General features: G+C 66.6%; 53 protein-coding genes and 3 pseudogenes (2 of these 56 running past the window's edge). 26 read left to right on the forward strand and 30 right to left on the reverse strand.

The annotated features are described in order from the left end of the window. The 4 genes from PKO50_RS32000 to PKO50_RS32015 all read left to right on the forward strand — a co-directional run. Positions 1-539 carry the 3' portion of an RHS repeat-associated core domain-containing protein gene (locus PKO50_RS32000; RefSeq protein WP_275628254.1) on the forward strand. 367 nt of this gene lie to the left of the window's left edge, so 539 of the gene's 906 nt are visible here — the last part of the coding sequence; the start codon falls outside the window, past its left edge; the stop codon is at positions 537-539. Further along, complete coding sequence (locus tag PKO50_RS32005) at positions 529-750, forward strand: hypothetical protein (RefSeq protein ID WP_275628255.1); 222 nt, start codon at positions 529-531, stop codon at positions 748-750. Before PKO50_RS32000 ends, PKO50_RS32005 begins: the two co-directional genes overlap by 11 nt. Positions 751-1,034: 284 nt before the next feature. After that, the gene (locus PKO50_RS32010) at positions 1,035-1,283 is read left to right on the forward strand and encodes a hypothetical protein (RefSeq protein WP_275628256.1); all 249 of its coding nucleotides are present in this window, start codon (positions 1,035-1,037) and stop codon (positions 1,281-1,283) included. A gap of 729 nt (positions 1,284-2,012) precedes the next feature. Then, positions 2,013-2,939 carry an acyltransferase gene (locus PKO50_RS32015; protein WP_275628257.1) on the forward strand — a complete coding sequence of 309 codons (927 nt, stop codon included), beginning with the start codon at positions 2,013-2,015 and terminating at the stop codon, positions 2,937-2,939. 25 nt (positions 2,940-2,964) lie between these two features. On the opposite strand, the gene PKO50_RS32020 is transcribed toward PKO50_RS32015, so the two are convergent. Together PKO50_RS32020 and PKO50_RS32025 are read right to left on the reverse strand one after the other, a co-directional pair. Next, a complete protein-coding gene (locus PKO50_RS32020; RefSeq protein WP_275628258.1) occupies positions 2,965-3,777 on the reverse strand; it encodes a redoxin family protein in 813 nt (270 codons plus the stop codon). Positions 3,778-4,177: 400 nt separating this feature from the next. Further along, a pseudogene (locus PKO50_RS32025) lies at positions 4,178-5,629 on the reverse strand (PLP-dependent aminotransferase family protein). 174 nt (positions 5,630-5,803) lie between these two features. Here PKO50_RS32025 and PKO50_RS32030 point away from each other — a divergent pair. After that, a complete protein-coding gene (locus tag PKO50_RS32030) occupies positions 5,804-6,034 on the forward strand; it encodes a DUF1127 domain-containing protein (RefSeq protein WP_275628259.1) in 231 nt (76 codons plus the stop codon). 3 nt (positions 6,035-6,037) lie between these two features. On the opposite strand, the pseudogene PKO50_RS32035 reads toward PKO50_RS32030, so the two are convergent. From PKO50_RS32035 to PKO50_RS32045, 3 genes and pseudogenes are all read right to left on the reverse strand, one after another. After that, positions 6,038-7,524: pseudogene (locus tag PKO50_RS32035) on the reverse strand (YifB family Mg chelatase-like AAA ATPase). 178 nt (positions 7,525-7,702) lie between these two features. Further along, complete coding sequence (locus tag PKO50_RS32040) at positions 7,703-7,969, reverse strand: accessory factor UbiK family protein (protein WP_275628260.1); 267 nt, start codon at positions 7,967-7,969, stop codon at positions 7,703-7,705. A 93-nt stretch (positions 7,970-8,062) separates the two neighbouring features. Then, a complete protein-coding gene (locus tag PKO50_RS32045; RefSeq protein WP_275628261.1) occupies positions 8,063-10,093 on the reverse strand; it encodes an acyltransferase family protein in 2,031 nt (676 codons plus the stop codon). 543 nt (positions 10,094-10,636) lie between these two features. On the opposite strand from PKO50_RS32045, the gene glnK reads away from it, so the two are divergent. From glnK to sutA, 4 genes and pseudogenes are all read left to right on the forward strand, one after another. Next, positions 10,637-10,975, forward strand: coding sequence for a P-II family nitrogen regulator (glnK, locus tag PKO50_RS32050; protein ID WP_003457590.1), 339 nt, complete (start codon positions 10,637-10,639; stop codon positions 10,973-10,975). A gap of 34 nt (positions 10,976-11,009) precedes the next feature. Beyond that, positions 11,010-12,343, forward strand: a pseudogene (locus PKO50_RS32055) (ammonium transporter). Positions 12,344-12,443: 100 nt separating this feature from the next. After that, the gene (locus PKO50_RS32060) at positions 12,444-12,869 is read left to right on the forward strand and encodes a secondary thiamine-phosphate synthase enzyme YjbQ (RefSeq protein WP_109934393.1); all 426 of its coding nucleotides are present in this window, start codon (positions 12,444-12,446) and stop codon (positions 12,867-12,869) included. A gap of 77 nt (positions 12,870-12,946) precedes the next feature. Further along, positions 12,947-13,267 (forward strand): transcriptional regulator SutA, encoded by a 321-nt coding sequence (gene sutA / locus PKO50_RS32065; protein WP_275628262.1) that lies wholly within the window; start codon positions 12,947-12,949, stop codon positions 13,265-13,267. A gap of 739 nt (positions 13,268-14,006) precedes the next feature. On the opposite strand, the gene PKO50_RS32070 is transcribed toward sutA, so the two are convergent. The 6 genes from PKO50_RS32070 to PKO50_RS32095 all read right to left on the reverse strand — a co-directional run bounded on the left by PKO50_RS32070 (position 14,007) and on the right by PKO50_RS32095 (position 18,666). Then, positions 14,007-14,699 carry an HAD family hydrolase gene (locus PKO50_RS32070; protein ID WP_109932734.1) on the reverse strand — a complete coding sequence of 231 codons (693 nt, stop codon included), beginning with the start codon at positions 14,697-14,699 and terminating at the stop codon, positions 14,007-14,009. Further along, complete coding sequence (gene xerC / locus PKO50_RS32075) at positions 14,696-15,616, reverse strand: tyrosine recombinase XerC (protein ID WP_275628263.1); 921 nt, start codon at positions 15,614-15,616, stop codon at positions 14,696-14,698. The genes PKO50_RS32070 and xerC overlap by 4 nt, the downstream gene beginning before the upstream one ends. Positions 15,617-15,698: 82 nt before the next feature. Then, entirely contained in the window at positions 15,699-16,400 is a 702-nt protein-coding gene (locus PKO50_RS32080; protein WP_089390804.1) for a DUF484 family protein, read from the reverse strand. Between the two features lie 25 nt (positions 16,401-16,425). Then, positions 16,426-17,256, reverse strand: coding sequence for a diaminopimelate epimerase (gene dapF, locus PKO50_RS32085; protein WP_109932730.1), 831 nt, complete (start codon positions 17,254-17,256; stop codon positions 16,426-16,428). 10 nt (positions 17,257-17,266) lie between these two features. Beyond that, the gene (lysA, locus tag PKO50_RS32090; protein WP_275628264.1) at positions 17,267-18,514 is read right to left on the reverse strand and encodes a diaminopimelate decarboxylase; all 1,248 of its coding nucleotides are present in this window, start codon (positions 18,512-18,514) and stop codon (positions 17,267-17,269) included. An 11-nt stretch (positions 18,515-18,525) separates the two neighbouring features. Continuing rightward, a complete protein-coding gene (locus PKO50_RS32095) occupies positions 18,526-18,666 on the reverse strand; it encodes a lipoprotein (RefSeq protein WP_009614052.1) in 141 nt (46 codons plus the stop codon). A 385-nt stretch (positions 18,667-19,051) separates the two neighbouring features. Here PKO50_RS32095 and PKO50_RS32100 point away from each other — a divergent pair, with 385 nt between their 5' ends. The 4 genes from PKO50_RS32100 (at position 19,052) to rnk (ending at position 21,140) form a co-directional block, all read left to right on the forward strand. Further along, positions 19,052-20,101, forward strand: a complete 1,050-nt coding sequence (locus tag PKO50_RS32100) for an AraC family transcriptional regulator (RefSeq protein WP_109932724.1) — start codon at positions 19,052-19,054, stop codon at positions 20,099-20,101. A gap of 9 nt (positions 20,102-20,110) precedes the next feature. Then, entirely contained in the window at positions 20,111-20,446 is a 336-nt protein-coding gene (cyaY, locus tag PKO50_RS32105; RefSeq protein WP_109932722.1) for an iron donor protein CyaY, read from the forward strand. Next, entirely contained in the window at positions 20,424-20,624 is a 201-nt protein-coding gene (locus PKO50_RS32110) for a DUF1289 domain-containing protein (protein WP_109932721.1), read from the forward strand. Before cyaY ends, PKO50_RS32110 begins: the two co-directional genes overlap by 23 nt. A gap of 108 nt (positions 20,625-20,732) precedes the next feature. After that, complete coding sequence (gene rnk / locus PKO50_RS32115) at positions 20,733-21,140, forward strand: nucleoside diphosphate kinase regulator (protein ID WP_109932719.1); 408 nt, start codon at positions 20,733-20,735, stop codon at positions 21,138-21,140. A gap of 38 nt (positions 21,141-21,178) precedes the next feature. On the opposite strand, the gene PKO50_RS32120 is transcribed toward rnk, so the two are convergent. The 3 genes from PKO50_RS32120 to PKO50_RS32130 form a co-directional block, all read right to left on the reverse strand. Beyond that, complete coding sequence (locus PKO50_RS32120; RefSeq protein ID WP_109932717.1) at positions 21,179-24,022, reverse strand: class I adenylate cyclase; 2,844 nt, start codon at positions 24,020-24,022, stop codon at positions 21,179-21,181. A 133-nt stretch (positions 24,023-24,155) separates the two neighbouring features. After that, the gene (locus PKO50_RS32125; protein WP_109932715.1) at positions 24,156-24,392 is read right to left on the reverse strand and encodes a TIGR02647 family protein; all 237 of its coding nucleotides are present in this window, start codon (positions 24,390-24,392) and stop codon (positions 24,156-24,158) included. 61 nt (positions 24,393-24,453) lie between these two features. Further along, the gene (locus PKO50_RS32130) at positions 24,454-24,726 is read right to left on the reverse strand and encodes a hypothetical protein (protein ID WP_109932713.1); all 273 of its coding nucleotides are present in this window, start codon (positions 24,724-24,726) and stop codon (positions 24,454-24,456) included. An 89-nt stretch (positions 24,727-24,815) separates the two neighbouring features. Here PKO50_RS32130 and PKO50_RS32135 point away from each other — a divergent pair, with 89 nt between their 5' ends. Then, a complete protein-coding gene (locus PKO50_RS32135) occupies positions 24,816-25,802 on the forward strand; it encodes a magnesium transporter CorA family protein (RefSeq protein ID WP_275628265.1) in 987 nt (328 codons plus the stop codon). Between the two features lie 219 nt (positions 25,803-26,021). Next, positions 26,022-26,909 carry a polyphosphate kinase 2 gene (ppk2, locus tag PKO50_RS32140; protein ID WP_256595812.1) on the forward strand — a complete coding sequence of 296 codons (888 nt, stop codon included), beginning with the start codon at positions 26,022-26,024 and terminating at the stop codon, positions 26,907-26,909. A gap of 24 nt (positions 26,910-26,933) precedes the next feature. Here ppk2 and PKO50_RS32145 read toward each other — a convergent pair whose 3' ends face one another. Next, positions 26,934-27,701, reverse strand: coding sequence for a hypothetical protein (locus tag PKO50_RS32145; RefSeq protein ID WP_275628266.1), 768 nt, complete (start codon positions 27,699-27,701; stop codon positions 26,934-26,936). 225 nt (positions 27,702-27,926) lie between these two features. Next, positions 27,927-28,622 (reverse strand): Crp/Fnr family transcriptional regulator, encoded by a 696-nt coding sequence (locus tag PKO50_RS32150; protein ID WP_275628267.1) that lies wholly within the window; start codon positions 28,620-28,622, stop codon positions 27,927-27,929. A gap of 79 nt (positions 28,623-28,701) precedes the next feature. Here PKO50_RS32150 and PKO50_RS32155 point away from each other — a divergent pair, with 79 nt between their 5' ends. Then, positions 28,702-29,226 carry an Mpo1-like protein gene (locus PKO50_RS32155; RefSeq protein ID WP_275628268.1) on the forward strand — a complete coding sequence of 175 codons (525 nt, stop codon included), beginning with the start codon at positions 28,702-28,704 and terminating at the stop codon, positions 29,224-29,226. Between the two features lie 4 nt (positions 29,227-29,230). On the opposite strand, the gene PKO50_RS32160 is transcribed toward PKO50_RS32155, so the two are convergent. Continuing rightward, complete coding sequence (locus PKO50_RS32160) at positions 29,231-30,019, reverse strand: helix-turn-helix domain-containing protein (RefSeq protein WP_275628269.1); 789 nt, start codon at positions 30,017-30,019, stop codon at positions 29,231-29,233. Positions 30,020-30,148: 129 nt separating this feature from the next. On the opposite strand from PKO50_RS32160, the gene PKO50_RS32165 reads away from it, so the two are divergent. Further along, positions 30,149-30,553 (forward strand): hypothetical protein, encoded by a 405-nt coding sequence (locus PKO50_RS32165; RefSeq protein ID WP_109932700.1) that lies wholly within the window; start codon positions 30,149-30,151, stop codon positions 30,551-30,553. Between the two features lie 36 nt (positions 30,554-30,589). Here the strand turns inward: PKO50_RS32165 and PKO50_RS32170 are convergent, their stop codons facing one another. Continuing rightward, a complete protein-coding gene (locus PKO50_RS32170) occupies positions 30,590-31,180 on the reverse strand; it encodes a 2-hydroxychromene-2-carboxylate isomerase (RefSeq protein WP_275630559.1) in 591 nt (196 codons plus the stop codon). Positions 31,181-31,212: 32 nt separating this feature from the next. Further along, positions 31,213-31,956, reverse strand: coding sequence for an SDR family oxidoreductase (locus PKO50_RS32175; RefSeq protein ID WP_275628270.1), 744 nt, complete (start codon positions 31,954-31,956; stop codon positions 31,213-31,215). A 99-nt stretch (positions 31,957-32,055) separates the two neighbouring features. Between PKO50_RS32175 and PKO50_RS32180 the strand changes: the two genes are divergently transcribed. Further along, a complete protein-coding gene (locus PKO50_RS32180) occupies positions 32,056-32,628 on the forward strand; it encodes a TetR/AcrR family transcriptional regulator (RefSeq protein ID WP_275628271.1) in 573 nt (190 codons plus the stop codon). Positions 32,629-32,974: 346 nt separating this feature from the next. Here the strand turns inward: PKO50_RS32180 and PKO50_RS32185 are convergent, their stop codons facing one another. The 6 genes from PKO50_RS32185 to PKO50_RS32210 all read right to left on the reverse strand — a co-directional run bounded on the left by PKO50_RS32185 (position 32,975) and on the right by PKO50_RS32210 (position 39,445). Beyond that, positions 32,975-33,964, reverse strand: coding sequence for a sulfate ABC transporter ATP-binding protein (locus PKO50_RS32185; protein ID WP_089390825.1), 990 nt, complete (start codon positions 33,962-33,964; stop codon positions 32,975-32,977). A 3-nt stretch (positions 33,965-33,967) separates the two neighbouring features. Continuing rightward, positions 33,968-34,840: a sulfate ABC transporter permease subunit CysW gene (cysW, locus tag PKO50_RS32190; protein WP_109932692.1), complete on the reverse strand. Its 873-nt coding sequence runs from the start codon at positions 34,838-34,840 to the stop codon at positions 33,968-33,970. A 10-nt stretch (positions 34,841-34,850) separates the two neighbouring features. Then, positions 34,851-35,669 (reverse strand): sulfate ABC transporter permease subunit CysT, encoded by an 819-nt coding sequence (gene cysT, locus PKO50_RS32195; RefSeq protein ID WP_109932690.1) that lies wholly within the window; start codon positions 35,667-35,669, stop codon positions 34,851-34,853. A gap of 89 nt (positions 35,670-35,758) precedes the next feature. Beyond that, positions 35,759-36,769, reverse strand: coding sequence for a sulfate ABC transporter substrate-binding protein (locus tag PKO50_RS32200; protein ID WP_275628272.1), 1,011 nt, complete (start codon positions 36,767-36,769; stop codon positions 35,759-35,761). A gap of 87 nt (positions 36,770-36,856) precedes the next feature. Then, a complete protein-coding gene (gene oscA / locus PKO50_RS32205; RefSeq protein ID WP_009614015.1) occupies positions 36,857-37,039 on the reverse strand; it encodes a sulfur starvation response protein OscA in 183 nt (60 codons plus the stop codon). 129 nt (positions 37,040-37,168) lie between these two features. Then, on the reverse strand, positions 37,169-39,445 hold the full coding sequence (locus tag PKO50_RS32210; protein WP_275628273.1) for a GGDEF and EAL domain-containing protein: 2,277 nt from the start codon (positions 39,443-39,445) through the stop codon (positions 37,169-37,171). A gap of 160 nt (positions 39,446-39,605) precedes the next feature. Here PKO50_RS32210 and desA point away from each other — a divergent pair, with 160 nt between their 5' ends. From desA to PKO50_RS32225, 3 genes are all read left to right on the forward strand, one after another. Continuing rightward, positions 39,606-40,787 (forward strand): delta-9 fatty acid desaturase DesA, encoded by a 1,182-nt coding sequence (gene desA / locus PKO50_RS32215; RefSeq protein ID WP_275628274.1) that lies wholly within the window; start codon positions 39,606-39,608, stop codon positions 40,785-40,787. A 126-nt stretch (positions 40,788-40,913) separates the two neighbouring features. After that, positions 40,914-41,885: a sensor domain-containing diguanylate cyclase gene (locus PKO50_RS32220; protein WP_109932682.1), complete on the forward strand. Its 972-nt coding sequence runs from the start codon at positions 40,914-40,916 to the stop codon at positions 41,883-41,885. 599 nt (positions 41,886-42,484) lie between these two features. Further along, positions 42,485-43,849, forward strand: coding sequence for an OprD family porin (locus PKO50_RS32225; RefSeq protein WP_275628275.1), 1,365 nt, complete (start codon positions 42,485-42,487; stop codon positions 43,847-43,849). Positions 43,850-44,145: 296 nt separating this feature from the next. On the opposite strand, the gene aguA is transcribed toward PKO50_RS32225, so the two are convergent. From aguA to PKO50_RS32250, 5 genes are all read right to left on the reverse strand, one after another. Further along, positions 44,146-45,249, reverse strand: coding sequence for an agmatine deiminase (aguA, locus tag PKO50_RS32230; protein WP_275628276.1), 1,104 nt, complete (start codon positions 45,247-45,249; stop codon positions 44,146-44,148). 65 nt (positions 45,250-45,314) lie between these two features. Then, a complete protein-coding gene (aguB, locus tag PKO50_RS32235) occupies positions 45,315-46,196 on the reverse strand; it encodes an N-carbamoylputrescine amidase (RefSeq protein ID WP_275628277.1) in 882 nt (293 codons plus the stop codon). A 261-nt stretch (positions 46,197-46,457) separates the two neighbouring features. Next, positions 46,458-47,105 (reverse strand): TetR/AcrR family transcriptional regulator, encoded by a 648-nt coding sequence (locus PKO50_RS32240; RefSeq protein WP_275628278.1) that lies wholly within the window; start codon positions 47,103-47,105, stop codon positions 46,458-46,460. Positions 47,106-47,190: 85 nt separating this feature from the next. Beyond that, the gene (locus tag PKO50_RS32245; protein ID WP_275628279.1) at positions 47,191-48,249 is read right to left on the reverse strand and encodes a polyamine ABC transporter substrate-binding protein; all 1,059 of its coding nucleotides are present in this window, start codon (positions 48,247-48,249) and stop codon (positions 47,191-47,193) included. 206 nt (positions 48,250-48,455) lie between these two features. Beyond that, positions 48,456-49,832 (reverse strand): glutamine synthetase family protein, encoded by a 1,377-nt coding sequence (locus PKO50_RS32250; RefSeq protein ID WP_109935456.1) that lies wholly within the window; start codon positions 49,830-49,832, stop codon positions 48,456-48,458. 277 nt (positions 49,833-50,109) lie between these two features. On the opposite strand from PKO50_RS32250, the gene PKO50_RS32255 reads away from it, so the two are divergent. The 5 genes from PKO50_RS32255 to PKO50_RS32275 all read left to right on the forward strand — a co-directional run. Beyond that, complete coding sequence (locus PKO50_RS32255) at positions 50,110-50,862, forward strand: gamma-glutamyl-gamma-aminobutyrate hydrolase family protein (RefSeq protein ID WP_275628280.1); 753 nt, start codon at positions 50,110-50,112, stop codon at positions 50,860-50,862. Between the two features lie 41 nt (positions 50,863-50,903). Next, positions 50,904-52,262, forward strand: a complete 1,359-nt coding sequence (locus PKO50_RS32260; RefSeq protein WP_109935454.1) for a glutamine synthetase family protein — start codon at positions 50,904-50,906, stop codon at positions 52,260-52,262. 62 nt (positions 52,263-52,324) lie between these two features. Continuing rightward, positions 52,325-53,689: an aspartate aminotransferase family protein gene (locus PKO50_RS32265; RefSeq protein WP_275628281.1), complete on the forward strand. Its 1,365-nt coding sequence runs from the start codon at positions 52,325-52,327 to the stop codon at positions 53,687-53,689. Positions 53,690-53,805: 116 nt separating this feature from the next. After that, entirely contained in the window at positions 53,806-54,906 is a 1,101-nt protein-coding gene (locus tag PKO50_RS32270; protein WP_089390841.1) for a polyamine ABC transporter substrate-binding protein, read from the forward strand. Between the two features lie 231 nt (positions 54,907-55,137). Next, a protein-coding gene (locus PKO50_RS32275) for a polyamine ABC transporter substrate-binding protein (protein WP_109935452.1) crosses the window boundary here: on the forward strand, positions 55,138-55,158 show its beginning. Its footprint extends 1,077 nt past the window's final position; only the first 21 of its 1,098 coding nucleotides appear in the window; the start codon lies at positions 55,138-55,140; its stop codon lies off the right edge, out of view.

Consider the following 55,158-nt stretch of genomic DNA (forward strand, 5'->3'; position numbering starts at 1 on the left):
ACAATCCCTACGGCTACAGCGATCCGGATGGACGTTGGGTGGCCGCCGCGTTGGGTGTGCTGGATGCTGGATTGACGATCCATGGCATCTATTCCGAGTACCGCAGGGGCGGAATGGAGGCCGCGCAGGCGGAGGTGGGCAAGGCTGTAGCGGCTCATTTGGTGGGAGGTTTGGCCGGGAATGTACTCAGGCGGGGGTATATTCTGGCAAAGGAAGGATCCATTGCTGCAAAAGCAACAATAGCAATACCTGAAAACCGAGTTGGTCATATCTTTAGAAAGGCTGAAGGACACATACCCGATAATCCCGCCAATCGAGAGTTACTTACAAACTTGGCGAATGACAATAAATCAGTGCTTGGGGTGGATCGCCACGGAACCATCTGGTCTGCGAAGTTATTGCCGGATGGTAGCCAGGCATGGGTGCAAACAAGAGGAGGCCAGGTGATCAATGGCGGAATTAATAAAGCACCTAAGCCATATGACCCTGAAAGAGGATTGGCATCACTTAAGCCAAGAGGAAGTAAAGATGGAAAATGATAAAAGATTGACTCTAGAACAAGCTTTTTGTGCGATGTTTTACTTTCTTGAACATGAATATGAGCTAACAAAATCTGAGGACATAGCGATAATACTTAGCTCTCTTGATTGGACAGTCTTGTCTGATAACTCGGGACCGCCAGATCCTGCAGCATGGGACGATTGGCTTGAAGCAGTAAAGAAAGCCAAAAAAGACAATCCTGCTTGGTAGTTGAGTTGCTGCTTGCGCGGGTAACTGCTAGATATAGGGAACATCTAGTTTTCATGCCTTTCGCGTATTTCCTCTCATATTGAAAGTTTTACTAATAGTCCAGGCTCTTTTCTGCAGTTTAGTGACGGGTTGACGGCTTGTTAAATGGAGTGGCTTTTTTATTCGAGGCTTTAAATTTTCTAACCTGAGTTAAGGCGGGTTGGAGGATCGAGCGTCATATTGAACGAGGTCGCACTACAATAGCGCTGGATCTTTTTCTGGATTTCTAGACGTCAAGGGACGGCATGAAGCTTGAAATTGACAAAGACTTCGAGTTACTAGGATATAGCGATTGTCGCTATAAGAAACTGACCATCGAGGTCCAATATAAAGGAGAGCCTGTCGCTCAGATTAATCAAGATATGGGGAGGGATAGGTTAGAGTTAGAAATTTTTGTCGGGCTAGGTAGTTCAAGCCTGAAAGTTCCGTTGTCTGGATTTGTAGATGCTTTGATTCTGGCCAGGGACTCAATTTCGAAAGAAATTGAATGCTGAACGTATTCCAAAAATATTCGATTGTTGGAATAGGTGCACGTGGAAACCCAACTGTGGAATTTGGACGGTCAGTAGGTGTTGGCGGAAGAACTGGTCCAACTGTTACAAGAGGGTAAAGGTTGGCTAGTGATATTTTTTCGGGTCGTAATGCTCGGTGAGATAAATCAAGATATAAGAGCTATAGCTGTTGGATATAGTGGTAATGGTGAGTTATTGATCCGCTATTTTCTTGATCGTAAATTAATTGATTTTGATCGATAAGTTTAATATAGATCACCTGAATACAGTCGAACCTAAACGGGATTTTACTCCCCTTTGTAGGTTTGTTTACTCTCGGCGGGAGAGGATCTAAGTTGCAAGGTTAATCGGATCTAAACTTGGCGTTCAAGCCAGGCTTGGTGATTCTGTTAGTCGTGAGCTGCTTGCAGGGGCTGGAAATTTTCAGATTTTATATTTTTAGACTTTGTGAGAGTTTTACAGTTTGGAAAAAAGAGATAGCTCCCTCCAGTCATTCGACTATCTGCTCATTCTGCGAGGGGCTTGCGCCTTTGCAGTGGTGTTGAGACATTATCCGTTTGAGTTCTATACGGCTCTTGGTACCTCCCACCTGGAGTGGCTGTTGCGACCCTTCGGCTACATACCGGTTCTTGTTTTTTTCTGCTTGAGTGGGTTTCTGATTACCCAGAACTTTATACTCGGTCGTTATGAGCCGGGTTCTATTTTAGGTGTTTGGGGGACTACAGAAATAGAGCGTTGAGAGTGTTGCCGTTGTATTATTTTTCTATTCTCGCCTGTGTCTTGATCTATTGGCCCGAGTCATTCTATCGCTGGGATGAGACTCTGGCTTTGTTTGGGTTCGTTGGTGCATATAAGATTGATGGTGGCATAATTTTCAATCATGTTTACTGGAGCCTTCCTGTCGAGGTGGTTTTCTTCGTCCTGGCGCCAGTCTTGTTCTTTTTCATGCGTTGGCTCTGCTTGAGCCTTGGTGCGCTTGGAGCCTTGCTCTTCATTATTCTTGCATACTTTATATACAGCGCAATTGTATTCTGGGATATTCCTTATGACGATGGCTTTTTAATGAGTCGCGTGATATGGAACCGACTGGCTCACCATGATGTGATTTACAATTTCGAAGTGTTTCTTCTGGGCGGGATTGCGGCCTTTTATGTCAATGGTCAATCTCGGAGAGGTACTGTGCGTGGCCAATTGTTTTTCAAAGTTTCACTGGCATCGTTGATTCTGCTGATGTTCGCGAGAACTGGAATTGTAGGAGATGCTCTGTTTCAGAAAGGCAAGGTTGACGCCTTCACTCTCTACCTTCTCTTGCCATTGCTTGGACTCTGGTTCCTGGGCTTTACGATGCTTTACGCCAAGCCGCAGCTTATCCGCGTGTCGCGGATTGGTTTGCTCTTCCGACGGGCTCTTGAGGCACTAGGGCATTGGTCATATGGAGTTTATCTCTTTCATATGCCGATTCTTTCCATCGTCGAGAAATTCGATATCCTCTCCGGTAGTGCATACCAGAACTCTGTCATGAGTTTCCTGGCGTTGATTTGCGTAATTGCCTTTTCGGCGATGACTTATCGTTTAATAGAAAAGCCTGTAATGAGGTTCAGGATGCGCTCCGGTCATTTGGTATCGAGTTCGGCGTGAGTTTGGTCGGTTATCACGCCCCGGCTCAGCGCCGGGGCTCGGCCAACTGCTGCAGGCCATGCTCCAGGCTGGCAGCGGACAACTCGCCCATGTGGCTGTGGCGCAGCCGGCCGTCGGCGGCGTAGAAGAACGTGGTCGGCATGCCGTAGGCACCGGTGGCCTGGCCGAACTGGTTGCCGCTGTCGAGCAGGACTTCCCGGGGCTTCAGGTGCTGGCTGGCGAGGAAGCCGGCCACGGCCTCGGCCGACTCGCCCTGGTTGGCCAGCACGAAGCGTACGTCCGGGCGCGCCTGCTGGGCGGCTTCCAGCACCGGCATCTCGCGCCGGCAGGGTGGGCACCAGGTGGCCCAGAGGTTGACCACCAACGGGCGGCCGTCCAACTGGCCGAGATTCACCGGCCGGTCTTGAAGGTCGCTCAGCGCCAGGGCCGGCAGTCGCTGGCCGCGGTCCAGGGCGGAGACCAGCGCGGTGCCGCCTCCCCAGACGCAGACGCCTGTCACCAGGGCGATGGCCAGCGGCCGGCGCAGGCCGTCGTTGCGCCAGGCCAGCCAGGTGCCGAGCAATGCCGCGGCGAGTGCGCCCGGCCAGGCCAGGAAGCCGCCGTCGCGGATGTCCAGCACGCCCCAGGGCGCCGCCGCGTATTGCCCTGCGTAGCGCGCGACGAAGGCCAGGCGCGCCACCAGCAGGCCGGCCAGGAGCATGGCGAACAGCGCCCCCTCGGGGTTGCCGCCACGCCTGCGCCCGGCCAGCCAGCCGCCCAGCAGTGCGGCGAGGAAGCCCAGGTAGAGCAGGGCCTGGGGCATGGGAATGGCGAGCGGGCCGAGGATCAGGCTGGTCATGGCGGTCTCCGGGAGGCGGGTCGCGAGTATCGCAGTCCCGCGCTGCCGGGCGTGAGCGGTGCTGTGGATAAATGTTTCGACCCCATATTGCCCCGAGGCACGGCGTTCCCCCGTAGGAGCGGACTTCGTCCGCGATAGCCGGAGGTTCCGGCGCGGTTCGCGGATGAGATCCGCTCCTACGCCGCTCACCCACGCCATTCCACTGTAGGAGCGCGCCCTGCGCGCGAAATCGCGGGCAGGGCCCGCTCCTACAGGGAAATGCCACACCTTCCGGCAACCTGTAGGAGCGAGCTTGCTCGCGAACGGACTTCGCAGCGGGGTTTATTCGCGAGCAAGCTCGCTCCTACGAAGAGCATTTCGGCGCGGGCCGCAAGACAGTTGCTCCTACGACCGTGCCTCCTCACGCCAGGGCTGTGTCTTCCCCGGCCTCGGCGTGCAGCTCCTCCACCAGACGCGTGGCGCAGGCGCCGACCTTGCGCACGGCTTCTTCGATGCGCGGCAGGTCGCGGTTGGAGTAGTTCAGGCGCAGGCAATTGCGGTACTTGCCGGAGGCCGAGAAGATGCTGCCGGCCGCCACCTACACGCGCTCGGCCTGCAGTTCGCGGTTCAGCCGCACGCTGTCGAACTGCGGGTGCAGTTCCACCCAGAGCATGAAGCCGCCCTGTGGCCGGGTGGCGCGGGTGCCCTCGGGGAAGTAGCGGGCGATCCAGTCGGTCATCAGGTCGCGGTGGCGCTGGTACTGGGCGCGCATGCGGCGGATGTGCGGCTCGTAGTGGCCGCCGCCGACGAACTCGGCCAGGGCCATCTGCGGCTGCGGCGCGCAGGTGCCGCTGGCGATGTACTTGAAGTGGAGGATGCGGTCCAGGTAGCGCCCCGGCACCACCCAGCCGGTGCGCAGGCCCGGCGCCACCGTCTTGGAGAAGGAGCTGGCCAGCAGCACGCGGTCGTCGGTGTCGAACGACTTGATGCTACGCGGCCGCGGGTAGGCATAGGCCAGCTCGCCGTAGATATCGTCCTCGAGGATGGGCACGTCGTAGCGCTGGGCCAGGCTGAGCAGGGCGCGCTTGCGCGCGTCGGGCATGATGTAGCCCAGCGGGTTGTTGCAGTTGGGGGTGAGCAGGATCAGCTTCACCGGCCATTGCTCCATGGCCAGCGCCAGGGCTTCCAGGCTCACCCCGTTGGTCGGGTCGGTGGGGATTTCCAGGGCCTTCAGGCCGTACGCCTTGAGCGCCTGCATGGCGCCGTGGAAGCTCGGTGAGTCGATGGCGACGATGTCGCCCGGCTGGCAGATGGCGTGCAGGGTGATGGCCAGGGCCTCCTGGCAGCCGGTGGTGATGACGATTTCGCTGGGCGGCACCTGGCAGCCGGAGTCCAGCATCAGCCGGGAAATCTGTTCGCGCAGGGCCAGCGAGCCCTGGATGCCTTCGTAGCCCAGGGCCTGCAGGTCGGTGCGCCGCGCGGCATTGGCCATGGCGCGCTGCAGCGGCTTGAGTGAAGGGCTGGCGATGTCCGGGGTGCCGCGGCCGAGCTGGACGAAATCGCCGCCGGGGGCGCGGCGCACCTGCTCCAGCACCTGGTCCCACTGCGATACGTCCACCGGCCGCTGCGCCGGGCGGGTCATCGCCGGCATGGCCGGTTGCGGGCGTCGTTCGGGGACGAAGAAGCCGGACTTGGGCCGCGGCTCGACCAGCCCTGCATCCTCCAGCACCCGGTAGGCCTGCTGCACGGTGCTGATGCTGACGCCGTGCTCCTCGCTTAGCGCGCGCACCGAGGGCAGGCGGTCGCCGGGGCGGTAAAGCCCCTGCTCGATGCGTTCGCCCAGGGTGCTGGCCAGTTGTGCGTAGCGCTTCATGACAGTTGCCCCGTGCCGCGCCATGGCGGCGAAGACCAGTACAGATCGGGCAAAAATACGCCATTCAGTTGGTTTTTTCCGCTTTCTGTATGGAAAAAATTCCATTTCTTTGAATCTGTAATGAAGCGAGCCCATTCGCCACCCTATCCACAGGCTCGGAGAAGGAGGGGCGACATGAACGGCATGACAGATGTGCGCTTGACCCTGTACCAGCGCGAACTGCTCGGCCTCGACGACGGCAAGCTGGTCCCGCGCGGCCCGGCGGAAAGTCGCTGGCGGCAGTTCTGGCGGCGGGTGCGCACGCGCAGGCAACTGCTCGAACTCAGCGACGAACAGCTGCGCGACATCGGCATTTCCCGCGAGCAGGCGCGCATCGAGGCGCTGCGGCCGTTCTGGCGCTGCTGAGCTTCAGTGCCCGGCGCGGTATTGCAGGGCTTCGGCCAGGTGCGCCCGGGCGATGCGCTCGGCGCTTTCCAGGTCGGCCAGGGTGCGGGCGACCTTGAGGATGCGGTGCAGGGCGCGCAGGGACAGGTCCAGGCGCTCGCCGGCGGTTTCCAGCCAGGCCTGGTCCTGGTCGTCCAGTGCACAATTCTGGTGCATCGCCTTGAGGTCGAGAACGGCGTTCGCGCAACCCTGCCGCGCCATCTGCCGCTCGCGGGCGCGGGCCACCTGCGCGGCGACCTCGGCGCTGCCCAGGCAGCCCTCCTGGGGACGAGGCGCGTGGTCTCGCGGCCCACGGTCAGGTGCAGGTCGATGCGGTCCAGCAGCGGGCCGGACAGCTTGGCGCGGTAGCGCTGGATCTGCTCCGGGGTGCAGCGGCAGCGGCCGCTGGGGTCGCCGAGGTAGCCGCAGGGGCAGGGGTTCATCGCCGCCACCAGTTGGAAGCGCGCCGGGAAGCGCACCCGGCCGTTGGCCCGGGCGATCACGATTTCTCCCCCTTCCAGGGGCTCGCGCAGCACTTCCAGGACCTTGCGGTCGAATTCCGGCAACTCGTCGAGGAACAGCACGCCTTCGTGGGCCAGGGTGATCTCCCCCGGTTGCGGCCGGCTGCCGCCGCCCACCAGCGCGGCGGCCGAGGCGCTGTGGTGCGGCTGGCGGAACGGGCGCTGCGGCCAGTGCGTCAGCGGCCCACGCCCGGACACGGAGTGGATGGCCGCCACCTGCAGCGCCTCGTCTTCGCTCAGCGGCGGCAGCAGCCCCGGCAGGCGGCTGGCCAATAGCGTCTTGCCGGTGCCCGGCGGACCGCTCAGCAGCAGGTTGTGCGACCCGGCGGCAGCCACCAGCAGGGCGCGCTTGGCCGCGGCCTGGCCCTGGACCTCGGCGAGGTCGGGGTAGGGCGGGGTTTCCCGCAGCAGGCCGCGGGCCTGGTAGGGTGGCAGGGGCGCCTGGCCGGTCAGGTGCGCGGCCAGCTCCAGCAGGTGGCCCACGGCGTAGACGGTCAGGCCGCTGGCCAGGCTGGCTTCCTCGGCGTTTTCCTTCGGCACCACCAAGGCGCGGCCCGCCGCGCGCGCCGCCAGGGCGGCCGGCAGCACGCCCTGGACCGGGCGCAGGGCGCCGGACAGGGCCAGTTCACCGAGGCATTCCAGGCCGTCCAGGTTGGCGCCGGCCAACTGGCCGTTGGCGGCGAGCAGGCCCAGGGCGATGGCCAGGTCGAAGCGCCCGCCGTCCTTGGGCAGGTCGGCCGGGGCGAGGTTGAGGGTGATGCGCCGGGCGGGGAACTCGAAGCCGGCGTTGAGGATGGCGCTGCGCACGCGGTCCTTGCTTTCCTTGACCGCGGTTTCCGGCAGGCCGACCAGGGTCAGCGACGGCAGGCCATTGGCCAGGTGCGCCTCGACGGTGACACCGGGGGCTTCCACGCCCACCTGGGCGCGGCTGTGGACGATGGCCAGGGACATGGCAGGGCAGCTTCTTCCAGAGCAAACCCCGAGTTTAGGAGGTCACTGATGCCGGGGTCATGCTCGCTGCCGCTGTAAGGGCGCTAATGTCCGGTAGGAAACTTCTCGTTGGTCAGGGGCAATGGAAGGGGGCTTTCGTAAGCCGGCCCAAGTCGATGCCGTGCAGCCACGCGCCAGGTCATTCGGCCTCGGCGGGCGGCGCGAGTTTGGCCTCCAGTTCGGCGACCTTGGCTTCCAGCGCCTCCAGGCGGGCGCGGGTGCGGGCGAGCACCACCATCTGGCTGTCGAACTCGTCGCGGCTGACCAGGTCGAGCTTGCCGAAGGCGCTCTGCAGCAGGACCTTGAACTGCGCCTCCAGCTCGGCGCGGGGCAGCGGCGATTCACCGCCGAAGAGGCGGATGGCCTGTTGGCCGAGGGCGTCGAGGAAGGCTTTGGGCGGCAGCATGGCGAGGGTTTCCAGTTGGGACTGGGTGGGGAGTCTATCACGCTGCCCGGTGCCGCTGGCGCGGACCGGGGCAGCCGCCGCAGGTTCTGCGTGCTAGCGCGGGGCATCGGCCTGGGCCGTGGACAGGTCCGCGAAGACCTTGGCGAACATGGGCGCCAGGAGCCGGCTGCCCGCCGCGTTCAGGTGGTTGTCATCGGCGTAGTAGGCCTGTCCTTCCCGGCCGCCGTAGCACTGCCCTTCGTCGCACAGGTAGGGAAGCGGATCGAGAATGTTCACGCCGCAGGCTTCGCGGGCGCGGTCCTGCACGCCCCAGACGAAGCCGTTGCGCGCCTCGTAGTCGGCCCGGCTGAGGGTGACTTGCGGCGCCTTCCCCTGGAGCATCTTCCTGCTCATCACATCCGGCACGTCGACGCGCATTTCCGGTATCGGCCGCACCAGGTAGACCGGGCGCTGCCGCGCCAGGGCGCAGGCGTGGTCGATGTAGAGCCGGGTGAACGCCTCGAGCCATTCGCTGCTGGGCTCGTCCACGGGCGAGCTGACGTAGGCCTGCGGCCGGTTCTTGCGGTTCTGGTCGATGCCGTTGTAACCCAGCGGGTAGACGGAGGTGCGGGTAACGATGATCAGCGGCACCCGGCTGGGCGCGTCGCCGAGTTCGGCCGGCAACTGCCGGCGCATGCGGTTGCAGGTGTCCTCCGGGTTGTCGCGCGGGTGTTCGCGGATGTGCAGCCCGGGAACCGGCAGGCAGGCCGGCGCGGCCCGCAGGTAGATGCCCTGGCCGGCGTCAGGCAGTGCGAGTTGCGCGGCGGTGACCACGGAGGCGGCGTGGCTGTCGCCGATGAGCATGGCCTGGATGTCCGGCCCGCCATACACGCAGCCCGCGCCCTTGCTCAGGCACTCCCCGTTGCGCGGCGTGCCCTGCAGGGCCTGTTCCCGCATCGCCAGGATGTCCGCGGGCATCCGTTGCGGGAAGCCTTTCGCCCTGACCACCACCTGCGCCATGTAGCCGGCAAGGATCATCAGGCCGGCCAGTCCGGCCACGGCGAACGCTCGCCGGCTAGTGCCCAGCCAGCGCCGCGTCGGTTGTTCCACCAGCCGGTAGGAGAGCTCGCCCAGCAATAGTGTCAGCAGCAGGGCTGCGGCGATCCACAGGGGTGCTTGCCGGTGGCCGGCATGGAACAGCCAGGCGACCAGCGGCCAGTGCCACAGGTACAGGGAGTAGGAACGCGTGCCCAGCCACTGAACGGCGCCATGGGTGCACCACGACGAGGCTTCCCGCCGGGCCGCCAGCACCATGGCGGTTCCCAGGGTCGGCAGCAGCGCCAGCGCACCGGGCCAGGCGGCGGACTCGTCGAGCAGGAACACCGACGCCCCTATCAGCGCCAGGCCGCCGGCTTCCAGCAGGCGCCGCGCCGTCGCCGGGAGCCCGAGGTTCGAGCAGAGCAGGAAGCACAACCCGCCCAGGAGCATTTCCCAGGCGCGGGCGGGCAGGAGGTAGAAAGCCTTTTCCGGATGGCTGGCGGTCAGCGTGATGCACAGCGCCAGCGAGCAGGAGAACAGCGCCAGGTGCACGCCCACGAGCGTGCCGCGCCGGGGCAGCAGCTTCCAGGCGAGGGCGAGGATTAGCGGCAACGCCAGGTAGAACTGCCACTCGACGGACAGCGACCAGGTGTGCAGCAGCCATTTTGCCTGGCTGGCGCTGTCGAAGTAGCCGGCTTCCTTCAGATACAGGTGATTGGACAGGAAGGCCAGGGACTGTCGGGCGTGCCGGCCGAGGGTCTTGTAGTCGTTTGGCGCGAGCAGCAGCCAGCCGACGGCCAGCACGACCGCGCAGACCACCAGCAACGCCGGAAGGATGCGTCTGGCCCGGGCCCAGTAGAATGCCAGGACGGAGAAGTCGCCACGCTGCAGGCCGGTGCCGATGATCCCCGCCATGAGGTAGCCGGAGAGCACGAAGAACACATCCACGCCGGCGAATCCGCCGTCCAGTCCGCCGACGTCGAAGTGATAGAGGGTGACCGCGACCACCGCCAGGGCGCGCAGGCCGTTGATGTCCTGCCTGAAGTGGTTGGCGGGCGTGGGTTTCGTCTGGCCGGACCGGGCGCGGCGGCTGGGGAGAAGGCTCATCGCTGGTTTTCCGCAAATCGGCGAAAGATAGGTCTTTCGACTCCTGCGGCGACGCCCGCTCGGATGCTGAGGAACTTGCCTTCAGGCTTTCGGAAAATCCCTTCGGAGAGATGGCCCTGGTCCAGCGCTGGTCGAGCCTCTTCCCTATGGCGCAGCCCGGATGGCCCAGGTCGGCCCCCGGGTTGGCGGGAAAAAGGGGGCGCTGCACGATTTTTGCGCAGGCTTGGCGGCATGACTGCCCGGTTCTGGTGCGCGACATGGCACCCGGCCATCGCCCCGGCGCCGCTGTTTTTCGCTAAGAGGCTGAATCGGCGGGCTTTTCGCCGAGCTGGCAAGGTTCCTGCTTCGGCGCTGACATAGCGTGCACCGATGCAGGTCCGGTGCGGCTGGCGGAGCTGACGAGCGCTTCGCGGGAAGCGGCTGGAAGAGGTCGGAGTGCTGAGGTAGGGCGGCCGGCGCGTTACAAAGCCAGACACTGCGCTTAGACTTGTCCCCGGGTTCGTTTTCCTGGGGCGAGTCCACCAAAACACGGGAGAGAGTTTCATGAAGCTAGTCACAGCCATCATCAAGCCGTTCAAGCTCGACGACGTGCGCGAGTCGCTGTCCGAGATCGGCGTGCAGGGCATCACTGTGACCGAAGTCAAGGGCTTCGGCCGGCAGAAGGGGCACACCGAGCTGTACCGTGGTGCGGAATACGTCGTCGACTTCCTGCCCAAGGTGAAGATCGATGTGGCCATCGCCGATGACCAGTTGGACCGCGTCATCGAGGCCATCACCAAGGCCGCCAACACCGGCAAGATCGGCGACGGCAAGATTTTCGTCGTGAATCTGGAACAGGCGATCCGCATCCGTACCGGCGAGACCGGTACCGACGCCATCTAAGCCAACCGAACCCCCCGCCCCAGGAGAAACAACAATGACTCTGCGCAAGTTCGCAGGGCTAGGCGCCCTATTGCCCCTCGCAATGCCCGCACTGGCCATGGCCGACGAGGCAGCGGCCCCCGTCCTGAACAGTGGTGACACCGCCTGGATGCTGATTTCCAGCGCCCTGGTGCTGATGATGACCATCCCCGGCCTGGCGCTGTTCTACGGCGGCATGGTGCGCGCCAAGAACGTCCTGTCGATCATGATGCAGTGCTTCGCGATCACCGCGCTGATCAGCATCCTGTGGGTCGTCTACGGCTACAGCCTGGCCTTCGACACCGTCGGCATGGAGAAGGGCGTGATCAACTTCGCCTCCTTCGTCGGCGGCTTCGACAAGGCCTTCCTCAGCGGCCTGACCAGCGAAGGCCTGACCTCCGCCTCGGCGCTGTTCCCGGAAAGCGTCTTCGTGATGTTCCAGATGACCTTCGCGATCATCACCCCGGCGCTGATCGTCGGCGCCTTCGCCGAGCGCATGAAGTTCTCCGCGCTGCTGATCTTCACCGGCCTGTGGTTCACCCTGGTCTATGCCCCATCGCGCACATGGTCTGGAGCGGTGACGGCGGCCTGCTGTGGGACTGGGGTGTACTGGACTTCGCCGGTGGCACCGTGGTGCACATCAACGCCGGTGTCGCCGGCCTGGTGGCCTGCCTGGTGATGGGCAAGCGCAAGGGCTACCCGACCGCCGCCATGGCCCCGCACAACCTGGGCTACACCCTGGTCGGCGCCGCCCTGCTGTGGGTGGGCTGGTTCGGCTTCAACGCCGGTTCCGCCGCCGCCGCCAACGGCACCGCCGGCATGGCCATGCTGGTGACCCAGATCGCCACCGCCGCCGCCGCCCTGGGCTGGATGTTCGCCGAGTGGATCACCCACGGTAAGCCCAGCGCCCTGGGCATCGCTTCGGGCGTGGTCGCCGGCCTGGTGGCCGTGACCCCGGCCGCCGGCACCTGCGGCCCGATGGGCGCGATCATCCTCGGCCTGGCCGCCGGCGTGATCTGCTTCTTCGCCGCCACCAGCCTCAAGCGCGCCATCGGCTACGACGACTCCCTGGACGCCTTCGGCGTGCACGCCGTCGGCGGCATCGTCGGCGCCCTGCTGACCGGCGTGTTCGCCGCGCCCGCCCTGGGCGGCTTCGGCACCGTCACCGACATCGGCGCCCAGCTGTTCATCCAGTTCAAGGGCGTGGCCTTCACCATCGTCTACACCGGTATCGTCAGCTTCGTGATCCTCAAGGTGCTGGACCTGGTCATCGGCCTGCGCGTCACCGAGGAAGAAGAAACCGTGGGCCTGGACCTGGCCCTGCACAACGAGCGCGGCTACAACCTGTAAGTTCGCTCGGGTTCGACGAAGGGCGCCCTCGGGCGCCCTTTGTTTTTTTCTGCGCTTCGCTAGAATGCGCCCCGATCGGTAGCCAACAGGAGGCCCCGCCATGTGGAAGCAGACCCTGATCACCCTGCGCCCGCGGTCGCGCGGTTTCCACCTGGTCACCGACGAGGTGCTGGCGGCATTGCCGGACCTGGCGCATTGCCGGGCCGGCCTGCTGCACCTGCTGTTGCAGCACACCTCGGCGTCGCTGACGCTGAACGAGAATGCCGACCCCTCGGTCCGGCGGGACTTCGAGCGATTCTTCAATCGCCTGGTGCCGCAGGGCGAGCGTGGCTACGAGCACGATTACGAAGGGCCGGACGACTTGCCCGCGCACTTCAAGGCCAGCCTGCTGGGCTGCCAGCTGACCCTGCCGGTCAGCGCCGGGAGACTGGCGCTGGGCACCTGGCAGGGCATCTACCTGGGCGAACACCGCGATCACGGCGGGCCGCGCAAGGTGCTGGCGACCCTGCAGGGCGAGGCTCTGTGAATTTTTTCCGGCAGCGTTCGTCAAAGCGCGCGGCTGGGCTATAACTAACCTGCTTTGCAGCACCACGAGGTTGAATAATGAGCGACGAAGAACTGGAACAAGACGAGTTGGAAAGCGGCGACGAGGACGACGGCGAGGAGTTGGCTGCAGCTGACGATGGCGACGCCGAAGGCGAAGCCGACGAGGCCCCGGCTTCCTCTGGCGGCAAGAAAGCCAAGGCAGTCGTAGAAGAAGAGGAACTGCCCTCGGTCGAGGCCAAGCAGAAAGAGCGCGACGCCCTGGCCAAGGCCATGGAAGACTTCCTCTCCCGTGGTGGCAAGGTCCAGGAGATCGAGCCCAACGTGGTCGCCGATCCGCCGAAGAAGCCGGACAGCAAATACGGCAGCCGCCCTATCTGAGGGCGACGTCGTGAAAAAGCCCGCCCTCCCCGCCAGGGGAGCGGCGGGCTTTTTCTTTGTGACGGCCTGTGGGGGCGGGCAGGTGGTGAGGTGCCGTTCCTGCAGGGGCGGCTTTTCGTAGGAGCGAGCTTGCTCGCGAACAGTGGTTACCGGTGACGTAGGTGTTGGGTTCAAGAGCGCCCTCTCCCCAACCCTCGGCTGCGCGCCCCGCCCTGAAGGGAGAGGGGGCTGTCCTGAGCGAAGGGAGAATCCTGAGTCATCCTGAAACGCCTAACCACCCCCCGTCATTTCCGCGAACGCGGGAGTCCAATAACGGCGGTTCGCGAGCAAGCTCGCTCCTACGAAGAGCAGTGCCGCTGTTGATTTTGGACTTCCAGAGAAACAACCGAGCGCACCGGAACGCCCCTTCAGAAGGCCGAGCGAAACCGGCGCTCAGGAGGTCATGCGACATGGATGTCGCTAGAGCCCCGATCAGCACAGGGACGTGCTGTCGGGGCGGGCCTCCGTGGCGGGGGAATTCGTGAGGGTAGCCCGGCTTCATCGGGCCCGTATGTCGGGGCAAGCCTTTTTGGTTCCTTTTTGCGGGGGTGGCCTTCCACCGTTTGACAAAAGGGACTCGCCCGAGGGGGCGAAACGAGAGATATCAACGCACTCGGTGCGGCGCGCTACACCAAGCCTCAAGCCAATTGGGTTTCCGAGTTCGCGGAAACGGCGGATAACGCCTGGGGCGTCATCCGCCCTACAGGCGCGCCAGCACCCCGGGCAGTTCCGCGAGGCTGTGGATGATCGCGCTGGGGGCTTCCTCGCCGTCCCAGGCCTTGCGCGCCGGGTTGAACCAGATGGCCTGCAGGCCGGCGCGGCGGGCGCCGGCGATGTCGTCGCTGGGGTGGTCGCCGATGTGCACTGCCTGCTGCGGTGCCACGCCGGCGCGCTTGAGCGCTTCCTGGAAGGGTTTCGGGTCGGGCTTGCCGATGCCCAGTTCCTCGGCGCACAGGGCGAACTGGAAGTAGTCGGCCAGGCCCAGGCGGCGCACGTCGGCGTTGCCGTTGGTGAGCACGCCGAGGATGAAGCGGTTGGCCAGGGCTTCCAGTGTCGGGTGCACTTCGGGGAACAGGCTGACCTGGTGGCGCGCGTGGAGGAAGACCTGGAAACCGGCCTCGGCCAGGTCCGCCGCTTCCGCCTGTGGATAACCGGCGTCGAGCAGGGCGTGCAGGAGGATGCGCCGGCGCAGTTCGCTCAGGCGGTGCCTGAGCATCGGGTCCTGCTGCATCAGCCGTGCGCGGATCGCCCACAGGTGCTCGATGGGCACCGGGCCGAGCTGCGCGGCGTTCGCCGCCAGCCACTCGCGCAGGGTGGCCTCGGCGCTGTTCATCACCGGGGCGACATCCCAGAGGGTGTCGTCGAGGTCGAAGGTGACCAGCTGGATACTCATTCCTCGGCTCCTGTATCGCTGTCTTTCCTGCCGCGCCGGGCGCGGGGGTGGGCCTGGTCGTAGACCTTGGCCAGGTGCTGGAAGTCCAGGTGGGTGTAGATCTGCGTGGTGGCGATGTCGGCGTGGCCGAGCAGCTCCTGCACCGCGCGCAGGTCCTGGGAGGATTCCAGGATATGGCTGGCGAAGGAATGCCGCAGCATGTGCGGGTGCAGGTGCTGGCCCAGCTCGCGCACGCCGGCCTGGCGCACGCGCAGCTGCACGGCGCGCGGCGTCAGGCGCTTGCCGCTGTGGCCGACGAACAGCGCGCGGTCGGCCGGGCGGGCCTGCTCGCGCAGCGGCAGCCAGTCCTCGATGGCCTGGCGCGCGGCGCGCCCCACCGGCAGCTCGCGGACCTTGTTGCCCTTGCCGAGCACCCGCACCAGGCCGGCGGACAGGTCCAGGCCGTCGAGGTCCAGGCCGACCAGTTCGGACAGGCGCAGGCCGGAGGAGTAGAACAGCTCCAGCATGGCCTGGTCGCGGCGGGCGATGAAGTCGTCCTCCAGGGCGCCGTCGAGCAGTTGCCCGGCGCGGTCGGCATCGAGGGTGCGCGGCAGCTTGCGCGCGGCCTTGGGCGCGGCCAGGCCGTCGGCGGGGTTGTGCCGGCAGCGGCCCTCGCGGATCAGGTACTGGTAGAGCCCGCGCACCGCCGAGAGCAGCCGCGCCAGGCTGCGGCTGGCCAGGCCTTGTGCATGCAGGCGGGCGACCTGCGCGCGCAGCTCGCGCACCTGCAGGTCGGCCCAGTCGGCGATGCCGTTCTTCTCGCACAGCGCCACCATCTTGAGCAGGTCGCGCTGGTAGCCGGCGAGGGTATGCGCGGACACCTGGCGCTCGCTGCGCAGGTGTTCGAGAAAGGCATCGATGTCAGCTACAAGCTTCAAGCTTCAAGCTCCAAGTGAAAAGCCCGGCTTCCACCGCGTCGCTCTGCTTGCGGCTTGAAACTTGAGGCTTGCCGCCGCCTTTCTAGCGTACCGACCGCAGCGGCGTGGAGAAGCGCGGCAGGACGCGGGCCAGGACCTCGGCCACGTAGCCGAGGAACAGGGTGCCGAGGGAGCTCTTGTAGTGCTGCGGGTCCGGGCTGCCGATGGCCAGCACGCCGTGCAGGCCCTGGTAGTTCAGCGAGACCACCGCCGCCGAGCCGACGCCGTCGCGCTCGGCTTCGCCGAACAGGAAGGCCAGCTCGTGGGGGCGCAGCACGCCGCACACGGTCTTGCCGCCGGAGAGCAGGCCACCGATGGCCTGGTGCGCCTCGGCGCTGCTCACCGAGCGGCCCACCGGCAGGTTGTTGTCGCTGAACAGGATGAAGCTGACGTAGGGCACCTGGAATTCGTGGCGCAGGCTGTCTTCCACGGTGCTGACCACGTCTTCCAGGCTGGTGGTGTCGAGCAGGTCGAGCACCAGGCGGCGGGTCTTGTCGAACAGCCGGTCGTTGTCGCGGGCCACGTCCATCAGCTGCGCCAGGCGGTGGCGCATCTCGATGTTGCGCTCGCGCAGCAGGCGCACCTGGCGCTCCACCAGCGAGACGGCGTTGCCGCTCTCGTGGGGGATGCGCATCTCCGGGATCAGCTCGTCGTGCTCGACGAAGAATTCGGGATGCTGGCGCAGGTACTCGGCGACCTGTTCGGCATCCAGCGGCGGGCGGTGTTCCGGGCTGTTCTCGGTCATGGGCGTCTCGGCTTGGCGTCTCGGGTTACAGGCGGACCTGGCCTTCGTACACCCGCACGGCGGGCCCGGTCATCATAACCGGCTGGCCGGGGCCTGCCCACTCGATGTTCAGGCGGCCGCCCGGCAGGTCGATCTGCACCGGCGAGCGCAGCCAGCCCTGGCGGATGCCGGCCACCGCGGCGGCGCAGGCGCCGGTGCCGCAGGCCAGGGTCTCGCCGACGCCGCGTTCCCACACGCGCAGGCGCGCATGGTTGGCGTCGAGCACCTGCAGGAAGCCGATGTTGGCCTTGGCCGGGAAGCGCGGGTGCACCTCCAGTTGCGGGCCCAGGGTGCGCACCGGGGCGGTGTCGACGTTGTCCACCCGCAGCACGCCGTGGGGGTTGCCCATGGAGATGGCGGCCAGTTCGACGCTCTGCCCGTCGACGTCCACGGTGTAGCTGGTGGCCTCGGCGTCGGCGACGAAGGGCACCTGTTCCGGCGCCAGGCGCGGCGCGCCCATGTCCACGGTGACCTGGCCGTCGTTGGCGACGCTGAGCTCGATGATGCCGCCCTTGGTCTCGACGCGGATGGTCTTCTTCATGGTCAGGCGCTTGTCCAGCACGAAGCGGGCGAAGCAGCGCGCACCGTTGCCGCACTGTTCCACTTCGCTGCCGTCGGCGTTGAAGATGCGGTAGCGGAAGTCGACGTCGGGGGTGCCCGGCGGCTCGACGATCAGCAGCTGGTCGAAGCCGACGCCGGTGTTGCGGTCGCCCCAGGTCTTGACGTGGCGGGGCAGCACGTGGGCGTGCTGGCTGACCAGGTCGAGGACCATGAAGTCGTTGCCCAGCCCGTGCATCTTGGTGAAGCGCAGTAACATGGTCTCGGCCTCACTCCGGCAGCAGGCTTTCGCCGGCGTAAAGCTCCTGGACGGTCTCGCGGCGGCGCACCTCGAAGGCCCGCTCGCCATCCACCAGCACCTCGGCGGCGCGGCCGCGGGTGTTGTAGTTGGAACTCATGACGAAACCATAGGCGCCAGCCGAGCGCACCGCCAGCAGGTCGCCTTCCTCCAGGGCCAGCTCGCGGCCCTTGGCGAGGAAGTCGCCGGTCTCGCAGATGGGGCCGACCAGGTCGTAGGTGCGTTTCTCGCCAGCGCGCGGGACGACCGGGCTGACTTCCATCCAGGCCTGGTACAGCGCCGGGCGGATCAGGTCGTTCATCGCCGCGTCGATGATGGCGAAGTCCTTGTGCGCGGTGTGCTTGAGATACTCCACGCGGGTCAGCAGCAGGCCGGCGTTGGCCACGATGTAGCGGCCCGGCTCGAACACCAGGGTCAGCTGGCGGCTGCCCAGGCGCTCGCGGATGGCGCGGATGTAGTCGCTGGCCGGCGGCGGGGTTTCGTCGCGGTAGCGCACGCCCAGGCCACCGCCCAGGTCCAGGTGGCGGATGAGGATGCCGCGCGCGGCCAGGCGGTCGACCAGCGCCAGCAGGCGGTCGAGGGCGTCGAGGAAGGGCTCGAGCTGGGTCAGCTGCGAGCCGATGTGGCAGTCAACGCCCTTCACGTCCAGGTTCGGCAGCTCGGCGGCGCGGGCGTAGATGGCCTCGGCATCGTCGATGTCGACGCCGAACTTGTTCTCTTTCAGCCCGGTGGAGATGTAGGGGTGGGTCTGGGCGTCCACGTCCGGGTTCACCCGCAGCGACACCGGCGCCTTGACGCCCAGTTCCGCGGCCACTTCCTGCAGGCGCTCCAGCTCCATGGTGGATTCGACGTTGAAGCAGTGCACGCCCACTTGCAGGGCGCGGCGCATGTCCTCGCGGGTCTTGCCGACGCCGGAGAACACCACCTTGGCCGGGTCGCCGCCGGCGGCCAGCACGCGTTCCAGCTCGCCGCGCGAGACGATGTCGAAGCCCGAGCCCAGGCGCGCCAGGACGTTCAGCACGGCCAGGTTGGAGTTGGCCTTGACCGCGAAGCAGACCAGGTGCGGCAGGCCCTGCAGGGCGTCGGTATAGGAACGGAACTGCTGCTCGATGTGAGCGCGCGAGTAGACGTAGGTGGGCGTGCCGAAGCGCTCGGCGATGGTCGACAACGCCACGCCTTCCGCGAACAGTTGCCCGTCACGGACGTTGAATGCCTCCATGTGCTGCTCCCTTACAGACCGTAGCGGTCCTTGCTGTGCTTGCTTTGGGCTTGCTGGTCGTCCGGCAGGTAGAGCGGGCCTTTCTGGCCGCAGCCGGCGAGCGCGGCGCTGAGCACGGCGAGCGCGACGAAGGGAAGAAGCAGTCGCTTCATGGCGGAATCCTTGTGATCAAAGCGTAATTGGACCGGAGTATACCGGCCCCCCGGCGCCTTGCCTATGCAACCAGGCTCCCGCCCGGCGGGCCTTGCAAAGGGGCTGGGGGGGCTGCTCGCAGCCGCGACGGCGCCTGTTCCAGCGCGAGTACGGCACCTGCCGCGACCCCGTCGCGCAGTCATACGATGGATGGGCGGCGGCGCGCCGGAACAGTCCCGTCCCTTCGGGTTGCGCGGAAAATGCCGCCATGCGTCGTTGCGGGACTTGGCAAGGGGCGACCATTCCCGGCGTCCCGCGTCTAGCCTGACGACATTTTTCGCAGCAACGCGGTTTGCGATCAGCCCCCGCCAGCCCCTAGCATCTGAAGGAAAAAACGGAGGATCCATGCAAGCCCCCGTCCCACTCGCCGGCTCCATCTCCATCGCCTACGTGCAGGGCCTGGTGGACCATCTCGAACGTCGCGGCGTCGCGCCGCAGCGGCTGCTGGCCGGCGTCCAGCTCGACCCGGCGGTCCTCGACCAGCGCGAGGCGCGCATCGCCGCCAGCGTCTATGTCGACCTGCTGGAGCTGGGCCTGGCGCTGAGCGGCGACGCCGACCTCGGCCTGCACCTGGGCGAGGCGGTGCGCCCCGGCCACTTCGGCGTGCTCGGCTACCTGCTGATGAGCTGCGCGACCCTCGGCGACGCCCTGCACCGCCAGGCCCGCTACGCCGAGCTGGTGGGCAGCCTGGGCCGCGTCGAACTGGCCGACGAGCCGCCGCGCGCCGGCCACGAGCCGCTGGTGCGGCACAGCTGGGAGCCGTTGCTGCCGCGCCAGCAGCGCCAGCTGGCGGAGGAGACCCTGGCCTGCTGGCTGCGTTTCGGCCACTGGATCAGCGGCCGCGACCAGGCACCGCTGGAGGTGCGCTTCCGCCACCCGGCGCCGGCCGACATCGCCGAGCACCGGCGCATCTTCCGCTGCCCGGTGCTGTTCGGCCAGGCGGACAACGCCCTGGTGTTCCCCCGGCGCCTGCTGGCGCTGCCCCTGGAGCAGGCCGACAGCCAGATCCAGCGTACCCTCGACGCCTACGCCGGGCGCCTGCTGGAGAGCATCCGCCGTGGCGACGGCGTGCTCGAGCGGGCCCGCCAGTGCCTGGCCGAGCGCCTGCCGGAGCAGGCGGTCGACCTCGAGGCCCTGGCCGGCGAGCTGGCCCTGAGCCCGCGCACCCTGCAGCGCCGCCTGCGCGACAGCGGCCTGTCGTTCAGCCGCCTGGTGGACGAGACGCGCCAGCAACTGGTGCTGCACCACCTGCGCGACCCGGCGCTGGAGCTGGCCGACGTCGCCAGCCTGGTCGGCTTCAGCGAGACCGGCTCGCTGGCGCGGGCTTTCCGCCGCTGGACGGGGCAGAGTCTCGGGCAATACCGGCGTACACTGCAGCCTTTGGCAGATTCCTGAGGACAATGCATGAGCAGCATGAGCGAAGCCCGTTTCCACGACCTCGTCGACGAGGTACAGACCACGGTGGAAGACGCCTTCGATGACAGTGACCTGGACGTGGACCTGGAAAACTCCGGCGGCGTGCTGACCGTGCGCTTCGAGAACGGCAGCCAGCTGATCCTCAGCCGCCAGCCGGTGCTGCGCCAGCTGTGGGTGGCGGCGCGCTCCGGCGGTTTCCACTTCGACTACGACGAGTCCGGCAGCCTGTGGCTGAGCGACAGCACCCGCGAGCCGCTGGGCGCGCTGCTCAACCGGGCGACCCTGGAGCAGGCGGGTACGGATGTCGAGTTCCCCGGCCTCTGAGGCGCCGGTGCCCTCGCCCTGCTGCCGGCGCTGCTGCCTGGACGAGGGCGACGTCTGCCTGGGCTGCGGCCGCAGCCTGGCGGAGATTCTCGAATGGAACCAGGCCGATGGCGAGCGCCGCCGGCAGATCGTCGAGGCCGCCCTGGCGCGCCGCAAACCGCTGTGGCCGTACCCCTGAGCGGGTGGCCTTGCTTATTCGCGGCACTGTGTTAGTGTCCGCTGAAAACCCCGCCTTGGGCGGGGTTTTTCTTTTTTCGATCCACTGCCAAGGAGTCTGCCGGCCATCATGACCACCGCACCGTCCATCACCGTTACCCGTCTCGACCTGCAACGTCTGGAGCGCCTGCTCGACAGCCTGGATGAGTACGGTCCCGCCGCCGAAGCGCTGGAAGCCGAGCTGTCCCGCGCCAACGTGGTCGGCCACGACGAGGTGCCGCCGGGCGTGGTGACCATGAATTCCACGGTGCGCTGCCGCGAGGAAGGCAGCGGCAAGGAGTACCTGCTGACCCTGGTCTACCCGGAAGACGCCGGCGGCGAAGGCAAGGTGTCCATCCTGGCGCCGGTGGGCACCGCGCTGCTGGGCCTGACCGTCGGCCAGAGCATCGACTGGCCGGCCCCGGGCGGCAAGACCCTCAAGCTGAGCCTGCTGGACATCACCTATCAGCCCGAGGCCGCCGGCGACTACAACCGCTGAGGCCTCCCGGCGATGGACGCAGGCCCCGGGGCCGCGCTTCAGGCATCGGCCAGGGCCTGGTTCAGCGCGCTTTCCAGGCGCTGCTTGTAGCGCAGGTAATGGATGCTCTGCAGCGCCGGCTCCGCGGCCACCGCCGACAGGTCGAGGTCGGTGATGTAGCAGGGGTAGCGCTCCTGCCCGCGGCGCTGGGCGAGGATGTGCCGGGCCACGGCCTGGAACAGCCCGGCGCCGTACTCCAGTTCGGAGAATTCGCGGTGGTTGCAGTACAGGGTGATGCGCGACCGCTGTCCGGCCCCCGGCTCGACGATCGCCTGGACGTTGTAGTAGGGCCGCTCCTGTGCGCTCGGCGGTACGCTGCGGCGCTCCACCCGGCGAGCCCGTCCGCGGCCGGCCGGTAGCAATTCGTAATAAAGAATTTCCTGCACCGGCTGCGCCTCGCCCAGCGGCAGCTGCGCGCTGCGCCGGTAGAGCATGGCCTGGAGGAAGCGCTGCAGCGGCACCAGCAGGGTCTGCTCGTCGTCGCAGGCCTGGCGGCCGTGCCACAGGGAATTGCGTTCATCCAGCAGGTAGAGCGCGGCCTGGCCCTCGTCCAGGCGGTAGACCACCTGCAGGCAGCCGGGGCGGCCGAGCGGCAGCACCAGTGCCAGGTCCTCGCCTTCCAGGGCGTGGCGGTCCAGGTGCAGCGGGCTGTAGGCGCCCTGGCGCTCGCCCAGGTGTTCGAGCAGGGCCGGCAGGTCGGCCAGGCTCTGGTGGCTGACCTGGCCCGGCTGCAGGCGCAGCAGGTGGTACTGCTGGCGGATCTGCAGCAGGTAGCGGCCGCCGTTGCCGCTGGCCAGCTGGGTGTAGGCGTCCTGGAACAGTTCCTCGACGCGCTGGGCGATGGCCGCCGCGCGGTTGCGGCAGAAGCAGCGCACCAGCAGGCGCGGCGGCGCGGCGTCGGCGGGCAGGGCGTTGAGGAAGTCGCGCAGGCAGTCGAGCAGCGCGCCGGGGCCGGTGTAGCGGCTGACCAGCAGTTCGTTCCAGCTGTTCAGGGTGACCTGGTCGAGGGTCAGCACCAGGTTGTCGCGCATCCCGGAATAGCCCAGCGCGTCGGTGCGCCCGCTGGTCATGTGCAGGTTGGCCTGGCTGTGCTGGCGCAGCGGGTCGAGGCCGACGTTCACCAGGATCAGCACGCTGGCGGGGGCGCTGGGGCGCAGCAGGGCGCTTTCGGCCACTTCCTCCAGGGGCATGGGCATGGCCTGTTGCAGGCCGAGCAGCAGGTTGCCCAGCTCGTGCTCGCTCAGGTCGCTGTCGCCGGGCTGCAGCGACAGCCGGGTGCCGCCGTCGATCACGCCGTTGCGGTGGCTCCAGGCCAGCAGCTCGACCAGCTCGCGGGCGCGCTTGAGCGGCGCGTAGTCGGCCAGCTCGGCGCCGGTCAGGTTGCCCGGGAACAGCGCCCAGGAACCGCCCTCGGCGGCGTTGCCGGCGGGCAGGCGGGCGAGGGTGAGGAGGTCTTCGCCCAGGTCCGGGGCGATGCCCGGGTTGATGTGCTCGACCTTGCCGGCCTTGCGCTCGAAGGCGGCGTACAGGCGCCGGCCGAGCACGCCCAGGTCGCGCGGGTCGATGCCGCTGGCGGCCTGCTGCTGGCGGGCGAAGCGCGACAGGAAGCGGTAGCTGAAGGTCAGTTCGTTGACCAGGGCACGGCGCTCCAGGGTGACCTGGCGCACCTTCCACTGGCTGCGCGCGTCGAGCAGGCCGAGCACCCGCTCGTCCCAGCCCCAGGCGCCGGCCAGGCGCTCCATCAGCAGGCGCTGCCAGCTCTTGCGGCCCTGCTGCGGGCGGCGGCTGAGCTTCTTGCCGACCTTCAGGTACAGGCAGCGGCGCACCAGCTCCAGGCGCTCCTGCTCGCCGCGGGCGGCCAGGTATTCCTCCAGGCGCCGGTAGAGCAGGATGTACGGGTCCAGGTCGTCCAGCGCCAGGCGCCCGGCGTACACCTCGGCCTTGAAGCGCAGGGCCAGGCAGGCGACCTGCGGGTGCTCGCTGGCGTAGACCTCGCTGAGCAGCAGCTTGAGCACCGCCTTGTAGGGCGAGGAGATGCCCTTGAACAGCTGCCACATGCCCGAGCCGACGAACTCGCCGGGCGGGATGTGCGCCAGGTGGCCGAGGTCGAGGACCTCCTCGTGGCGGATGAAGCGCTTGCTCAGCAACTGCTCGACGTAGTCGCGGTAGCGGCCTTCCTCGTACACCGGCACCAGCCACCACAGCGGTGTGCGGCCGCCGAGCCAGATGGCGGTGCGGTAGAACTCGTCGAGCAGCAGGTAGTGCTGGCTGGTGCCGCAGTCGTCGGAGGTCAGCCGGGCGTTGCGCGCGCCGCTGACGAAGCCGCGCGGGTCGATAAGGAAGCAGTGCACCTCGGCGCCCTGGCTGGCGGCCCAGCGCTCCAGCAGCTCGCACTTGCGCTGCAGCTCGGCCACCGCGCCGGGCGCGAGCCCGGGGGCGTGGCAGACCCACAGGTCGAGGTCGCTCCGCTCCTCCTGGGCCACCGTGCCCAGGCTGCCCATCAGGAACAGCCCGTGGATCGGCAGGTCGGCCTCGCCGCGGCGCGGCTTGTAGGCGAACGAGCGGGTCAGGCGCTGGGCCTCGGCCAGCAACTCGTCGTCGGGGACGAAGCCGCACAGCCCCGCCGGGGTGGCGCCGGAGACGTAGCCGGGCAGCAGCGGATGGTTGACGTCCAGCAGCAGCGGCAACAGGCGCAGCACCAGCTGCTGGCGGCTCGACAGCGCGGCCATGGCGCGCTCCAGGCGCCCCTGGTTGACCGCCAGGAAGCGCTTGCGCAGGCGCGCCAGGACCTTGCGGTCGATGCCGTCGTCGATGTCCGGACGAATCTCGTGGGTGAAGGTCATGGCCTGCCGCGGTCAGCTGTCGGGCGGGCATGGCTGAATGCCATTACCCTGTGCTCTGCACTGTATATCGACCGCGGCGGGGCTGTCCTTAAGGGATTGGGGGAGGGCCGCCGATGGATGGCGGCCGCACGGCTCAGGCAGGCTTGAGGATGCCCAGCAGCACCTGGGCGTGTTCGGCGGCGTCCAGCCCCAGGCTGGTCAGGTAGCCGCCGTCGGGCTGGTCTATCAGGCCCTTGGCGTGCAGCCGCCCGGCCGCGGCGACGGCCGTCGGGCCCGCATCATGGTGGATCTTCAGGCCCGCCTGGGTGTTCTCGAGATCGAACAGGGCAAGCAATTCCAGTTCCGCTACCAGCTCTTGGGTGAAGGCCATGGCGACTCCTCGGTGGCGATGTGGCCCCAGTTTAGCCACAGCCACCCCGCCGTCGGCAAGCTCATTCCTCGCCGGGCAGCTGCGGCAGATCGCGCAGGGCCTGCTCGTACCAGGCGCCGTCGAAGGCGCGGTCCTCGGCGAGCATCGCCTGGATCTCGTGGGCCAGCACCATGGCCATCATCTCCAGGGCCTCCTCGCGCTCGTAGCCGACCAGGGTCAGCTTGTTGAATACCGCGCGGGCCGCCGCCGGTTCGCCGCCTTCGATCTGGTTCTCGATGGCCTGGATCAGGGTTTGCGCCGCGAAGGATTCTTCGCTGTCGTCGATGTCGCTCATGCCGGGTGGCTCCGTGCGGGCTTGTGCAGCCGGGGGAAGTTGTCCAACCTGCGCTGACCTGGATGGCCGCAGAAGGACGCGGATGCGACATGATCACCTATTACACCCTCGACGGCGACCGTCTGCAGCGCCACGCCGGCGAGGTCGGCGCGGCCATGCCGCCGGGCACGCTGTGGATCGACCTGCTGCACCCCACCGAGGAGGAGGAGCGCGCGCTGGAGTCCTTCATCGAAGTGGATGTGCCGACCCGCGAGGAAATGGCCGAGATCGAGGACTCCTCGCGCTTCTACGAGAACAAGGGCGCGCTGTACATGACCACCTCGGTGGTCAGCGGCATCCGCGAGCACCGGCCGACCACCGCGGAGGTCACCTGCGTGCTCACCCCGCAGTGGCTGGTGACGGTGCGCTACGCCGACGTGCTGTCGTTCCGCACCTTCGAGACGCGGGTGCAGCGCAGCGGCTGCAAGGGCACCAGCGACCTGCTGTTCGTCAGCCTGATGGACGCGGTGGTCGACCGCATCGCCGACGTGCTGGAGTCGGTGCAGGGCCAGCTGGACACGCTGTCGCGGGACATCTTCACCGACCACGGCGAGCTGCCCCGCTCCCGCGTGCCCAAGACCGACCTGCAGCAGATCGTCAAGCACCTGGGGCGGATGAACTCGCTGCTGTCCAAGCTCAACGAGAGCCTGCTCAGCGTCAGCCGGCCGCTGGCCTACTTCCGCCAGAGCGGCAACGGCAACGCCTGGATCAGCGAGGAGGCGCGCCTGGGCATGAAGTCGGTGGAGCGCGACGTGCGCTCGCTGGGCGACTACCAGTCGAAGATGTCCGCGGAGATCACCTTCCTGCTCGACGCCACCCTGGGCCTGATCAACATCGAGCAGAACAGCATCATCAAGGTGTTCTCCATCGCCGCGGTGCTGTTCCTGCCGCCGACCCTGGTGGCCAGCGTGTACGGCATGAACTTCCAGCACATGCCGGAGCTGGCCTGGGCGGCCGGCTACCCCATGGCGCTGGTGGGCATGGTGGTCTCGGCGATCATCCCCTACCTCTGGTTCAAGTACCGCGGCTGGCTGTAGCACCGGCGGGGCGCGCCTGGCGTTGACGTCGATCAAGAACGCCGTGCGCGGCGGCTAGCACAGTGGAGGGATTACCCGCCCGTCTCACAGGAGGAGACCATGCCGCAGCCCGACACCAAGACCCCGCCCGTCCTCGCCGCCCTGGAGGCCCCGACGCCGACCCGCGGCGGCGAGGAAATCCGCGCCCAGAGCCATGGCCCCGTCGCCCTCACCGTGGCCATGGCGCCGCGCGGCAGCAACGAGGATTCCGGCTCCGCCGGCCTGCCCTCGGCCTACCCCTACCGCAAGCGCCTGCAGCGCAAGGAGTACGAGGCGCTCAAGGCGCAGTTGCAGGTGGAGCTGCTGAAGGTGCAGAGCTGGGTGAAGGAGACCGGGCAGCGCATCGTGGTGCTCTTCGAGGGCCGTGACGCCGCCGGCAAGGGCGGCACCATCAAGCGCTTCATGGAGCACCTGAACCCGCGTGGCGCGCGGGTGGTCGCCCTGGAGAAGCCCAGTAACGCGGAAAGCGGCCAGTGGTACTTCCAGCGCTACATCCAGCACTTGCCCACCGCGGGGGAAATGGTCTTCCTCGACCGCTCCTGGTACAACCGCGCCGGCGTCGAGCGGGTGATGGGCTTCTGCACGCCGCGCCAGTACCTGGAGTTCATGCAGCAGACGCCGGAACTGGAGCGCATGCTGGTGCGCAACGGTATCCATCTGTTCAAGTACTGGTTCTCGGTCAGCCGCGAGGAACAGCTGCGGCGCTTCGTGTCGCGCCGCGACGACCCGCTCAAGCACTGGAAGCTGTCGCCGATCGACATCCAGTCGCTGGACCGCTGGGACGACTACACCCAGGCCAAGGAGGCGATGTTCTTCCACACCGACACCGCCGACGCGCCCTGGGTGGTGGTCAAGTCCGACGACAAGAAGCGCGCGCGGCTGAACTGCCTGCGCCACTTCCTGCACACGCTGGACTACCCCGGCAAGGACCTGGCCATCGCCCACGCCCCCGACCCGCTGCTGGTGGGGCGCGCGGCCCAGCTGGACCGCGACGAGCTGGCGCGCCCGCATGTCGCGCCGTCGGCGGTGCCGGCGGTCGAGGCCGGCGAGCCCGCACCGGCGGCCTGAGGGGCTGCCGGGCAAGCGCTCGCCTCACTGGGCCTGGCTGAGCCGCATGAGCTGGTCGGTCAGCTCGCGGGCGTGGCGCTCGACGATGATCGGCGCCCAGGGCCGGCCGGAGGTGCTGACCAGGGCGTTGCTCTTGCTGTTCATGTCGCCCAGGGCCGTGCCCAGGTAGTTCCAGCGTGTGTGCAGCTTCTTCTCGGCATCCCCGGGCGGCAGGCGGCCGATGTCCTTGTCGATCAGCGGCAGCAGCACGCTCTCGTCCTGGCCGAGGTAGCTCTGCGGCGCCTCGCGGGCGATTTCCAGGCCGCCCAGGTAGGCGCGGCCGAGGTATTGCACGGCGAGGTACTCCACCCGTGCCGGCAGTTGCCACAGCGGCAGCTCGCCGGGCTTGGCCGGCGGCGGTACGAAGCGCTCGACCTGGCCGAGGAAGTCGCGCAGGGCGCGGCTGAGGTCCTTGGAATAGGTCCAGGGCAGGTCCTCTTCCCTGGGACCATAGGTGGTGCCGGCGCGGACCTGGCCCAGCAGTTCCTGGTAGGCCTTGCGCAGGCCGTCGTCGGCCTTGGCGTAGCCCTTGACCGCGGCATCCAGGGCGGCCAGGTCGGCCTTCAGCTGGTTGGCGTGGACTTCCTGGAAGCCTTCGCCGCGCAGCAGCATCAGGCTGCCCAGGGCCCGGCAGGCGTTGACCTGCATGCCCTGCAGCTGCAGCTCGTCGCTGGGCAGGTTGGCCCGGGCGGGCAGGGTGAACAAAGCGAACAGACACAGGAACAGGTACTGCAGGAGATGCTTGCGGTTCATGGCGGGAATTTCCCTGTTGTTCTTGTTGGCCGCCTGGCCACGCCGGCGATGGGCGTGGCGGGTTCGCGGATTGCGCCGGCCGTGCCTGGCCGGCCGGCGCCCTGCGCGGGGGCGCCGAACCGGGGCGCGCTCCCCCGGCGCCCCGCCCCGTGATCCGGGGCTTGCAACAGGCTAGCGGCTAGGCGGGCCGGTGCAACCATCCGAAAGAGTGATTTGCCAACGCCGTCATGCCGGATCGCCGGCGGCCAGGCGCAGGCCGTGGGCGTCGAGGATCTCGATGCCGGCATAGCTCAGGCGCAGCACGCCGCGGGCCTCCAGCTCCTTGAGCAGGTGGTTGGTGGTCTGCCGCGACAGCCCGAGCATGGCCGCCAGCTGTTCCTGGGGCAGGTGCAGCTCGCGCTGGCTGGCCTGGGCCTCGCCGTAGCTGGCGGCCAGCATCAGCAGGCGCCGCGCCAGGCGTTGCGCGGCCGGCAGCAGGGCCTGCTCCTCCAGCACGGTGAAGGCCAGGCGCAGCTTGTGGCTCATCAGCAGGGCGAAGTCGCGCCAGTACTGCGGCTTCTCGGCCAGCAGCGCCTGCAGTGCCGGCAGCGGCACCTGCAGCAGGGTGGTGGGGCCTTCGGCGTAGGCGTCGTGGGTGCGCGGCTGGCCGTCGAACAGGCAGATCTCGCCGAACCAGTTGGGCGCTTCCACCAGCGCCAGCAGCGCCTCCTTGCCGCTGGCGCCCACTGCGCCGACGCGCATCCGCCCTTCGACCACGCAGTACAGCCCGCAGGGGGCGTCGCCGCGGGCGAACAGGCGCTGCCCGGCGGGCAGGCGGCGGACGATGGCGGCCTGGCCGAGGGCTTCGCGCAGTTCGGCGGGCAGGCCGTGGAACCAACGGCCGGAGGCGATGCGTTGCAGGCAGTCGGTGGTGTCGGGCATGGGCTTTGTCGGCTAGTTGACAGAGTGGTACGGCAGTCCAAGCCATGATGCCAGTACTTTGCCCGAGAACGACAGAACAATGAAAACACTCGTCGACCACCTGGCGCAGTACGCGGCCTACCACCGCGACCGGCGCAACATCCTCAGCCACTTCATCGGCATCCCGATGATCGTCCTGTCCATCGCCGTGCTGCTGTCGCGCCCGGGCCTGGAGGTTGGCGGCCTGCTGCTGGCCCCGGCGACCCTGCTGGCGCTGGCCTCCCTGGTGTTCTACCTGCGCCTGGACCTGCGCTTCGGCGTGCTCATGGGCGTGCTCCTGGCGCTGTCGCTGTGGACCGGCGCGGTGCTGGCCGCGGGTACCACCGCCAGCTGGCTGGCCTGGGGCATCGGCCTGTTCGTGGTGGGCTGGGTGATCCAGTTCGTCGGCCACTGGTACGAGGGACGCAAGCCGGCCTTCGTCGACGACCTGGTGGGGCTGATCGTCGGCCCGCTGTTCGTCGCCGCCGAGGCGGCCTTCCTGCTCGGCCTGCGCGACGAGGTGCGCAGCGCCGTCGAGGAACGCGCCGGGCCGACCTGCATCCGCGAGCGCAAGGCCGCGGCCTGAGGCCCTAGCCCGTGCCGGTGAGCCGGCGCAGGATGTCCGCGCTGCGCGCATCGGCGGGGAAGAAGGTCTCCAGCGCCAGTTCCGAGAGGGTCACGTCCACCGGCGTGCCGAACACCGTGATGGTGCCTATCAGGCTGAGCACGCCCAGTTCGGTGCGCAGCTCCACCGGTATCAGCACCATGTCGCCGCTGGCCTGTTCCTCGTGGGGCGGCGCCGGGTAGCCCGCCAGTTCGTCGCGCAGGGCCTGCAGCTGCGGGTCGCCGCTGGCTTCGATGTCCCGCTGCAGGCGCGCCATCACGTGGGCCTTCCACGGCCCCAGGTTGAGGATGTTCGGCGCCAGGCCCCGCGGGTGCAGGCTCATGCGCAGCACGTTGCAGGGCGCGGCGAGCAGGTCGGGGGCCACGCCGATGAGGAAGACGCCCACCGCGTGGTTGGAGGCCAGCAGGTTCCAGTGGCGGTCCACCACCATCGCCGGGTTAGGCTCGTGGGCCTTGAGCAACTGGTCGATGGCCTGGCGCGCCACGGTCAGCGCCGGGTCGTCCAGCGCCCGCTCGGAATACACCGGCGCATAACCGGCGGCGCCGAGCAGGCGGTTGCGCTCGCGCAGCGGGATGTCCAGCTGCTCGGCCAGGTGCAGGAGCATCTCGCGGCTGGGCAGGGCGCGGCCGGTCTCGACGAAGCTCAGGTGGCGCGTGGAGATGTCCGCGTCGCAGGCCAGGTCGAGCTGGCTGAGGCGGCGGCGCTGGCGCCACTGGCGCAACAGGGCGCCGACGGGAAGGGTTTGGCTGTCCATGGCAACGAACGATAGACCTGCCGCCGGTGCACGGCCATTACCTGGCAGGTAATCGACGCTGTGCCCGCCGCGGCGGATTCTGCAGCCAGGCGCCGCGGACCGGCGGCGCTTCGTCCAGGAGGATTCGCCATGACTCTGCTGCAACCGTCCCCGCTGCTCCGCCGTTCCCTGCAACTCGACGCCCTCGCCAGCGGCGCCACCGGCCTGCTGCTGGCGCTGGCCGCCAACCCCTTGAGCGGGCTGTTCGGCCTGCCCGCCGCGCTGCTGATGGTGGCCGGCATCGTGCTGCTGCCCTTCGCCCTGGTGCTGGCCTGGATGGCCAACAGCGAACTGCTGTCGCGCACCGGCGTCTGGGCGGTGATCGCCGCCAACCTGCTGTGGGTGCTGGAAAGCCTGTTCCTGCTGCTCAGCGGCTGGGTGCAGCCGAGCGTACCGGGCTGCGCCTTCGTCATCGGCCAGGCGCTGGCGGTCGGGGTGCTCGCCGAACTGGAGTTCTTCGGCCTGCGCCGCTCCGCCGTGCCCCATGGCCTGTGATGGGCGAAGGGCGGCCCCGCGGGGCCGCCCGCCGCTTCAGGCCAGCGCCTCGCGGACGAAGTCCAGGCGGTCCTGGCCGAAGAACATCTCGTCGCCGACGAACATGGTCGGCGCGCCGAACATGCCGCGCTTGATGGCCGCCTCGGTGTTGGCCTTGAGCGCGTCCTTCACTTCCTGCTCGGCGCTCAGCGCCAGCAGCGCCTGCGGGTCGAAGCCGGCCTCGGCCAGCAGCGGGCCCAGCACCGCCGCATCGCCCAGGTTCAGGGCGTCCACCCACATGCCCTTGAACACGCAGGCCAGCAGCGCCTCGAAGCGTTCCGGCTGGCGCAGTTGCACGCCGGTGGCGGCGCGCATCAGCAGCAGGGTGTTGATCGGGAAGTGCGGGTTCATCTTAAGCGGCACGCCGTAGCGGCGGGCGAAGCGCGCGATGTCGATCAGGGTGTAGCGGCCCTTGGCCGGCACGGCGATGGGCGAGGCGTTGCCGGTGGCCTGGAACACCCCGCCCAGCAGCACCGGGCGGTACACCAGTTCGGCGCCGGCCTTGGCGCAGATGCCCGGCAGTTGGGTGTAGGCCAGGTAGGAGGTGGGGCTGCCGAAGTCGAAGTAGAACTCGACGCTCTTGCTCATGGGGTGATCTCTCTTGTCGTGGTAGTCGGGATTCACCAGCGCTCGATCCAGGGGCGCAGATCCAGTTCGAAGGTCCAGGCGTCGCGCGGCTGGCTGTGCAGGTACCAGTAGTTGTCGGCGATGTGCTCGGGATCGAGGATGCCGTCCTGGTCCTTCAGCGCGTACTTCTGCGGGAAGTTGTCGCGGATGAAGTCGGTGTCGATGGCGCCGTCCACCACCACGTGGGCCACGTGCAGGCCCATGGGCCCCAGTTCGCGGGCCATGCTCTGGGCCAACGCGCGGATGCCGTGCTTGGCCCCGGCGAAGGCGGCGAACCCGGCGGCGCCGCGCAGCCCGGCGGTGGCGCCGGTGAACAGCAGGGTGCCGCGCTTGCGCGCGACCATGCGCCGGGCCACCGCCTGGCCGGTGAGGAAGCCGGAGAAGCAGGCCATTTCCCAGATCTTGAAGTACTTGCGCGCGGTCTCGTCGAGGATGCTGCAGGGCACGTTGGCGCCGATGTTGAAGACGAAGGCCTCGATGGGGCCGATGTCGCGCTCGATGGTTTCCACCAGTTCCGCCACCTGCTCTTCCTTGCGTGCGTCCGAGGCGAAGCCGTGGGCCTCGCCGCCTTCGGCGCGGATGGCGTCGACCAGCGGCTGCAGCTTGTCGGCCGAACGCCGGGTGACGCAGGCGACGTAGCCCTCGCGGGCGAAGCGGCGGGCGATGGCGCCGCCGGTGGCGTCGCCGGCGCCGATGACCAGCACCACTTTCTTGTCGTTGGGGGAGGCAGCGCTCATGGTCCGTTTCCTCTTTTCGTTATAGGTAAACGATCGTTTGGTAAACGAACGTTATGTTATGCTTCCGACAGCCGTCAAGCCGTTTTCGGAGCCCACGCCATGCGTTACTCAGCCAGCCACAAGGAAGAAACCCGCCAGCGCCTGCTGGAGAGCAGCGGCGCCATCGCCAAGCGCGAGGGCTTCGCCAGCGTCGGCGTGGACGCGCTGATGAAGGCGGTGGGGCTGAGCGGCGGCGCCTTCTACAACCACTTCCCGTCCAAGGATGCGCTGTTCGCCGCCATCGTCGAACGCGAACTGACGCGCAGCGCCGAACGCCTGGGCAAGGCCGGCGACAGCCAGGGCCGCGAGCGCCTGGAGCGCTGCCTGCAGCGCTACCTGACGCTGGCCCACGTGCAGAACGTCGATGGCGGTTGCGCCATTCCCGCCCTGGGCGCGGAGATCGCCCGTGCCGACGAGCCGTTGCGCGGCACGGTGGAGGCGGCGATGCTCGGGCTGCAGCAGGCCTGGGCGGAGGAGCTGGGGAGTGCGGAGGATGCGTGGGCGATGCTTGCCCAGTGTGTGGGGGCGTTGTTGCTGGCGCGGATAACGGCCAGTGAGGAGACGCAGCGGGCGATCATCGAGTCGAGTAAAGCGTTCCTGCTGCGGCGGTTGGAGGATGGGGTTTCTTCGTAGGAGCGAGCTTGCTCGCGAATGGTGTTCGCCGGTTGCTTGGGTGCTGAATTTGAGCCCGTTCCCTCTCCCCAGCCCTCTCCCTGAAGGGAGAGGGAGCTAGTCCGTGCCGGCGCGAAGGCCGTGCCTCATGGAGGTATCGGGCTTTATGCGTAGCATCAGGGAGAGCTGAAATAGCAGAGCACGCCGAACGGCCCCCTCTCCCTTCAGGGAGAGGGTTGGGGAGAGGGGCGGAGTCAACCCAAAGCACCGTAGCCAGAGGGACACGCCATTCGCGAGCAAGCTCGCTCCTACGAAAAGCCCCGGGCCTTGGAGGCCGCATCAAGCAACCCCCCGAAGAAGCAGCGGCTCAGATGTTCGCCACCTGCTGGTAGGCCTTGGGCTTGAAGTACAGCGTCTCGCCGCGGGCCAGGCCCACCAGGCTGTCGTGGTCCTTGACCACTTCGGCCTCGATCAGCTCGTCCTGGCCGTCCACCTTCAGCGTCACCCGGGTGATGGCGCCCAGCGGGCGGATGTCGCGGACTTCGGCGGCGCGGTGGGCTTCCACCGCCTGGCGCGACAGCGACACTTCGTGCGGGCGGAACAGCACGTGCTCGTCGTTGCCCAGGTGCAGGCGGTTGGAGTCGCCGAGGAAGTGGTAGACGAAGTCGCTGGCCGGGTTCTCGTAGACCTCGCCGGGCGAGCCGATCTGCTCGATCACGCCCTTGTTCATCACCACGATACGGTCGGCCACTTCCATGGCCTCTTCCTGGTCGTGGGTGACGAACACGGAGGTGAGGTTGATCTCCTCGTGCAGGCGCGCCAGCCAGCGGCGCAGCTCCTTGCGCACCTTGGCGTCGAGGGCGCCGAAGGGTTCGTCCAGCAGCAGGATCTTCGGTTCCACCGCCAGCGCGCGGGCCAGCGCGATACGCTGGCGCTGGCCGCCGGAAAGCTGTTCCGGGTAGCGGTCGGCGAGCCAGTCCAGCTGCACCATGTTCAGCAGCTCGTGGACCTTCTCGGCGATGCGCGCCTCGCTGGGGCGTTCCTTCTTCGACTTCATGCGCAGGCCGAAGGCGACGTTGTCGAACACCGTCATGTGGCGGAACAGCGCGTAGTGCTGGAACACGAAGCCGACGTTGCGGTCGCGCACGTCGTGCTGCGAGACGTCCTCGCCGTGGAACACGATGTTGCCGGCGTCCGGGGTCTCCAGGCCGGCGATGATCCGCAGCAGGGTGGTCTTGCCGCAGCCGGAGGGGCCGAGCAGGGCCACCAGCTCGCCGCTGTGGATGTCCAGGTTGATGTCATTGAGCGCCTTGAAGGCGTTGAAGTTCTTGCTGACGTTACGGATTTCGATACTCATGGCTTATTCCTCGTCAGCTTTGACTTTCAATCGGGACAGGCGCGACTCGCTCCACTGCTTGAGCAGCAGGATGACCAGGGCCATCAGCAGCAGCAGGGTGGCGATGCTGAAAGCGGCGACGTGATTGTATTCGTTGTAGAGGATCTCGACGTGCAGCGGCAGGGTGTTGGTGACGCCGCGGATGTGCCCGGAGACCACCGATACCGCGCCGAACTCGCCCATCGCCCGCGCGGTGCACAGCACCACGCCGTAGATCAGGCCCCATTTGATGTTCGGCAGGGTGACGTGCCAGAACATCTGCCAGCCGTTGGCGCCGAGCAGGCGCGCGGCCTCTTCCTCCTGGGTGCCCTGTTCCTGCATCAGCGGGATCAGCTCGCGGGCGACGAAGGGGAAGGTGACGAAGATGGTCGCCAGGACGATGCCGGGCACGGCGAAGACGATCTGGATGTCGTGGTCGCTTAGCCAGGGGCCGAAGTAGCCCTGGGCGCCGAACAGCAGCACGTAGATCAGGCCGGCGATCACCGGCGAGACCGAGAACGGCAGGTCGATCAGGGTCACCAGGATGCTCTTGCCGGGGAACTCGAACTTGGTCACGCACCAGGCGGCGGCCACGCCGAACACCAGGTTCAGCGGCACCGAGATGCCCACGGCGATCAGTGTCAGCTTCAGCGCGGCCAGGGCGTCGGGCTCGAGGATGGCCTCGAAGAAGGTGCCGAAGCCCTGCTTCAGCGCCTCGCTCAGGACCACGTAGAGCGGCAGCAGCAGGAACAGGGCGAAGGCCAGCCAGGCCAGGCCGATGAGCAGCCGGCGGCCCCAGGGGTTGCCACGCCGGGCGGCGTTCGCCGCTTGTGCGGTGGAAAGCGTTGCGGAACTCATGGCGCGCTCCTCAGGGGGTCTCGATGCGGCGTTGCAGCAGGTTGATCAGCAGCAGCAGGACGAAGGCCACCACCAGCATCAGCACGCCGATGGCGGTGGCGCCGGTGTAGTCGTACTGGTCCAGCTTGACCATGATCAGCAACGGCAGGATCTCGGTCTTCATCGGCATGTTGCCGGCGATGAAGATCACCGAGCCGTACTCGCCGACGCCGCGGGCGAAGGCCAGGGCGAAGCCGGTCAGCCAGGCCGGCAGCAGCGCCGGCAGGAGCACGTGGCGGAACACCTGCAGCGGCTTGGCGCCCAGGCAGGCGGCGGCTTCCTCGACCTCGCGGGGGATGTCCGCCAGCACCGGCTGCACCGTGCGCACCACGAAGGGCAGCACCACGAAGGTCAGCGCCAGGGTGATGCCCAGCGGGGTGTAGGCGATCTTGAAGCCGAGCTCGGTGGCGAAGCGGCCGACCAGGCCGTTGGGGGCGTAGAGCGCGGTCAGGGCGATGCCGGCCACTGCGGTGGGCAGGGCGAACGGCAGGTCGATCATGGCGTCGATGATCTTGCGCCCGGGGAACTCGTAGCGCACCAGCACCCAGGCCAGCAGGGTGCCGATCACGCCGTTGATCAGGGCGGCGATGAGCGCGGTGCCGAAGCTCAGCTTGAGCGCGGCGAGCACGCGCGGGGCGGTGATGATGGTCCAGAACTGTTCCCAGGTGAGCTCGGTGGTCTTGAGGAACAGGGCCCCCAGCGGAATCAGCACCAACAGGCTGAGATACACCAGGGTGTAGCCCAGAGTCAGCCCGAAGCCGGGTATGACCGGGGAGATGCGTCGTGACATTGAAACCTCTCGGTTAGCTACAAGCCAAAAGCCACAAGCGGCAAGCGAGCTGTTTGCAGCTTATGGCTTGTCGCTTGTGGCTACGCGGTTTACTGCGCCTGGTAAATCTTGTCGAAGATGCCGCCGTCGTTGAAGAACTTGGGCTGCGCGACCTTCCAGCCGCCGAAGTCCTTGTCGATGGTCACCAGGTCCAGTTTCGGGAACTGGTTGGCGAACTCGGCGGCGACCTTGGCGTTGCGCGGGCGGTAGAAGTTCTGCGCGGCGATGCGCTGGCCTTCCTCGCTGTACAGGTACTTCAGGTACTCCTCGGCGACCTTGCGGGTGCCCTTCTTGTCGACGGTCTTGTCGACCACCGCCACCGGCGGCTCTGCCAGGATCGACAGCGAGGGCACGACGATCTCGAAATTCTCGCCGCCCTGTTCCTTCTTGGCCAGGAAGGCTTCGTTCTCCCAGGCCAGCAGCACGTCGCCGATGTTGTTGTTGGCGAAGGTGATGGTCGAGCCGCGGGCGCCGGTGTCCAGCACGGGCACGTGCTTGTACAGGTCCTTGACGTAGGCCTCGGCCTTGTCGTCACTGCCGTACTGCTTCTTGGCCCAGGCCCAGGCGGCCAGGAAGTTCCAGCGGGCGCCGCCGGAGGTCTTCGGGTTCGGGGTGATGACCTCGACGCCCTGCTTGGTCAGGTCGCCCCAGTCCTTGATGCCCTTGGGGTTGCCCTTGCGCACCAGGAACACGATGGTCGAGGTGTAGGGGGTGCTGTTGTCCGGCAGGCGCGCCTGCCAGTCGGCCGGCAGCAGGTTGCCGAGCTTGTTCAGTTCGTCGATGTCGCCGGCCAGGGCCAGGGTCACCACGTCGGCCTTCAGGCCGTCGATGACGGCGCGGGCCTGCTTGCCGGAACCGCCGTGGGATTGCTGCACGGTCAGGTCGTCGCCGCCCTGGGCCTTCCAGTGCTTGATGAAGGCCGCGTTGTAGGCCTGGTACAGCTCGCGGGTCGGGTCGTAGGACACGTTCAGCAGTTGGGTGGCCGCGGCCGCGGGGCCGGCGACCAGCGTGGAAACCAGTGCACTGGCCAGGGCGGCCAGGGCGAAACGGCGGATGGACATGTGCAGCTCCTGGATACGAATCTTGGTGTTGTGCTTGTTGGCGTGTTCTTATCGGGGCGTTGCGGCGGGCCCCGCAGGGCCCGGGAATCAGCTCTGGCGGCTGGCGGGCTGCTGCAGGCGGAACTTCTCCTTGCGCTCGATCTGCACCACCTGGCCGTTGTGCACGGTGATCTCGACGGCGCCGAAACGCAGACCGCGCAGGGCGCTCTGCACTTCACGCAGGATGTTGGCTTCGTCCTGGCCTTCCAGGCTACGGAGGGTTGCGCTCATGATCTGGGCTCCTTGGTGGGCTTCGCCGGGCCGTCCCGGGTGGGCGGCGCGTGCGGTGTGAGCGCATCTTAGGCAGGAGTCGAATATTCTTAAAAATACTATTTAAGAATTTTTATATTCCACAAGGTTTTAACTTGGCTGGCGCGATGCCGCCCGTGCCCAGGGCAGCTCGTCGGCGGGCTGCGGGCGGCCGTACCAGTAGCCCTGGCCGGCGTCGCAGGCGTGGTCGAGCAGGAAGGCCGCCTGGTCCGGACGCTCGATGCCCTCGGCCACCACGTGCAGGCCCATGCTCCGCGCCAGGGCGATGATGGCGCGGGCGATGGCTGCGTCCTCGGCGTCGTCGGGCAGGCCGGCGACGAAGCCCTGGTCGATCTTCAGCTTCTGCACCGGCATGCGCTTGAGGCGCATCAGCGAGGAATAGCCGGTGCCGAAGTCGTCGATCGCCAGCTGCACGCCGAGCCCGCGCAGGCGCTGCAGCAGGGCCACCGACTGGTCGATGTTCTGCATGATGGCGCTCTCGGTCACTTCCAGCTCCAGGTGCCGCGGCTGCAGGCCGCTTTCCTGCAGGGCGCGAGCCACCCGCTGCTCCAGGCCGTCTCGGCCGAACAGGCGGCTGGACAGGTTCACCGCGACGAACTCCAGCGCCACGCCCTCGTCCAGCCACTGGCGCATCTGCCGGCAGGCCTGGTCCAGCACCCAGGTGTCGATGGCGGCGATCAGCCCGCATTCCTCGGCCACCGGGATGAATTCGCAGGGCGGCACCAGGCCGCGTTGCGGGTGCTGCCAGCGCACCAGCGACTCCACCCCGACCACCCGGCCGCTGGCCAGGTCGTGCACCGGCTGGTAGTACACGCGCAGCTCGTCGTGCTCCAGCGCCTGGCGCAGGGCCGCCTCCACCTGCACGTGGGAGCGGGCGCGGGCGGTCAGTTCCGGGGTGTAGAAGGCGTACAGGTTGCGCCCGCTGGCCTTGGCCTGGAACAGCGCGGCGTCGGCGTGGCGCAGCAGGTGGTCGACGTCGCGGGCGTCCTCGGGGAACAGGCTGACGCCCAGGCTGGCGGAGATGTAGACCGGCTGCCCCTGCACCTCGAAGGGCGCGTGCATGGCTTCCAGCAGGTGCTGGGCGAGGCTGCTGGCATGGTGCGGCTGCTGGCTTTCCAGGACCACGGCGAACTCGTCGCCGCCCAGGCGCGCCAGGGAGGCGTGCTCGTCGAGGCAGCCGCGCAGGCGCTCGGCCACCGTCTTGACCAACTGGTCGCCGGCGCTGTGGCCGAGGCTGTCGTTGACGTGCTTGAAGTGGTCCAGGTCGAGCAGCAGCAGGGCGCCGCCGCCCTGTTCGCGCTCGGCGCGGGCCAGGGCCTGTTCGAGGCGCTCGCGCAGCAGCAGGCGGTTGGGCAGCCCGGTGAGCGGGTCGTGGTGGGCGAGGAAGTCCAGCTCGTGCTGCGAGCGCTTGATGCTGCTGAGGTCGGAGAACACCGCGACGTAGTGCGTCAGGCGCCCCTGCTCGTCATGCACGGCGCAGATGTGCTGCCATTGCGGGTACACCTCGCCGCTCTTGCGCCGGTTCCAGATTTCCCCGCACCACAGGCCCTCGGTGTTCAGGGCCTGCCACATGCGCTGGTAGAAGGCATCGTCCTGGCGCCCGGACTTGAGCATCGAGGGGTTGCGCCCCACCACTTCGTCGGCGCTGTAGCCGGTGATGCGCTGGAACGACGGGTTGACGTGGAGGATCACGCCCTTCTCGTCGGTCACCAGCAAGCCTTCCTGGGTCGCCTCGAACACTGCCGCGGCCTGGCGCAGGTGGTCGTTGGCCTTGCGTTGCTCGGTGACGTCGCGGCTGACGCCGGTCATGCGCAGCGGCTCGCCGCCGTGGCCGCCGCTCAGGCGCGCGCGGGCATGCACCCAGCGGTAGCTGCCGTCGGCGTGGCGCAGGCGGTAGGTGCATTCCAGGCGCTCGCTGCGCCGCTGCAGGAGGTCGCGGTGCTGGGCCAGCACGCTGTCGCGGTCGTCCGGGTGCAGCCGCTGCTCCCAGGTGCCGAAGCTGTCGCCCAGTTCTTCCGCGCTCAGGCCGGTCATCCGCGCGTAGCCGGGCGAGTAGAACACCCGGTGCTGCTCGATATCCCACTCCCAGAGGCCGTCGTCCAGGGCGTCCAGGGCCCGCTCGAAGCGCCGTTCGCTCCGCTCGCGGGCGGCCAGGGCGCGCCGCATCCACTTCAGCTGCCGGGCCATCAGCAGGAAGAGCACGCCGGCGCTGATGGCAAAGAAAAGATACTTTTTCGCCACCAGCCATGGCAGCAGGTTGCCTTCGCCGACCGCCAGGCGCAGCAGCCGGTCGCTCGTCAGCCCCCACAGGCAGGCGAACAGCAGGTACAGCAGGCAGATGCGGAGGGCACTCGGGCGTGGGTTCATTGCGACGAGGGGGACGAGTTATTGGCTGCGCAGTATAGAGGATGGCCAATGGCCCCTGTTCATATCAAAAAGACCGGATGGTTTTCCCGCCGCGCTTGGTGATAATGCGAGCTGGCCTGGTTCCAGGCTCATCGACCATTGCCGAGGTTCATTATCATTCATGTGGTACAACGGTTTCCTTGATCTGCCGCTGTGGCAACTGATCGTGGTCACGCTGGCGCTCACCCACGTCACCATCGTCAGCGTGACTGTCTACCTGCATCGCTATTCCGCCCACCGCGCCCTCGAACTGCATCCGGCGCTGCAACACTTCTTCCGTTTCTGGCTGTGGATGACCACCGGGATGAACACCCGCGAGTGGACCGCCATCCACCGCAAGCACCACGCCAAGTGCGAGACCGCCGAAGACCCGCACAGCCCGGTGTACAAGGGCCTGGGCACCGTGCTGCGCAAGGGCGCCGAACTCTACCGCGAGGAAGCGAAGAACCCGGACACCCTGCGCATCTACGGCAAGAACTGCCCGGACGACTGGCTGGAGCGCAACCTCTACGGCCGCTTCCCGCTGGGCGGCATCGCCCTGATGGTGCTGATCGACGTCGCCCTGTTCGGCGCCCTCGGCCTGACCGTCTGGGCCGTGCAGATGGCCTGGATCCCGTTCTGGGCCGCCGGCGTCATCAACGGCCTGGGCCACGCCGTGGGCTACCGCAACTTCGAGTGCCGCGACGCCGCCACCAACCTGGTGCCCTGGGGCATCGTCATTGGCGGCGAGGAGCTGCACAACAACCACCACACCTACCCCAACTCGGCCAAGCTGTCGGTGAAGAAGTGGGAGTTCGACCTGGGCTGGGCCTGGATCAAGCTGTTCTGCTTCCTGCGCCTGGCCAAGGTGGCGCGGGTGGCGCCGATCGCCCACCGGGTGGAAGGCAAGGGCAGCCTGGACATGGACACCGCCATGGCCATCCTCAACAACCGCTTCCAGATCATGGCCCAGTACCGCAAGCTGGTGATCGGCCCGCTGGTCAAGCAGGAACTGGCCAAGGCCGACGCCAACGTCCGCCACCTGTTCCGCCGCGGCAAGCGCCTGCTCTCCCGCGAGACCAGCCTGCTGGAAGAGTGCCACCACGCGCGCATCGAGCGCCTGCTGGCGCACAGCCAGGCCCTGCAGGTGATCTACGAGAAGCGCCTGGCGCTGCAGCAGATCTGGCTGAAGACCAGCGCCAACGGCCACGACATGCTGGCCGCCATCAAGCAGTGGGTGCAGGAGGCCGAGGCCAGTGGCATCCAGTCGCTGCGCGACTTCGCCGAACAGCTGAAGACCTACTCGCTGCGCCCGGCTGTCTGAGCCCGGCCGATATCTGAGAGGTCCATCACAAAAAGCCCGCCGTTCGGCGGGCTTTTTCTTTTTTTGTCGAGCACTTGGCTAATTTTGCGGTCATAGACCACTCGATTAGTTGTAGGAAGCTGACACATGGACGACAGGTACAGGGCGCCGCAGGATCTCGACGAAGCGCTGCTGGCATTGCTGCACAGCCGCGCCGAAGTGGAGCGCCTGAAAGAACGCGAGCAGCTCTTCAGCGCCCTGCTGGCCAGCGTCAACGCGGTGCTCTGGGCCTTCGACTGGCAGGCCCAGCGCATGGTCTACGTCAGCCCCGCCTACGAGCGCATCTTCGGCCGTTCGGCGGCCCTGCTGCTGGCCGACTACAACGAATGGCTCAACGCCATCTACCCGGACGATCTCGACTACGCCGCCAGCAGCCTGCTGCAGGTGCTCGAGCGTGGCGCCGTGGAGCAGCGCGAGTACCGCATCCTGCGCGCCGACGGCGAGGTGCGCTGGCTCAGCGACAAATGCTTCATCAGCCAGCACAGCGAGGCCGGCCTGCCGTTGATGGTGGTCGGCATCGCCGAGGACATCACCGACAAGAAACACTTGGAAAGCGAGCTGCAGCGCCTGGCGACCACCGACGTGCTGACCCAGAGCAGCAACCGCCGCTACTTCTTCGACAACGCCGAGCAGGCCTTCAACGAATCCAAGCAGGCCGGCGCGGCCCTGGCCTTCCTCCTGCTGGACGTGGACGACTTCAAGAAGGTCAACGACCGCTACGGCCACCAGGTCGGCGACCGCGTGCTGCAGCGCGTGGCCCAGTGCGCCTCCGGCGCGCTGCGCCGCGGCGACCTGTTCGGCCGCATCGGCGGCGAGGAGTTCGCCGTGCTGCTGCCCGGCTGCGACCAGGTGACCGCCCGGCAGATCGGCGAGCGCCTGCAGCGCGAGGTGCAGCGCCTGCGCTTCAAGGAAGACGAGCAGACCTTCGGTATCAGCGTCAGCCAGGGCCTGACCCTGCTGCTGCCCCACGACGAGAACCTCTCGGCGCTCTACGGCCGGGCCGACGCCGCGTTGTACCAGGCCAAGCGCAACGGCAAGGACCGTATCGAGCAGGCCTGAGGCGGCGCTTTTCCGCGCCGCTACCTCTTTCGCCCCCGTCCCGTACCCCTATCGGGAAATGGATTGGCGGGGCGCGATGGCGCATTATTTATTCCAAAATGAAATTACATTTTAATAATTAATTCTTTTTGGATTTATTCCCGATTGCTTATCGTTGCCCCAGCGTGGCCGTAGGGTCCAGGCAATGAAGTCCGGTGAGCATGGCGACAAACCGCCAGCCAGGCCGGGGAAGGTGGCGGATTTCCGCTGACCAGCGCGCAGCGAAGGAGCCGGCTACGGGATGCCAACCCGCGCCAGTCCACGTGTCGGGACATGCCGGGCCGATTGGCCCGGGGTTTGCCATGTCGGGGTGAAGCCTCAGGTTTCGCCCACAAGAACAAGACACGAGCATTCACCATGACGCTGCCATGCCTTTCCGCAAGTTCCTTCCTGCCTGCTTGCCCACGTAGAGACCCCGCCTAGGGGCGTCCGACTGACCGACCGCCATTCGCCTGCAGGCCCGGGCCGTGCCCGGCCGTGCGACTGGGCGGAGGAATTTGCGCCGTGCGGCGCCTGGCGCTTTGCCGACTTCACACAAGATCAATAAATGGGGATTACCAATGAAGAGTCGTAACATCACGCAATCCACCCTGGCGTTGGCCGTGGCGGCCGCTGCCCTTGGCGCCCATGCTCCGCTGGCCAGCGCCGGCGGCTTCATCGAGGACAGCAAGGCCAGCCTGACCCTGCGCAACTTCTACATCAACAGCGACAACCGCAATGGCACGGCCGAGCCGAGCAAGCAGGAGGAATGGGGCCAGGGCTTCCTGCTGAACTACACCTCCGGCTTCACCGAAGGCACCGTCGGCTTCGGCGTCGATGCGCTGGGGCTGCTGGGTGTGCGCCTGGACAGCGGCAAGGGCACCCACTACAACCCGACCAGCTCCAGCTTCTCCGGCACCGTGTTCCCCACCGATGGCGATGGCCGCGCGGTGGACGACTTCTCGCACCTGGGGGCGACCGCCAAGGTGAAGGTTTCCTCCACCGAACTGCGCTACGGCACCCTGCTGCCCAAGCTGCCGGTGGTGACCTACAACGACGGTCGCCTGCTGCCGCAGACCTTCGAAGGCGGCCAGATCACCTCCAACGAGTTCAAGGACCTGACGCTGATCGGCGGCCAGCTGGAGCACACCAAGGGCCGCAGCTCGAGCAACAACGAGGGGCTGTCCATCGCCGGCGCCAACAACGCGCGCACCGGCGAGTTCGTCAACAAGTTCTACTACGGTGGCGTCGACTACAAGCTGACCAAGGACCTGACCCTGCAGTACTACTACGGCAACCTGCAGGACTTCTACAAACAGCACTTCCTCGGCCTGCAGCACAACTGGGCGATCGGCCCGGGCGTCCTGAAGAGCGACCTGCGCTACTTCAACAGCAGCGACGACGGCAAGAACAGCCATGACTCGCGCTACTACACCTCCGGTTACTACGGCAACGGCGTGACCAAGGGCGAAGTCGACAACAAGGCCTACAGCGGCCTGTTCACCTACATCGTCAGCGGCCACAGCTTCGGTGTCGGCTACCAGCAGCTCAGCGGCGACAGCGACTTCCCGTTCATCAACAACGGCGATGGCGCCACCGCCTACCTGATCACCGACGTGCAGATCGGCAAGTTCCTGCGTGCCGGTGAGCGTACCTGGCAGGCCCGCTACGGCTACGACTTCGCCCAGGCCGGCCTGCCGGGCCTGACCTTCCAGGCCCTGTACCTGCGCGGCGACAACATCGACACCGCCCGCGGCGACCAGAGCGAGTGGGAGCGCGACATCACCCTGGCCTACGTGATCCCGGACGGTACCTTCAAGGGCCTGGGCTTCACCTGGAAGAACGCCTCGCTGCGCAGCGGCCTGCCGGCCCAGGGCGCTACCCCGGCCCAGCGCGACCAGGACGAGAACCGCCTGATCGTCAGCTACACCCTGCCGCTGTTCTAGAGCCAGGGCTTTCCGTAGGAGCGCGCCGGAGGTTGCGGCTATCGCGGACAAGGTCCGCTCCTACGGGGGGAGGCCATGCCTCACGGCGAGGTGGATTGTAGGAGCGGGCCCTGCCCGCGATTTCGCGCGCAGGGCGCGCTCCTACAGGGAAGCACCGTGTGTGGGGCCGGCCCATCGCGGACGGAGTCCGCTCCTACGAGAAGCCATGCTCGCCTGCGGATCTTGCGATGGGTACCGTGATGAAAAAGGCCGTCGTCCCTTGCGGGGCGACGGCCTTTTCGTTGGCGGCTGCCGGCTCAGCGTTTCTGCGGCGCCGGTTGCTGCTGGGTGATGCAGTGGATGTTGCCGCCGCCCAGGAGGATTTCCCGGCCCGGCACCATCACCACTTCGTGCTCGGGGAACACGCGCTGGAGGATGGCCTTGGCCTCGGCGTCCTTCGGATCGTCGAAGCTGGGCGCGACGATGCCGCCGTTGACGATCAGGAAGTTCACGTAGGAGCCGGCCAGGCGGATCGACGGGTCGCGCTCCTGGCTGCCTTCCACCAGGTCGACGCCGGAGCACTCTTCCTCGGTCGCATGCAGCGGGCCGGGGATCGGCATCTTGTGCACCACCAGCTGCCGGCCCTTGGCGTCGCGCGCCTGTTCCAGCACGCGCATGGCGGCCTGGCAGCGCGGGTAGTTGGGGTCGTTGACGTCGTCGGTCCAGGCCAGCAGCACTTCGCCCGGGCGCACGTAGCAGCAGAAGTTGTCGACGTGGCCGTTGGTCTCGTCGTTGTACAGGCCGTCCGGCAGCCAGATCACGCTGTCCACCGCCAGGTGCTCGCGCAGGACCTGCTCGATCTCCTCGCGGGACAGGTGCGGGTTGCGGTTGCGGTTGAGCAGGCATTCCTCGGTGGTGATGACGGTGCCTTCGCCATCCACGTGGATGGAGCCGCCCTCGAGCACGAAGCCTTCGGTGCGGTAGCGCCCGCAACGTTCGACCTGGAGGATCTTCGCCGCCACCTGGTCGTCGCGCAGCCAGGGGAAGTACAGGCCGCCGTCGAGGCCGCCCCAGGCGTTGAAGGTCCAGTCCACGCCGCGCACGGCGCCCTGGTCGTTCACCACGAAGGTCGGGCCGGTGTCGCGCACCCAGGCGTCGTCGTTGCTGATCTCGATCACCCGGATGGCGTCGCTCAGGCGCGCGCGGGCGTTCTCGAACTGGGCGGCGGAAACGCAGACGGTGACCGGCTCGAAGCGCGCGATGGCCTCGGCCACGGCGCTGAAGGCGGCCTGCGCCGGCTTGCCGCCCAGGCGCCAGTTGTCCGGGCGCTCGGGCCAGACCATCCAGGTCTGGGTGTGGGGTTCCCATTCCGCCGGCATGCGGAAGCCGTCGGCGCGGGGGGTACTGGTCAGAGTGGTCATGGGATCACCAGGTGCGGGCAGCTACGGACGAAGCGGCGGGAGGGATCGCCTCCCACCGCGCGGGGTCATTCGGAGAGGTTCTCTCCGTCGAGGGTCGCGATCGGCCAGTATAGGTTCGGACGGCGGTCGCGGAACACACCCCAGGCGGTGCGGACTTTCTCCAGGGCGTCCAGGTCGAAGCTGTGCACCAGGATGCCTTCCTCGGTCTCGCCCAGTTCCTGGACCTTCTTGCCGAACTGATCGGCGATGAACGAGGAGCCGTAGAAGGTGATGTCGTAGCCGTCCTGCTCTTCCTTGCCGATGCGGTTGGAAGCCACCAGCGGCATCAGGTTGGCGCCGGCATGGCCCTGCTGCACGCGCTGCCAGTGGTCGCGCGAGGTGATGCTGGCGTCATGCGGCTCGCTGCCGATGGCGGTCGGGTAGAACAGCACCTCGGCGCCCATCAGCGCCATGCTGCGGGCGCATTCGGGGAACCACTGGTCCCAGCAGATGCCGACGCCGATGCGCGCGTAGGCGGTGTCCCAGACCTTGAAGCCGGTGTCGCCCGGGTTGAAGTAGTACTTCTCGTGGTAGCCGGGGCCGTCCGGGATGTGGCTCTTGCGGTACACGCCCAGGTTGCTGCCGTCGGCGTCGATGATGGCGATGCTGTTGAAGCGCGCGCGGCCGGCGCGCTCGAAGAAGCTGATCGGCAGCACGACCTTCAGTTCGGCAGCGACCTTCTGGAAGTGCGCGATGGCCGGGTTCTCTTCCACCGGGGTGGCCAGCTGGGTGTAGTCGGCGTTGGGCTTCTGGCAGAAGTAGGGGGTCTCGAACAGTTCCTGGATCAGGATGATCTGCGCGCCCTGGGCGGCCGCCTGGCGCACCAGCTTCTCGGCATTGGCGATATTGGCCTGGACATCCCAGGAGCACGCCATCTGGGTGGCGGCGACGGTGACGGTACGGGTCATGGAACACCTTTTTATTCGGATACTTATCGGCCTTCCGGATTAGGCGGCGGCCGCAGGGTGCCGCAAGAAGGCGTGAGGTCGGCGCCTTTCGCGGAACTGAGGCGATTTATATCCGATAAAAATCGGCTTTTAAAGCGATATTTTTCTATCGAAGGGCTGAATCCGATGAAAAGGCAGATAAATATCGGACTTAAAGCTGCAAGCGATAAGCCCCAAGCCGCAAGCGAAAGCAGCTCCTGCTTGCAGCTTGCAGCTTGAGGCTTACAGCCGCCGTTTAGGCAAAAACGGCGGCAAATACAGCCCCAGATAAGCATCGAACACCCGCATGCCTTCCTCGGCCAGGCGCGGTTCGATGCGGCCGTGGCGTTGCATCGAGAGGGCGTAGACGCGGTCGCCCAGTTCCATGGCCAGGCTGAACACCTCGATGTCCGCCGGCAGTTCGGGGAGGTGGAAGTGGCGGTCGAACAGCGCCTGCATGGAGCGGCCCAGCTCCATGTCGTGCTGGCGGTCGGCGAGGGTCACCTCGGCCAGGCCGTGGCTGGCGAGGATCAGCTGGCGCGCCGCGGCATCGGCGGCGTAGACGGCGAGCATGCGCTCTTCCACCAGCCGCGAGAGGTCGTGCCAGTCGCGCAGGGCCTCGTGGTCCACCGGCGCCGCCAGGCAGGCGCGGAAGGCGGCGTGGACTTCGCCGGTCAGCGCCTGCAGCAGCGCCGGCACGCTGGGGAAGAAGTGGTAGACCGAGGACGGCGGTATGTCCGCCCGCTCCGCCACGGCGTAGATCGACAGGCCGGCGGTGCCGTCTTCGGCGAGCAGGGCGCGGGCGGCGTCGAGGATGCTGGCGATGCGCGCCTGGCTGCTGGCGCGGGGCTTGCGGAAGCTGGTGGGGCGGGCATGGGGTTCTCCGGGCATGAGCGGCTATTGGACTTCAGCTCATGCGCCCGGAGCAAGTTCGCAGGCTTGGCGCCGCCGTGGCGTGGCGGCGCGCCGCTGGCCGTCAGTGGTCGGCCAGCAGCTTGTCCCAGGTTTCCTTGAGCACCGGGGCGGTCTTTTCCGGGGCGATTTCCAGGGCGAACAGGCGGCGCTTGGTCTCCTGGTCCGGGTACAGGCCCGGCTGCTGGCGCAGTTCGGCGTCGAGGAAGGCCGCGGCATCGACGTTGGCGTTCGGGTAGAGGGTGGCGGCGGTGACCTGGGCGGCGACCTTCGGCTGCAGCATGAAGTCGATGAAGCGCAGGGCCAGGTCCGGGTGCTGGGCGCTGCTGGGCACCACCAGGTTGTCGATGAACAGCACCGAGCCTTCCTGCGGCACCACGAAGTGCACCGGCTGCCCGGCGCGGGCCGCGTGCAGGGCGTCGCCGACCCAGGCCATGGCCACGCACAGCTTGCCGTCGTTGAGGTCCTGGATGTAGCGCTCGCTGTCGATGTAGCGCAGGTTCGGGCGCAGCGCCGCGAGCACCTGGCCGGCGCGGCGGATCTGCGTCGGCGCGCTGCGGGCGAAGTTGCGCCCCTGGTAGTTCATCAGCACCGAGAAGGTCTCGTCGGGCGCGTCCAGCAGGCTCAGCCCGCAGCTCTTCAGGCGCGCGCTGTATTGCGGGTCGAACAGCAGGCCCCAGCTGTCCGGCACCGGCCCGCCCAGGGCCTTCTCGGCCTGCGGCTGGTTCACCGCCAGGCCCACGGCGCCCCACAGGTAAGGCACGGCATGGCGGTTGTCGGGGTCGACGGCGGCCAGCTTGCTCATCAGTTGCGGGTCGAGGTGGCTGCGGTTGGGCAGGCGGGTGAAGTCCAGCGGCTGGATCAGCTTGTCCTTGATCAGCTGCGGCAGGTCGTTGTGGGAGGGGACGGCGACGTCGATCTTCTCGCCGGAGTGCAGCGCCTGTTTCAGTTCCTCGGCGGTGCTGTAGGTGTGGTACTCGACACGGACGCCGCTGGCCTTCTCGAAATCCTTGAGCGCTTCCGGGGCGATGTAGTCGTTCCAGTTGTAGACGCGGATGACGTCCTCGGCCTGGGCGAACAGTGGGCAGAGCAGCAGCAACAGCGGGGCGAGCAGGCGTGGCATTGGCATTCTCCCTGTATGTCAAGGCACAGCATGGACGGCCGGCGGCCATTCCGGGGCTTGGTTGCAGCGTGGAGCGGCAGAGCAGGGTGAGGCGAGGTAAGCCCGCCCGGCCGGGAAGGCATGGCGCAGTCGTGCACTGCGGCCGCCCGGCGGGCAAGGCGATCGGACGAACGCCGGCGCGGGGCCGGCGTTGTCCGGGGTGTTTCCTATACGGTGTGCAGGTACCAGTTGTACTCGAGGTCGGAGATCGAATACTCGAACTCCTGCAGCTCGTGTTCCTTGCACGCGACGAAGATGTCGATGTACTCGGGGCTGATGTACTTGTTCATCACGTCGCTGTCGTCCAGCTCGCGCAGGGCATCGCGCAGGTTGTTCGGCAGGCTCTGCTCCAGTTGCTCGTAGGCGTTGCCCTCGATGGGCGCGCCCGGCTCGACCTTGTTGGTCAGGCCGTGGTGGACGCCGGCGAGGACCGCGGCCAGCAGCAGGTAGGGGTTGGCGTCCGCGCCGGCTACCCGGTGTTCCAGGCGTACCGCTTCCGCTGCGCCGGTGGGCACGCGCAGGGCCACGGTACGGTTGTCCAGGCCCCAGCTCGGCGCGTTCGGCACGAAGAAGGCCGAGCCGAAACGGCGGTAGGAGTTGACGTTCGGGCAGAGGAAGGCCATGGAGGCCGGCAGGGTCTCGAGCACACCGCCGATCGCGTGACGCAACGCGGCGTTCTGCTCGGGATCCTCGCTGGCGAAGATGTTCTTGCCGTCCTTGTCCAGCAGCGACACGTGAACGTGCAGACCGTTGCCGGCCTGGCCCGGGTAGGGCTTGGCCATGAAGGTCGAGTCCATCTCGTGGTCGTATGCCACGTTCTTGATCAGGCGCTTGAGCAGCACCGCGTAGTCGCAGGCCTTGAGCGCATCGTTGACGTGGTGGAGGTTGACCTCGAACTGCGCCGGGGCGCTTTCCTTGACGATGGCGTCGGCCGGGATGCCCTGGGCGCGGGCGCCGTCGATGATGTCCTGCAGGCAGTCGGCATACTCGTCGAGGTCGTCGATGGAGTAGACCTGTACCGATTGCGGGCGCTTGCCGGAGATGGGCGAACGCGGCGGCTGCGGACGGCCGTTCACGTTCTCCTGGTCGATCAGGTAGAACTCCAGTTCGAAGGCCGCGACTATGCTCAGGCCGATGTCGGTGAATTTCTGGATGACCTGGCGCAGGACTTCACGCGGGTCGGCGAAGAAGGGCGCGCCTTCCATTTCATGCATGGTCATCAGCAGTTGCGCGGTTGGGCGCTTCTGCCAGGGTTCCATGGCTATGGTGTCGGGGATGGGATAGCAGACACGGTCGGCGTCGCCAATGTCCAGGCCAAGGCCGGTGCTTTCAACGGTGGAGCCAGTGATGTCGAGGGCAAACAGCGAAGCGGGGAGATTGATGCCTTTCTCGTAGACTTTCGGCAGGTTGGTGCGCTCGATGCGCTTGCCGCGAACCACGCCATTCATATCTGCAATAAGGAGGTCGACGAACTGGACCTCGGGGTGTTCCTTCAGGAACTCGGTCGCTTCTGAGAGCGGAACGGCACTCGGGGGTACCGACATGGTGCAACACCTTTATTGTTAAAAATATCAATCATTCGGGGGCTAGGGTGTGAGTCAATCCGAAAGGCCTGTTGATGTCAATAGCGCCACTTTCTGCCCGCTTATGGTGCAAGGTGGCCATTTCTGGGGCATTTCGGCTTGTCTCAGGGGCCGTGAAAGCGTGTTGTCATGGGATGTTCAGCGAGGCGTGTGCGATTTTTTACAGGACTATTGTGTAAAAAAATGAACAGCGCTAAGCTCGGTCGCAACCCATAACACTTACAAGCACGGGTGTCCCATGTCTCGCCTGCCGTTAATAGGCGTGACCGCCTGCGTCAGGCAAGTCGGTCATAAAACCAGCCATACCGTCGGCGACAAATACGTCAGCGCCGTGGTGGCCGGGGCCAATGGTCTACCGTTGATCATTCCCGCCCTGGGCGAGGCTCTCGACCAGGACACCTTGCTCTCCAGCCTCGATGGGCTGCTGTTCAGCGGATCACCGTCGAACGTCGAGCCTCATCATTATAGTGGGCCCGCGAGCGATGCAGGCACTTTGCATGACATCGCCCGAGACGCTACTACACTGCCGCTCATTCGCGCTGCGATCGCCGCTGGCGTGCCGGTACTCGGCATCTGCCGCGGTTTCCAGGAGATCAACGTGGCTCTCGGCGGCACGCTGCACCAGAAGGTGCACGAAACTTCAGGATTCATGGACCACCGCGAGCCGGACGACGAGCCGGTCGAGGTGCAGTACGCCCCGCGCCACGTCGTCGACGTGCAGCCGGGCGGCGTTCTCGCCGGCATCGGCTTGCCGGCGCAGATCCAGGTCAATTCCATTCATGGCCAAGGCGTTGCACGTCTGGCGCCGGGCCTTCGCGTAGAAGCACTGGCGCCTGACGGGTTGGTCGAAGCCTTCTCCGTAGAAGGTGCCAGGGCCTTCGCCCTCGGCGTGCAGTGGCACCCGGAGTGGCAGGTCCGATCCAATCCCAACTATCTCGCCATCTTCCAGGCATTCGGCAAAGCCTGCAGCAAGAGGGCGGGGCAACGTTGAGCCCGGCGGTTGGGGCCGGGCTCTCACACCCTGAGGTCTTTATGACTACCAAGCTAGACCAGCTGACCGGCTGGCTGAAGGAACGCAAGATCACCGAAGTGGAATGCATGATCGCCGACCTGACCGGGATTGCCCGGGGCAAGATCGCGCCGACCAACAAATTCCTCAACGAGAAGGGCATGCGCCTGCCGGAGTCCGTGCTCCTGCAGACCGTGACCGGTGATTACGTCGAGGACGACATCTACTACGACCTGCTGGACCCGGCGGACATCGACATGGTCTGCCGCCCGGACGAGAATGCCGTGTTCCTCGTCCCCTGGGCCATCGAGCCCACCGCGATGGTCATCCACGATACCTACGACAAGCTCGGCAACCCCATCGAGCTGTCGCCGCGCAACATTCTCAAGCGCGTGCTCAAGCTCTACGCCGACAAGGGCTGGAAGCCGATCGTGGCGCCGGAGATGGAGTTCTACCTGACCAAGCGCAGCGACGACCCCGACTACCCGCTGCAGGCCCCCGTGGGCCGTTCCGGGCGCCAGGAGACCGGCCGCCAGTCCTTCTCCATCGACGCGGCGAACGAATTCGACCCGCTGTTCGAGGACATGTACGACTGGTGCGAGGCGCAGGGCCTGGACCTGGACACCCTGATCCACGAGGAAGGCACCGCGCAGATGGAGATCAACTTCCGTCACGGCGATGCCCTGGACCTGGCCGACCAGATCCTGGTGTTCAAGCGCACCATGCGCGAGGCCGCGCTCAAGCACAACGTGGCCGCGACCTTCATGGCCAAGCCGATGACCGGCGAGCCGGGCAGCGCCATGCACCTGCACCAGAGCATCATCGACATCAAGACCGGCAAGAACATCTTCTCCAATGCCGACGGCACCATGAGCGAGCTGTTCCTGCACCACGTCGGCGGCCTGCAGCGCTTCATCCCCGAGGCCCTGCCGCTGTTCGCCCCGAACGTCAACTCGTTCCGCCGCTTCCTGCCCGACACCTCGGCGCCGGTGAACGTCGAGTGGGGCGAGGAGAACCGTACCGTGGGCCTGCGCGTGCCGGATTCCAACCCGGAGAACCGCCGCGTGGAAAACCGCCTGGCCGGCGCCGACGCCAACCCGTACCTGGCCCTGGCCGCCAGCCTGCTGTGCGGCTACATCGGCATGGTCGAAGGCATCAGACCCAGTGCCCAGGTCAAGGGCCGCGGCTACGAACGCCGTAACCTGCGCCTGCCGCTGACCATCGAGGCGGCACTGGAAACCATGGAAGGCAGCAAGACCCTTGAACAGTACCTGGGCAGCAAGTTCATCCGCGGCTACGTCGCGGTGAAACGTGCCGAACACGAGAACTTCAAGCGGGTGATCAGTTCCTGGGAGCGGGAGTTCCTCCTGCTGTCCGTCTGATCGGCGTGGGGTCCGGCCCTGCCGGCCGGGCCCCGTGTTCATTACAGAGAGGTTTTACCAAAATGACGAAACAGACCAGCGCCCAGACCCAACACTGGCAGGCGCTCAGCCGCGAACACCACCTGGCTCCGTTCACCGACTACAAGCAGCTGAACGAGAAGGGTGCGCGCATCATCACCAAGGCCGAGGGCGTGTACCTGTGGGACAGCGAGGGCAACAAGATCCTCGATGGCATGGCCGGCCTGTGGTGCATGAACGTCGGCTATGGTCGCAAGGAGCTCGCCGAGGTCGCCTACAAGCAGATGCTCGAGCTGCCCTACTACAACCTGTTCTTCCAGACCGCGCACCCGCCCGTGCTGGAACTGGCCAAGGCCATCGCCGACATCGCCCCCGAAGGCATGAACCACGTGTTCTTCACCGGCTCCGGCTCGGAGTCCAACGACACCGTGCTGCGCATGGTCCGCCACTACTGGTCGATCAAGGGCAAGCCGCAGAAGAAGGTGGTCATCGGCCGCTGGAACGGCTACCACGGCTCCACCGTCGCCGGCGTCAGCCTCGGCGGCATGAAGGCCCTGCACGGCCAGGGCGACCTGCCGATCCCGGGCATCGTGCACATCGCCCAGCCCTACTGGTACGGCGAGGGCGGCGACATGTCGGCGGAAGAGTTCGGCGTCTGGGCCGCCGAGCAGCTGGAGAAGAAGATTCTCGAAGTCGGCGAGGAGAACGTCGCCGCCTTCATCGCCGAGCCGATCCAGGGCGCCGGTGGCGTGATCGTCCCGCCGGAAACCTACTGGCCGAAGATCCGCGAGATCCTCGCCAAGTACGAGATCCTGTTCATCGCCGACGAAGTCATCTGCGGCTTCGGCCGTACCGGCGAGTGGTTCGGCAGCCAGTACTACGGCAACGCCCCGGACCTGATGCCGATCGCCAAGGGCCTGACCAGCGGCTACATCCCCATGGGCGGCGTAATCGTCCGCGACGAGATCGTCGATACCCTGAATGAGGGTGGCGAGTTCTACCACGGCTTCACTTACTCTGGTCACCCCGTGGCCGCAGCGGTGGCCCTGGAGAACATCCGCATCCTGCGCGAGGAGAAGATCGTCGAGACCGTGAAGGCGGAAACGGCACCCTACTTGCAGAAGCGCTGGCAGGAGCTGGCCGACCACCCGCTGGTGGGCGAGGCCCGCGGCGTCGGCATGGTGGCCGCGCTGGAGCTGGTGAAGAACAAGAAGACCCGCGAGCGCTTCGAGAACGGCGTCGGCATGCTGTGCCGCGAGCACTGCTTCCGCAACGGCCTGATCATGCGCGCGGTGGGAGACACTATGATTATTTCGCCGCCGCTGGTCATCACCAAGCCGGAGATCGACGAGTTGATCACCCTGGCGCGCAAGTGCCTCGATCAAACCGCCGCCGTAGCGCTGTCTTGAGTCTTTCACCGGACCTTTGACAGACTGCGCCTGTGCGTTGGCCAGGCTCACCGGGTGGTGAAGGCGGGAAGCCGCCGACGCCACCCGGAACATCAAAAACAATTGGAGCTACCCGCATGTTCAAGACCTTCGGCAAGACCCTGCTCGCCATGACTCTGGCGGGCGCTGTGGCCGGCATGGCACAGGCCGATGACAAGGTACTGCACGTTTACAACTGGTCCGACTACATCGCCCCGAACACGGTCGACGAGTTCACCAAGGCCACCGGCATCAAGGTGGTCTACGACGTCTACGACAGCAACGAAGTGCTGGAGGCCAAGCTGCTGGCCGGCAAGTCGGGCTACGACGTGGTGGTGCCGTCGAACTCCTTCCTGGCCAAGCAGATCAAGGCCGGCGTCTACCAGCCGCTGGACCGTTCCAAGCTGCCGAACTGGAAGAACCTCAACCCGGACATCATGAAGACCCTCGAGGTCAGCGACCCGGGCAACAAGTTCGCCATCCCCTACATGTGGGGCACCATCGGCATCGGCTACAACCCGGACAAGGTCAAGGCCGCGCTGGGCGACAACGCCCCGGTGGATTCCTGGGACCTGGTGTTCAAGCCCGAGAACATCCAGAAGCTGAAGCAATGCGGCGTGAGCTTCCTCGACTCGCCCACCGAGATGCTGCCGGCGGCCCTGCACTACCTGGGCTACAAGCCGGACAGCCAGGACCCGAAGGAAATCAAGGCCGCCGAGGACCTGTTCCTGAAGATCCGCCCGTACATCACCTACTTCCACTCCTCCAAGTACATCTCGGACCTGGCCAACGGCAACATCTGCGTGGCCATCGGCTACTCGGGTGACATCTACCAGGCCAAGTCCCGCGCGGTGGAAGCCAAGAACAACGTGAAGGTGGCCTACCACATTCCGAAGGAAGGCGCCGGCGCCTTCTTCGACACCGTGGCCATTCCGAAGGACTCCGAGAACCCCGAAGGCGCGCTGAAGTGGATCAACTTCCTGCTCGAGCCGAAGGTGATCGCCGAGATCTCCGACACCGTCTCCTACCCGAACGCCAACGCCGCGGCCACTCCGCTGGTGAACGAGGAAATCCGTAACGACCCGGGCATCTACCCGAGCGACGAGGTCATGAAGAAGCTGTACGCCTTCCCGGACCTGCCGGCGAAGACCCAGCGCCTGATGACGCGCAGCTGGACCACCATCAAGTCCGGCAAGTGACGGCATGGCCCGGCCGCTCGTCCCGAACGGCCGGGCCCTTGCGGAAAGCGGTGGCGCCGCTGCCGCCTTCCGGAACACACGGATCATCTGCAGTGGGATGACCGTTGGTTGCAGCGCTCTCGTTTCCGACCGGGCTGCATTTAGCGCTCGTGCGCGCCACGGAAGGCCCTGAACAAGCTGTAAAAAAGCCAACCAGACAAAGAAGCTTCATAACAACGAGAGGACCGACGTGTGCGAATTCCCTTCCGCAAT

The organism is Pseudomonas sp. 273 (assembly GCF_029201425.1).
GTDB classification, from domain to species: Bacteria; Pseudomonadota; Gammaproteobacteria; order Pseudomonadales; family Pseudomonadaceae; genus Pseudomonas; species Pseudomonas delhiensis.

Coding starts and splice junctions, on each gene's coding strand:
- PKO50_RS32005 (WP_275628255.1), top strand. CDS start 529: ATGGAAAATGATAAAAGATTGACTCTAGAACAAGCTTTTTGTGCGATG.
- PKO50_RS32010 (WP_275628256.1), top strand. CDS start 1,035: ATGAAGCTTGAAATTGACAAAGACTTCGAGTTACTAGGATATAGCGAT.
- PKO50_RS32020 (WP_275628258.1), bottom strand. CDS start 3,777: ATGACCAGCCTGATCCTCGGCCCGCTCGCCATTCCCATGCCCCAGGCC.
- PKO50_RS32030 (WP_275628259.1), top strand. CDS start 5,804: ATGAACGGCATGACAGATGTGCGCTTGACCCTGTACCAGCGCGAACTG.
- PKO50_RS32040 (WP_275628260.1), bottom strand. CDS start 7,969: ATGCTGCCGCCCAAAGCCTTCCTCGACGCCCTCGGCCAACAGGCCATC.
- PKO50_RS32045 (WP_275628261.1), bottom strand. CDS start 10,093: ATGAGCCTTCTCCCCAGCCGCCGCGCCCGGTCCGGCCAGACGAAACCC.
- glnK (WP_003457590.1), top strand. CDS start 10,637: ATGAAGCTAGTCACAGCCATCATCAAGCCGTTCAAGCTCGACGACGTG.
- PKO50_RS32060 (WP_109934393.1), top strand. CDS start 12,444: ATGTGGAAGCAGACCCTGATCACCCTGCGCCCGCGGTCGCGCGGTTTC.
- sutA (WP_275628262.1), top strand. CDS start 12,947: ATGAGCGACGAAGAACTGGAACAAGACGAGTTGGAAAGCGGCGACGAG.
- PKO50_RS32070 (WP_109932734.1), bottom strand. CDS start 14,699: ATGAGTATCCAGCTGGTCACCTTCGACCTCGACGACACCCTCTGGGAT.
- PKO50_RS32080 (WP_089390804.1), bottom strand. CDS start 16,400: ATGACCGAGAACAGCCCGGAACACCGCCCGCCGCTGGATGCCGAACAG.
- dapF (WP_109932730.1), bottom strand. CDS start 17,256: ATGTTACTGCGCTTCACCAAGATGCACGGGCTGGGCAACGACTTCATG.
- lysA (WP_275628264.1), bottom strand. CDS start 18,514: ATGGAGGCATTCAACGTCCGTGACGGGCAACTGTTCGCGGAAGGCGTG.
- PKO50_RS32095 (WP_009614052.1), bottom strand. CDS start 18,666: ATGAAGCGACTGCTTCTTCCCTTCGTCGCGCTCGCCGTGCTCAGCGCC.
- PKO50_RS32100 (WP_109932724.1), top strand. CDS start 19,052: ATGCAAGCCCCCGTCCCACTCGCCGGCTCCATCTCCATCGCCTACGTG.
- cyaY (WP_109932722.1), top strand. CDS start 20,111: ATGAGCAGCATGAGCGAAGCCCGTTTCCACGACCTCGTCGACGAGGTA.
- PKO50_RS32110 (WP_109932721.1), top strand. CDS start 20,424: ATGTCGAGTTCCCCGGCCTCTGAGGCGCCGGTGCCCTCGCCCTGCTGC.
- rnk (WP_109932719.1), top strand. CDS start 20,733: ATGACCACCGCACCGTCCATCACCGTTACCCGTCTCGACCTGCAACGT.
- PKO50_RS32120 (WP_109932717.1), bottom strand. CDS start 24,022: ATGACCTTCACCCACGAGATTCGTCCGGACATCGACGACGGCATCGAC.
- PKO50_RS32125 (WP_109932715.1), bottom strand. CDS start 24,392: ATGGCCTTCACCCAAGAGCTGGTAGCGGAACTGGAATTGCTTGCCCTG.
- PKO50_RS32130 (WP_109932713.1), bottom strand. CDS start 24,726: ATGAGCGACATCGACGACAGCGAAGAATCCTTCGCGGCGCAAACCCTG.
- PKO50_RS32135 (WP_275628265.1), top strand. CDS start 24,816: ATGATCACCTATTACACCCTCGACGGCGACCGTCTGCAGCGCCACGCC.
- ppk2 (WP_256595812.1), top strand. CDS start 26,022: ATGGCGCCGCGCGGCAGCAACGAGGATTCCGGCTCCGCCGGCCTGCCC.
- PKO50_RS32145 (WP_275628266.1), bottom strand. CDS start 27,701: ATGAACCGCAAGCATCTCCTGCAGTACCTGTTCCTGTGTCTGTTCGCT.
- PKO50_RS32150 (WP_275628267.1), bottom strand. CDS start 28,622: ATGCCCGACACCACCGACTGCCTGCAACGCATCGCCTCCGGCCGTTGG.
- PKO50_RS32155 (WP_275628268.1), top strand. CDS start 28,702: ATGAAAACACTCGTCGACCACCTGGCGCAGTACGCGGCCTACCACCGC.
- PKO50_RS32160 (WP_275628269.1), bottom strand. CDS start 30,019: ATGGACAGCCAAACCCTTCCCGTCGGCGCCCTGTTGCGCCAGTGGCGC.
- PKO50_RS32165 (WP_109932700.1), top strand. CDS start 30,149: ATGACTCTGCTGCAACCGTCCCCGCTGCTCCGCCGTTCCCTGCAACTC.
- PKO50_RS32170 (WP_275630559.1), bottom strand. CDS start 31,180: ATGAGCAAGAGCGTCGAGTTCTACTTCGACTTCGGCAGCCCCACCTCC.
- PKO50_RS32175 (WP_275628270.1), bottom strand. CDS start 31,956: ATGAGCGCTGCCTCCCCCAACGACAAGAAAGTGGTGCTGGTCATCGGC.
- PKO50_RS32180 (WP_275628271.1), top strand. CDS start 32,056: ATGCGTTACTCAGCCAGCCACAAGGAAGAAACCCGCCAGCGCCTGCTG.
- PKO50_RS32185 (WP_089390825.1), bottom strand. CDS start 33,964: ATGAGTATCGAAATCCGTAACGTCAGCAAGAACTTCAACGCCTTCAAG.
- cysW (WP_109932692.1), bottom strand. CDS start 34,840: ATGAGTTCCGCAACGCTTTCCACCGCACAAGCGGCGAACGCCGCCCGG.
- cysT (WP_109932690.1), bottom strand. CDS start 35,669: ATGTCACGACGCATCTCCCCGGTCATACCCGGCTTCGGGCTGACTCTG.
- PKO50_RS32200 (WP_275628272.1), bottom strand. CDS start 36,769: ATGTCCATCCGCCGTTTCGCCCTGGCCGCCCTGGCCAGTGCACTGGTT.
- oscA (WP_009614015.1), bottom strand. CDS start 37,039: ATGAGCGCAACCCTCCGTAGCCTGGAAGGCCAGGACGAAGCCAACATC.
- PKO50_RS32210 (WP_275628273.1), bottom strand. CDS start 39,445: ATGAACCCACGCCCGAGTGCCCTCCGCATCTGCCTGCTGTACCTGCTG.
- desA (WP_275628274.1), top strand. CDS start 39,606: ATGTGGTACAACGGTTTCCTTGATCTGCCGCTGTGGCAACTGATCGTG.
- PKO50_RS32220 (WP_109932682.1), top strand. CDS start 40,914: ATGGACGACAGGTACAGGGCGCCGCAGGATCTCGACGAAGCGCTGCTG.
- PKO50_RS32225 (WP_275628275.1), top strand. CDS start 42,485: ATGAAGAGTCGTAACATCACGCAATCCACCCTGGCGTTGGCCGTGGCG.
- aguA (WP_275628276.1), bottom strand. CDS start 45,249: ATGACCACTCTGACCAGTACCCCCCGCGCCGACGGCTTCCGCATGCCG.
- aguB (WP_275628277.1), bottom strand. CDS start 46,196: ATGACCCGTACCGTCACCGTCGCCGCCACCCAGATGGCGTGCTCCTGG.
- PKO50_RS32240 (WP_275628278.1), bottom strand. CDS start 47,105: ATGCCCGGAGAACCCCATGCCCGCCCCACCAGCTTCCGCAAGCCCCGC.
- PKO50_RS32245 (WP_275628279.1), bottom strand. CDS start 48,249: ATGCCACGCCTGCTCGCCCCGCTGTTGCTGCTGCTCTGCCCACTGTTC.
- PKO50_RS32250 (WP_109935456.1), bottom strand. CDS start 49,832: ATGTCGGTACCCCCGAGTGCCGTTCCGCTCTCAGAAGCGACCGAGTTC.
- PKO50_RS32255 (WP_275628280.1), top strand. CDS start 50,110: ATGTCTCGCCTGCCGTTAATAGGCGTGACCGCCTGCGTCAGGCAAGTC.
- PKO50_RS32260 (WP_109935454.1), top strand. CDS start 50,904: ATGACTACCAAGCTAGACCAGCTGACCGGCTGGCTGAAGGAACGCAAG.
- PKO50_RS32265 (WP_275628281.1), top strand. CDS start 52,325: ATGACGAAACAGACCAGCGCCCAGACCCAACACTGGCAGGCGCTCAGC.
- PKO50_RS32270 (WP_089390841.1), top strand. CDS start 53,806: ATGTTCAAGACCTTCGGCAAGACCCTGCTCGCCATGACTCTGGCGGGC.